At 71.4% G+C, this 55591-nt stretch carries 52 protein-coding genes (2 of these 52 only partly in view); 27 read left to right on the top strand and 25 right to left on the bottom strand.

The window, feature by feature from the left end:
• Positions 1-855, bottom strand: partial view of a xylulokinase gene (gene xylB, locus ACFZBT_RS26710; protein ID WP_391108159.1) — the 5' portion only. 588 nt of this gene lie to the left of the window's left edge; 855 of the gene's 1443 nt are visible here — the first part of the coding sequence; it begins with the start codon at positions 853-855; its stop codon lies beyond the left edge, outside the window.
• 162 nt (positions 856-1017) lie between these two features.
• Between xylB and xylA the strand changes: the two genes are divergently transcribed.
• A complete protein-coding gene (xylA, locus tag ACFZBT_RS26705) occupies positions 1018-2184 on the top strand; it encodes a xylose isomerase (protein ID WP_391108157.1) in 1167 nt (388 codons plus the stop codon).
• A gap of 126 nt (positions 2185-2310) precedes the next feature.
• Positions 2311-2631: a hypothetical protein gene (locus tag ACFZBT_RS26700; protein ID WP_391108154.1), complete on the top strand. Its 321-nt coding sequence runs from the start codon at positions 2311-2313 to the stop codon at positions 2629-2631.
• Here ACFZBT_RS26700 and ACFZBT_RS26695 read toward each other — a convergent pair.
• Both ACFZBT_RS26695 and ACFZBT_RS26690 read right to left on the bottom strand, forming a co-directional pair.
• Positions 2620-3897 carry an SWF or SNF family helicase gene (locus ACFZBT_RS26695; protein WP_391108151.1) on the bottom strand — a complete coding sequence of 426 codons (1278 nt, stop codon included), beginning with the start codon at positions 3895-3897 and terminating at the stop codon, positions 2620-2622. The genes ACFZBT_RS26700 and ACFZBT_RS26695 overlap by 12 nt on opposite strands.
• Complete coding sequence (locus ACFZBT_RS26690; protein ID WP_391108148.1) at positions 3894-6755, bottom strand: SNF2-related protein; 2862 nt, start codon at positions 6753-6755, stop codon at positions 3894-3896. The genes ACFZBT_RS26695 and ACFZBT_RS26690 overlap by 4 nt, the downstream gene beginning before the upstream one ends.
• Positions 6756-7035: 280 nt before the next feature.
• On the opposite strand from ACFZBT_RS26690, the gene ACFZBT_RS26685 reads away from it, so the two are divergent.
• On the top strand, positions 7036-7218 hold the full coding sequence (locus ACFZBT_RS26685) for a hypothetical protein (RefSeq protein ID WP_391108145.1): 183 nt from the start codon (positions 7036-7038) through the stop codon (positions 7216-7218).
• Positions 7219-7272: 54 nt separating this feature from the next.
• Here ACFZBT_RS26685 and ACFZBT_RS26680 read toward each other — a convergent pair whose 3' ends face one another.
• Both ACFZBT_RS26680 and ACFZBT_RS26675 read right to left on the bottom strand, forming a co-directional pair.
• The gene (locus tag ACFZBT_RS26680) at positions 7273-8157 is read right to left on the bottom strand and encodes a hypothetical protein (protein WP_391108142.1); all 885 of its coding nucleotides are present in this window, start codon (positions 8155-8157) and stop codon (positions 7273-7275) included.
• A 131-nt stretch (positions 8158-8288) separates the two neighbouring features.
• The gene (locus ACFZBT_RS26675; protein ID WP_391108139.1) at positions 8289-8588 is read right to left on the bottom strand and encodes a hypothetical protein; all 300 of its coding nucleotides are present in this window, start codon (positions 8586-8588) and stop codon (positions 8289-8291) included.
• A gap of 99 nt (positions 8589-8687) precedes the next feature.
• On the opposite strand from ACFZBT_RS26675, the gene ACFZBT_RS26670 reads away from it, so the two are divergent.
• Positions 8688-9590: an oxygenase MpaB family protein gene (locus ACFZBT_RS26670; protein ID WP_391108312.1), complete on the top strand. Its 903-nt coding sequence runs from the start codon at positions 8688-8690 to the stop codon at positions 9588-9590.
• A 9-nt stretch (positions 9591-9599) separates the two neighbouring features.
• Here the strand turns inward: ACFZBT_RS26670 and ACFZBT_RS26665 are convergent, their stop codons facing one another.
• On the bottom strand, positions 9600-10199 hold the full coding sequence (locus tag ACFZBT_RS26665; RefSeq protein WP_391108136.1) for a methyltransferase domain-containing protein: 600 nt from the start codon (positions 10197-10199) through the stop codon (positions 9600-9602).
• A 152-nt stretch (positions 10200-10351) separates the two neighbouring features.
• On the opposite strand from ACFZBT_RS26665, the gene ACFZBT_RS26660 reads away from it, so the two are divergent.
• The 5 genes from ACFZBT_RS26660 to ACFZBT_RS26640 all read left to right on the top strand — a co-directional run bounded on the left by ACFZBT_RS26660 (position 10352) and on the right by ACFZBT_RS26640 (position 15395).
• Positions 10352-11125, top strand: coding sequence for an MHYT domain-containing protein (locus tag ACFZBT_RS26660; protein ID WP_391108132.1), 774 nt, complete (start codon positions 10352-10354; stop codon positions 11123-11125).
• A gap of 230 nt (positions 11126-11355) precedes the next feature.
• The gene (locus ACFZBT_RS26655; RefSeq protein WP_391108129.1) at positions 11356-13872 is read left to right on the top strand and encodes a nitrate- and nitrite sensing domain-containing protein; all 2517 of its coding nucleotides are present in this window, start codon (positions 11356-11358) and stop codon (positions 13870-13872) included.
• Positions 13869-14306 (top strand): roadblock/LC7 domain-containing protein, encoded by a 438-nt coding sequence (locus ACFZBT_RS26650; RefSeq protein ID WP_391108126.1) that lies wholly within the window; start codon positions 13869-13871, stop codon positions 14304-14306. Before ACFZBT_RS26655 ends, ACFZBT_RS26650 begins: the two co-directional genes overlap by 4 nt.
• Positions 14307-14328: 22 nt before the next feature.
• Positions 14329-14736, top strand: a complete 408-nt coding sequence (locus ACFZBT_RS26645) for a DUF742 domain-containing protein (RefSeq protein ID WP_391108123.1) — start codon at positions 14329-14331, stop codon at positions 14734-14736.
• 53 nt (positions 14737-14789) lie between these two features.
• Positions 14790-15395, top strand: coding sequence for an ATP/GTP-binding protein (locus tag ACFZBT_RS26640; RefSeq protein ID WP_391108120.1), 606 nt, complete (start codon positions 14790-14792; stop codon positions 15393-15395).
• A 26-nt stretch (positions 15396-15421) separates the two neighbouring features.
• On the opposite strand, the gene ACFZBT_RS26635 is transcribed toward ACFZBT_RS26640, so the two are convergent.
• Complete coding sequence (locus ACFZBT_RS26635; protein WP_391108117.1) at positions 15422-15850, bottom strand: TIGR03618 family F420-dependent PPOX class oxidoreductase; 429 nt, start codon at positions 15848-15850, stop codon at positions 15422-15424.
• Between the two features lie 104 nt (positions 15851-15954).
• Here ACFZBT_RS26635 and ACFZBT_RS26630 point away from each other — a divergent pair, with 104 nt between their 5' ends.
• The 4 genes from ACFZBT_RS26630 to ACFZBT_RS26615 all read left to right on the top strand — a co-directional run bounded on the left by ACFZBT_RS26630 (position 15955) and on the right by ACFZBT_RS26615 (position 18656).
• Positions 15955-16368 (top strand): roadblock/LC7 domain-containing protein, encoded by a 414-nt coding sequence (locus tag ACFZBT_RS26630; RefSeq protein ID WP_391108114.1) that lies wholly within the window; start codon positions 15955-15957, stop codon positions 16366-16368.
• Between the two features lie 126 nt (positions 16369-16494).
• On the top strand, positions 16495-17421 hold the full coding sequence (locus ACFZBT_RS26625) for a DUF6397 family protein (protein ID WP_391108111.1): 927 nt from the start codon (positions 16495-16497) through the stop codon (positions 17419-17421).
• A 64-nt stretch (positions 17422-17485) separates the two neighbouring features.
• Positions 17486-17857 (top strand): VOC family protein, encoded by a 372-nt coding sequence (locus ACFZBT_RS26620; protein WP_391108108.1) that lies wholly within the window; start codon positions 17486-17488, stop codon positions 17855-17857.
• Between the two features lie 10 nt (positions 17858-17867).
• Positions 17868-18656, top strand: a complete 789-nt coding sequence (locus ACFZBT_RS26615; protein ID WP_391108105.1) for a DNA-formamidopyrimidine glycosylase family protein — start codon at positions 17868-17870, stop codon at positions 18654-18656.
• A gap of 252 nt (positions 18657-18908) precedes the next feature.
• Here ACFZBT_RS26615 and ACFZBT_RS26610 read toward each other — a convergent pair whose 3' ends face one another.
• From ACFZBT_RS26610 to ACFZBT_RS26600, 3 genes are all read right to left on the bottom strand, one after another.
• Positions 18909-19817, bottom strand: coding sequence for a DMT family transporter (locus ACFZBT_RS26610; protein ID WP_391108309.1), 909 nt, complete (start codon positions 19815-19817; stop codon positions 18909-18911).
• A gap of 148 nt (positions 19818-19965) precedes the next feature.
• On the bottom strand, positions 19966-20838 hold the full coding sequence (locus ACFZBT_RS26605; protein ID WP_391108103.1) for an acyl-CoA thioesterase domain-containing protein: 873 nt from the start codon (positions 20836-20838) through the stop codon (positions 19966-19968).
• A gap of 37 nt (positions 20839-20875) precedes the next feature.
• Positions 20876-23389, bottom strand: coding sequence for a DUF3516 domain-containing protein (locus ACFZBT_RS26600; RefSeq protein WP_391108100.1), 2514 nt, complete (start codon positions 23387-23389; stop codon positions 20876-20878).
• Between the two features lie 145 nt (positions 23390-23534).
• Here ACFZBT_RS26600 and ACFZBT_RS26595 point away from each other — a divergent pair, with 145 nt between their 5' ends.
• Positions 23535-24329 (top strand): metal-dependent hydrolase, encoded by a 795-nt coding sequence (locus tag ACFZBT_RS26595; RefSeq protein ID WP_391108097.1) that lies wholly within the window; start codon positions 23535-23537, stop codon positions 24327-24329.
• Positions 24330-24357: 28 nt separating this feature from the next.
• Here ACFZBT_RS26595 and ACFZBT_RS26590 read toward each other — a convergent pair whose 3' ends face one another.
• From ACFZBT_RS26590 to ACFZBT_RS26575, 4 genes are all read right to left on the bottom strand, one after another.
• Complete coding sequence (locus ACFZBT_RS26590) at positions 24358-24603, bottom strand: type B 50S ribosomal protein L31 (RefSeq protein WP_391108094.1); 246 nt, start codon at positions 24601-24603, stop codon at positions 24358-24360.
• Positions 24604-24637: 34 nt separating this feature from the next.
• A complete protein-coding gene (locus ACFZBT_RS26585) occupies positions 24638-25108 on the bottom strand; it encodes a DUF5709 domain-containing protein (protein WP_391108091.1) in 471 nt (156 codons plus the stop codon).
• 443 nt (positions 25109-25551) lie between these two features.
• On the bottom strand, positions 25552-27333 hold the full coding sequence (locus tag ACFZBT_RS26580; RefSeq protein WP_391108088.1) for an ABC transporter transmembrane domain-containing protein: 1782 nt from the start codon (positions 27331-27333) through the stop codon (positions 25552-25554).
• Positions 27330-29135: an ABC transporter transmembrane domain-containing protein gene (locus tag ACFZBT_RS26575; protein ID WP_391108086.1), complete on the bottom strand. Its 1806-nt coding sequence runs from the start codon at positions 29133-29135 to the stop codon at positions 27330-27332. Before ACFZBT_RS26575 ends, ACFZBT_RS26580 begins: the two co-directional genes overlap by 4 nt.
• Positions 29136-29347: 212 nt before the next feature.
• On the opposite strand from ACFZBT_RS26575, the gene ACFZBT_RS26570 reads away from it, so the two are divergent.
• Both ACFZBT_RS26570 and ACFZBT_RS26565 read left to right on the top strand, forming a co-directional pair.
• Positions 29348-30946, top strand: a complete 1599-nt coding sequence (locus tag ACFZBT_RS26570) for a peptide-N4-asparagine amidase (protein WP_391108083.1) — start codon at positions 29348-29350, stop codon at positions 30944-30946.
• A gap of 176 nt (positions 30947-31122) precedes the next feature.
• Positions 31123-32562 (top strand): cation:dicarboxylate symporter family transporter, encoded by a 1440-nt coding sequence (locus ACFZBT_RS26565; RefSeq protein ID WP_391108081.1) that lies wholly within the window; start codon positions 31123-31125, stop codon positions 32560-32562.
• A gap of 133 nt (positions 32563-32695) precedes the next feature.
• On the opposite strand, the gene ACFZBT_RS26560 is transcribed toward ACFZBT_RS26565, so the two are convergent.
• Positions 32696-33145 (bottom strand): MarR family transcriptional regulator, encoded by a 450-nt coding sequence (locus ACFZBT_RS26560; protein ID WP_391108078.1) that lies wholly within the window; start codon positions 33143-33145, stop codon positions 32696-32698.
• A gap of 106 nt (positions 33146-33251) precedes the next feature.
• Here ACFZBT_RS26560 and ACFZBT_RS26555 point away from each other — a divergent pair, with 106 nt between their 5' ends.
• Together ACFZBT_RS26555 and mltG are read left to right on the top strand one after the other, a co-directional pair.
• On the top strand, positions 33252-35054 hold the full coding sequence (locus ACFZBT_RS26555; protein WP_391108075.1) for an ABC transporter transmembrane domain-containing protein: 1803 nt from the start codon (positions 33252-33254) through the stop codon (positions 35052-35054).
• Between the two features lie 43 nt (positions 35055-35097).
• The gene (mltG, locus tag ACFZBT_RS26550) at positions 35098-35976 is read left to right on the top strand and encodes an endolytic transglycosylase MltG (protein ID WP_391108073.1); all 879 of its coding nucleotides are present in this window, start codon (positions 35098-35100) and stop codon (positions 35974-35976) included.
• A gap of 33 nt (positions 35977-36009) precedes the next feature.
• On the opposite strand, the gene ACFZBT_RS26545 is transcribed toward mltG, so the two are convergent.
• The 5 genes from ACFZBT_RS26545 to ACFZBT_RS26525 form a co-directional block, all read right to left on the bottom strand.
• Positions 36010-37086, bottom strand: coding sequence for an NAD(P)-binding domain-containing protein (locus tag ACFZBT_RS26545; protein WP_391108071.1), 1077 nt, complete (start codon positions 37084-37086; stop codon positions 36010-36012).
• 72 nt (positions 37087-37158) lie between these two features.
• Positions 37159-38187, bottom strand: coding sequence for an aliphatic sulfonate ABC transporter substrate-binding protein (locus ACFZBT_RS26540; protein ID WP_391108069.1), 1029 nt, complete (start codon positions 38185-38187; stop codon positions 37159-37161).
• 63 nt (positions 38188-38250) lie between these two features.
• Complete coding sequence (locus ACFZBT_RS26535) at positions 38251-38991, bottom strand: ATP-binding cassette domain-containing protein (RefSeq protein ID WP_391108066.1); 741 nt, start codon at positions 38989-38991, stop codon at positions 38251-38253.
• Positions 38964-39833, bottom strand: coding sequence for an ABC transporter permease subunit (locus tag ACFZBT_RS26530; protein ID WP_391108064.1), 870 nt, complete (start codon positions 39831-39833; stop codon positions 38964-38966). Before ACFZBT_RS26530 ends, ACFZBT_RS26535 begins: the two co-directional genes overlap by 28 nt.
• Before the next feature lie 134 nt (positions 39834-39967).
• Positions 39968-40051, bottom strand: a complete 84-nt coding sequence (locus ACFZBT_RS26525) for a putative leader peptide (RefSeq protein WP_349817350.1) — start codon at positions 40049-40051, stop codon at positions 39968-39970.
• A 122-nt stretch (positions 40052-40173) separates the two neighbouring features.
• Between ACFZBT_RS26525 and ACFZBT_RS26520 the strand changes: the two genes are divergently transcribed.
• On the top strand, positions 40174-40596 hold the full coding sequence (locus tag ACFZBT_RS26520) for a secondary thiamine-phosphate synthase enzyme YjbQ (protein ID WP_391108062.1): 423 nt from the start codon (positions 40174-40176) through the stop codon (positions 40594-40596).
• 392 nt (positions 40597-40988) lie between these two features.
• Here ACFZBT_RS26520 and ACFZBT_RS26515 read toward each other — a convergent pair whose 3' ends face one another.
• Positions 40989-41903, bottom strand: coding sequence for a MerR family DNA-binding transcriptional regulator (locus tag ACFZBT_RS26515; RefSeq protein ID WP_391108059.1), 915 nt, complete (start codon positions 41901-41903; stop codon positions 40989-40991).
• A 276-nt stretch (positions 41904-42179) separates the two neighbouring features.
• On the opposite strand from ACFZBT_RS26515, the gene ACFZBT_RS26510 reads away from it, so the two are divergent.
• On the top strand, positions 42180-43394 hold the full coding sequence (locus ACFZBT_RS26510; protein ID WP_391108056.1) for an extracellular solute-binding protein: 1215 nt from the start codon (positions 42180-42182) through the stop codon (positions 43392-43394).
• Positions 43395-43707: 313 nt separating this feature from the next.
• Here the strand turns inward: ACFZBT_RS26510 and ACFZBT_RS26505 are convergent, their stop codons facing one another.
• On the bottom strand, positions 43708-44985 hold the full coding sequence (locus tag ACFZBT_RS26505) for a cellulase-like family protein (RefSeq protein WP_391108053.1): 1278 nt from the start codon (positions 44983-44985) through the stop codon (positions 43708-43710).
• Positions 44986-45141: 156 nt separating this feature from the next.
• Here ACFZBT_RS26505 and ACFZBT_RS26500 point away from each other — a divergent pair, with 156 nt between their 5' ends.
• On the top strand, positions 45142-47187 hold the full coding sequence (locus ACFZBT_RS26500; protein ID WP_391108050.1) for a glycoside hydrolase family 2 TIM barrel-domain containing protein: 2046 nt from the start codon (positions 45142-45144) through the stop codon (positions 47185-47187).
• A gap of 83 nt (positions 47188-47270) precedes the next feature.
• Here the strand turns inward: ACFZBT_RS26500 and ACFZBT_RS26495 are convergent, their stop codons facing one another.
• The 3 genes from ACFZBT_RS26495 to ACFZBT_RS26485 form a co-directional block, all read right to left on the bottom strand.
• Entirely contained in the window at positions 47271-48200 is a 930-nt protein-coding gene (locus tag ACFZBT_RS26495) for an ABC transporter permease subunit (protein WP_391108047.1), read from the bottom strand.
• Positions 48197-49108 carry an ABC transporter permease subunit gene (locus tag ACFZBT_RS26490; RefSeq protein WP_391108044.1) on the bottom strand — a complete coding sequence of 304 codons (912 nt, stop codon included), beginning with the start codon at positions 49106-49108 and terminating at the stop codon, positions 48197-48199. The genes ACFZBT_RS26495 and ACFZBT_RS26490 overlap by 4 nt, the downstream gene beginning before the upstream one ends.
• A 64-nt stretch (positions 49109-49172) precedes the next feature.
• Positions 49173-50516, bottom strand: coding sequence for an extracellular solute-binding protein (locus ACFZBT_RS26485; protein WP_391108041.1), 1344 nt, complete (start codon positions 50514-50516; stop codon positions 49173-49175).
• Between the two features lie 164 nt (positions 50517-50680).
• Here ACFZBT_RS26485 and ACFZBT_RS26480 point away from each other — a divergent pair, with 164 nt between their 5' ends.
• The 6 genes in view from ACFZBT_RS26480 to ACFZBT_RS26455 are tightly spaced (at most 55 nt apart) and all read left to right on the top strand, a layout consistent with a single transcriptional unit that may run on beyond the window.
• Complete coding sequence (locus tag ACFZBT_RS26480; RefSeq protein WP_391108038.1) at positions 50681-51424, top strand: SDR family oxidoreductase; 744 nt, start codon at positions 50681-50683, stop codon at positions 51422-51424.
• 55 nt (positions 51425-51479) lie between these two features.
• The gene (locus tag ACFZBT_RS26475) at positions 51480-52226 is read left to right on the top strand and encodes an FCD domain-containing protein (protein ID WP_391108035.1); all 747 of its coding nucleotides are present in this window, start codon (positions 51480-51482) and stop codon (positions 52224-52226) included.
• Positions 52223-53368, top strand: a complete 1146-nt coding sequence (gene dgoD / locus ACFZBT_RS26470) for a galactonate dehydratase (RefSeq protein ID WP_391108032.1) — start codon at positions 52223-52225, stop codon at positions 53366-53368. Before ACFZBT_RS26475 ends, dgoD begins: the two co-directional genes overlap by 4 nt.
• A 52-nt stretch (positions 53369-53420) precedes the next feature.
• The gene (locus ACFZBT_RS26465; RefSeq protein WP_391108029.1) at positions 53421-54041 is read left to right on the top strand and encodes a bifunctional 4-hydroxy-2-oxoglutarate aldolase/2-dehydro-3-deoxy-phosphogluconate aldolase; all 621 of its coding nucleotides are present in this window, start codon (positions 53421-53423) and stop codon (positions 54039-54041) included.
• A gap of 41 nt (positions 54042-54082) precedes the next feature.
• Positions 54083-55003, top strand: coding sequence for a PfkB family carbohydrate kinase (locus ACFZBT_RS26460; RefSeq protein WP_391108305.1), 921 nt, complete (start codon positions 54083-54085; stop codon positions 55001-55003).
• Between the two features lie 16 nt (positions 55004-55019).
• A protein-coding gene (locus ACFZBT_RS26455; RefSeq protein ID WP_391108027.1) for an SMP-30/gluconolactonase/LRE family protein crosses the window boundary here: on the top strand, positions 55020-55591 show its 5' portion. 355 nt of this gene lie beyond the right edge of the window; only the first 572 of its 927 coding nucleotides appear in the window; it begins with the start codon at positions 55020-55022; its stop codon lies beyond the right edge, outside the window.

Here is a 55591-nt window from a genome sequence, read left to right as displayed (position 1 = left end):
GCGCGCGTCGGCGAAGCCCGCCACCGTACCGCTCGGATCGGCGGGCCGGTGCCGGGACACCGCGTACACCGTGCCCGAGGTGCCGAGGCTCATCACCGGCACACCCGGACGCAGCCCGAGGCCCAGCGCCGCCGCGGCGTTGTCACCCGTCCCGGGCGCGACCAGAGTGCCCTTGGAGAACGGCAGATCGTGGCTGTGCACCGTGCCCGCCACCTCCCCGGGCCGGACCACACGCGGCAGCAGGGCCGGGTCGAGCCCCACGTGCGCAAGGACCTCCTCGTCGTACGACTCCGTCCCGGACGCCCACCAGCCCGTTCCGGAGACGTCGCCGCGGTCGGTCGTGCCCTGCCCGGTGAGCCGCTCGGTGAGGTAGTCGTGGGGGAGGCGCACGGCCTTCGTGGCCCGGACCGCCTCCGGCTCGTGCTCCGCCAGCCAGGCCCACTTCGTGACGGTGAATGAAGCGGCGGGGACACTTCCGGTGCGCTCTGCCCAGACCTTCGCGCCGCCCAGTTCCCCGGTCAGCCGGCGCGCCTGCGGCGCCGAACGCACGTCGTTCCACAGCAGGGCGGGCCGCACCGGCTCGCCCCGGTCGTCCAGGGCGACCAGGCCGTGCTGCTGCCCGCCGACCGACACCGCGGCGGCCTCGTGCGCCGCGTCACCGCACTGGCGCAGGGCCTCGCACAACGCGTCCCACCACTGGCGCGGATCGCTCTCGCGGCCCGCCCCCGAGGAGACGGTGTGCGGGGCCTGGCCGCTCGCCACGACCCGGCCCGTGGCCGCGTCGACGACCAGCGCCTTCGTGGACTGGGTGGACGAGTCCACGCCGACGACGAGCGGACCCTCGGCTGCTGACATCGGGTTTCTCCCTCTGCTCTCGTCCTTCTCCGGTCCTGCTTCTCCCGATCCGAGACACCTTGTCTCTTCCCACAGGGGTGCTGTCTCTTCCCAGAGAGGTGCCCGCATACTAATTTGTAAATCGCCATGACGAAATAGTCTCAGCGAGCGAGGAGCCGCGGCATGAGCTACCAGCCCACCCCCGAGGACAGGTTCACCTTCGGCCTGTGGACCGTCGGCTGGCAGGGACGGGATCCCTTCGGCGACGCCACCCGGCGTGCCCTCGACCCGGTCGAGACGGTCCAGCGCCTGTCCGAACTGGGCGCACACGGCGTCACCTTCCACGACGACGACCTGATCCCGTTCGGCTCGAGCGACACCGAGCGCGAGGCCCACATCAAGCGCTTCCGGCAGGCACTGGACGCCACGGGCATGAAGGTCCCGATGGCGACCACCAACCTCTTCACGCACCCGGTCTTCAAGGACGGCGCGTTCACCGCAAACGACCGCGCCGTGCGCCGCTACGCGCTGCGCAAGACCATCCGCAACATCGACCTCGCCGCCGAGCTCGGCGCCCAGGTGTACGTGGCCTGGGGCGGCCGCGAGGGGGCCGAGTCCGGCGCCGCCAAGGACGTCCGCGCGGCCCTGGACCGGATGAAGGAGGCCTTCGACCTGCTCGGCGAGTACGTCACCTCCCAGGGCTACGACCTGCGCTTCGCGATCGAGCCCAAGCCGAACGAGCCGCGTGGCGACATCCTGCTGCCGACCGTCGGCCACGCCCTGGCGTTCATCGACCGCCTGGAGCGGCCGGAGCTGTACGGCGTCAACCCCGAGGTCGGGCACGAGCAGATGGCCGGGCTGAACTTCCCGCACGGCATCGCGCAGGCTCTGTGGTCGGGCAAGCTGTTCCACATCGACCTCAACGGCCAGTCCGGCATCAAGTACGACCAGGACCTGCGCTTCGGCGCCGGCGACCTGCGTGCCGCGTTCTGGCTGGTCGACCTGCTGGAGTCGGCCGGCTACGAGGGCCCGAGGCACTTCGACTTCAAGCCCCCGCGGACCGAGGATCTCGACGGGGTGTGGGCGTCGGCGGCCGGCTGCATGCGCAACTACCTCATCCTCAAGGATCGCGCCGCGGCCTTCCGCGCCGACCCGGAGGTCCAGGAGGCGCTGCGCGCGGCCCGTCTGGACGAGCTGGCCCAGCCCACCGCGGCGGACGGCCTCCAGGCGCTGCTCGCCGACCGGTCGGCCTTCGAGGCCTTCGACGTCGACGCGGCCGCCGCGCGGGGCATGGCCTTCGAGCACCTGGACCAGCTGGCGATGGACCACCTGCTGGGGGCGCGCGGCTGAGTTCACCGAGCCTGCCGAGTCCGTACCGCCTGGAATGCCACGGAATCATGCGATCCACGCCATGAGTCCGTATCAACTCCCGTGCACCGCTCGCGCCTTGAGCGGTGCACGGTGACCCTGGTCGGTATGGCCATGCCGCCCGTACCGCCTCAGCGGCGGAATCCGCTGTTCATCCTGCTCACCGTGCTGGTGGCCCTCGCCGCCGTGTCCGCCGTGGTGCTGATGGCGAGGACAGGCGACGACTCGCCGGACGGGAAGCGGCCCGCCGAGAGCACGAGCCGCACCCCCGCCCCGTCCTACGGCATCCCCACCAAGCTGCCCAGCGAGGTGCCCAGCGAGCTGCGGACCCGGTTGCCGTCGGGTTTTCCGAGCCGGTTGCCGAGCGATCTGCCCAGCGACCTCGAATCGCTGCTGCCGTCCCTGGACGCCGGCGAGCTACTGCCGTAGGGGCGCCTCCTCCGGTGCGTGTCCGTCTCCGACGGCCGGGTCCGCCGATGTCAGGGCCGTCGCGGGATCCTGCGCGGCGCCTCCCGCGGGCATCCAGCAGCCGCGTTCCTTTACGTACGGCCACCATCGGCCGTCCCGGCCGAGGCGCAGCTGGACCGGTGCGCCGGCGACCGTCCACCGGTTGCCCCGCGCCCGCAGCTCCGGCCGCTCGTCCGTGTCCCAGGCCGACTCCAGGGCGGCACGCGCGCGTGCGAGCGCTTCACCCTCCACCCGCCACTCCTCGTCGAGCACGGCCAGCGCGGCCGTACCGCCGAAGTGCCAGGCACGGACCGCCGCTTCGAGGCCCTCCCGGCCGCGTCCCGACCCTTCGGCGAGACGATCCGCCACATCGCGTCCGGGGCCGCCCGCGGCCAGCCGCACCGTGTCCTGCGTCAGCGTCAGCTCCGCGCCGGCGGCGCCCCGGAGGGCCTCCGCGAGCATGCGGTGGGCCTGTACGGCGGTCCGCGCGGCCAGGAACTCCAGCGCGTCCGGGTCGACGCCGGGAGCGGGCGGCGTCCCGGTGTCCAGGGACGGCGGAACCCCCGGCACGTCGGGGAGTCCGGGCAGGGCCGGCAGCGGGGGCAGGATGTCACCGGCCGCATACGCCTCGGCCGCGTCCACACCCTCCGGCCCCGGGGTCTCCGCGGCGGATCCGCCGCCGCGGGTCTGGAGAGCGTCCAGCAGGGCGGCTTCGTCGCGGCCCCGCATCAGCATCAGAACGAACGGATCCTGGTCCAGCAGTCGCGCCACCTGGTAGCAGAGCGCCGCCGTGTGCCCGCAGTGGTCCCAGGCGCCGCAGTCGCACTCCGGCTCCAGATCGCCCAGGCCCGGCAGCAGTTCGACGCCCGCGTCCGCCGCGTCCTCGACCAGGTGTGGCGGCATCTCCCGGTCCAGCAGCGCCGCCACATGCCCGGCCCGCTCCACCGTCATGTCCAGCAAGCGGTCCCACTGTTCGGGTGAGAGCTCCTCCAGCAGGACATCGGCCCGGTGTGCCGTGCGGTCGCGGTCCTGGACGACGGCCGTGAGCCGTCCCGGGCGCACCGACACCGCGCCGACCGCTCCCGCGCGGGCGAGCCGGCGGCCCGTCTTGAGCTGCGCCGAGTCCAGCGCCGTGTCCTCCAGCGCCTTCGTCCACGCCTGACCCCACCAGGTCTGCGCGAAGCCGCGCCCGTGCGCGGGCGGCAGTGCCGCGAACGTGCGCTCCATGTCACCGTCGTGCCGGGTCATCGCGCCCCTCGCAGTTCGACCAGTTCCGCCAGTTCCGCGTCCGTCAGCTCCGTGAGCGCCGCCTCGCCGGAGCCCAGGACGGCGTCCGCCAGCTCCCGCTTGCGGACCAGCAGTTCGGCGATGCGGTCCTCGATGGTTCCCTCCGCGATGATCCGGTGCACCTGCACGGGCCGGGTCTGGCCGATGCGGTAGGCGCGGTCGGTGGCCTGCGCCTCGACGGCCGGGTTCCACCAGCGGTCGTAGTGCACGACGTGCTCGGCCCGGGTGAGGTTCAGGCCGGTGCCCGCCGCCTTCAACGACAGCAGGAACACCGGCACTTCGCCGTCCTGGAAACGCCGCACCATGGCCTCGCGCTCGGCGACGGGCGTCCCGCCGTGCAGGAACTGCGACGGCGTGCCGCGGGCGGCCAGGTGCCGTTCGAGGAGGCGGGCCATCTGGACGTACTGCGTGAAGACCAGCACACCCGCCTCCTCGGCGAGAATCGTCTCGAGCAGTTCGTCCAGCAGTTCCAGCTTCCCGGAGCGTCCGGCGATCGCCGGGCTCTCCTCCTTGAGGTACTGCGCCGGGTGGTTGCAGATCTGCTTGAGGCCGGTCAGCAGCTTCACGATCAGGCCGCGTCGCGCCATGCTGCCGGCGCCGGAGATCTCCGCCAGCGCCTCACGCACCACCGCCTCGTACAGGCCCGTCTGCTCCTGGGTGAGGGAGACGGCGTGATCGGTCTCGGTCTTCGGCGGCAGCTCGGGCGCGATCCCCGGGTCCGCCTTGCGGCGGCGGAGCAGGAACGGCCGTACGAGCCGGGCCAGCCGGTCCGCGGCGGCCGGGTCCCGACCGCCCTCGACGGCCTCCGCGTACCGTCTGCGGAAGGTGCCGAGCCGGCCCAGCAGTCCCGGGGTGGTCCAGTCGAGGATCGCCCACAGCTCCGACAGGTTGTTCTCCACCGGGGTGCCGGTGAGCGCCACGCGCGCGCGTGCGCCGATGGTCCGCAGTTCCCGCGCGGTCGAGGAGTACGGGTTCTTCACGTGCTGGGCCTCGTCCGCCACGAGCATGCCCCACGGCACCCCGTCGAGCCGGGGCGCGTCCAGGCGCATCGTGCCGTACGTGGTGAGCACGAACTCCCCGTCGGCCAGGTCGTCGAGGCTGCGCCGCGCGCCGTGGAAGCGCCGCACGGGGGTCCCGGGCGCGAACCGCTCGATCTCCCGCTGCCAGTTGCCCATCAGGGAGGTCGGGCAGACCACCAGGGTGGGCCCGGCGGACTCGGCGTCGGTCTGCCGGTGGAGGTGCAGGGCGATCAGCGTGATCGTCTTGCCGAGCCCCATGTCGTCGGCGAGGCAGCAGCCGAGGCCCAGGGAGGTCATGCCGGCGAGCCAGTTCAGGCCCCGCCGCTGGTAGTCCCGCAGGGTGGCCGCGAGGGCGGCGGGCTGTTCCACCGGCCGCTGCGCCTCCGGGTCCGCGAGCCGCTCCCGCAGGGCCGCCAGCCATCCGGTGGGCCGGACTTCGACCCGGCTGCCCTCCACCTCGGCCCAGCCCGTCAGGGCCACGCCCAGCGCGTCGACCGGTGTGACCTTGTGGTCCTGCCGGGAGCGGGCGAGCCGTACCTCCTGAGGGTCGATCAGGACCCACTGGTCCCGCAGCCGCACCACGGGGCGCTTGGCCTCGGCGAGCCGGTCCAGCTCCTCGCGGCTCAGCCGCCGGTCGCCGAGCGCGAACGACCAGTTGAAGGCGAGCAGGGCGTCGGCGGACAGGAACGACGGCAGGGCGGCGACGGATCCGTCGGACTCCTGCTCATCCTCCCCCTCCCCGTCGCCGTAGGGGCGCCCCGGTCCCACCTCCGCGCGCGTGGTGAACTCGCGGGTCAGCCCCTTCGGCCAGTGCACGTCGACTCCGGCCGCCGCCAGCGCGCGGGCGCCCGTGCCGAGCAGCGCGGTGACCTCTTCGTCGGCGAGTTCGACCGCGTCCGGAACGGTCGCCGACAGCAGCGGCGTCAGCGGGTCCCAGGCCCGGGCCGCGCGGCGCAGGGCGAGCAGGGCGTCCATCCGCGCGCGCGGGCCGAAGGCCTCGCCCCTGGCGCCGGCCCAGACGTCAGCGGCGTCCGCGACCAGCGCGGGGTCGCTCACGCTGTGCACCTGGAGCACGGCCCGGAACGTGACGTCCGCATCGGCCACCGCGTCCGTCAGGCCGGGCGCCTCGATCCGCAGCGACAGTCGTACGCCCGTGTCGTGGCCCGCGGCGACATCGGCGGCCCAGGCGCGCTGCTCGGGCAGGTACACCGGCTCGGGCGACGCGTACGCGGCACCGCCGGTCACCAGTGGTGCGGCGGGGGAGCGGGGCAGAGCGTCGGCGACGGCGTCGAGGAAGGCGCGCAGGAGCCGCTCCGGGTCGGGCAGCCGCAGCGGCCCCGGGCCCGCGAGCGGCACGGCATGCGCCTCTGGCGGCATCGCGGCGGCGAGCCGGCGGACGGCCTCGACGTCCTGGGCGCGCAGCGGACCCGCGCGCCATGCGTCGTGGTCGCCCGGGGACAGCCCCGGCAACAGCAGCCCGCGCGCCACGAGGTGCAGGGCGTGCATGGCCGCGGCGCCCCAGAACACGGTGGAGCGGTGCCCCTGCGCGCTGACCCGGGCGCGGGTGAGGACCGGCAGGGCCGCGCGCACCGGCAGCAGGACGGCGGGCACGTTCTCCGTCTCGATCGCGTCGCCGCCGGGCACGGCGACGGTCAGATTCGTGGCGGGCGCGGATGCCGCGGGGGCCGATGCCAGGACCGGAGGAGCCTCGCCGTCGGGCCGCCAGAAGGCGAGGCCGCCGGTGCGGGCAGGGTCGCCCGGCAGGAAGACGGCGCGGTGGTGGGCCAGTTCGGAGGGCATGAGGGAAGGTGTGGAGGAGGGTGCCGGGGGAGTCGAGTGCTCGGCTATGGCTGATTCCTCAAACTTGACTAGCCAGTAGGAGTCGCCGAGGGTACAGCACGTCTGGCGCACACGGGTATGACTTAGATATGGGCTGGGTCACTATGGAGAGGTCGGAGGTGTGCGGGGTGTGCGGGGAGCGCACCTCAGGGATGTCTCAGGGTCGCGTTCGGGAACCGCCGCGGGCGCGGGCCCGTTTTCGAGACAGAGAGCGGCAGTGGCCGCGAAGGAGGCGACAGTCATGTCCAATAACGCCAAGATCGCCGCAGGCGGTGTGGCGGTCGGGCTCATCCTGTTGATCTGGCTGCCCTGGTGGGCATCGCTCCTGATCATCCTGGGGGTCCCGGCCGCCGCGTATCTCATGCTGGACCCGTCGCAGCGCCGCAGGCTGCGCCGTGCCACCCGTAAGGAGATCGGCCGCTGAGACGCTGACCCGGAGCGGAGGAGCGCTGTCGCCGGATCAGCCGGATCAGCCGGATCAGTTCGGCCGTACGGCTATTTTGTCGAGCGCTTCGAGGAGTCCCGGCAGCTCCGGCCCACGGCCCACCGGCAGGACCTCGCCGGGTTCCTCGTCGAGCAGCACGAAAGCCATGTCGTCGGTCCTGGCCACGAGTGACCAGCCCGGGCCGTCCGCCCGCAGGGTCCGTGCGTCGGCCGTCGCGAACGACGACCGGACCCGGCCCAGCGGCGGCGGCGAGTCGATGTAGGTGCGGGCCTCCGCGAGGACCCGCCGGATACCGCTGTGGCCCGGCCGGCCGTTCTCCCCGATCCCGTCCTGGGCGTCGGCCGCCTCGCCCTCGTCGCCCGACTCACCCGAGCGCTCCGTCTCATCCGAGGACTCTGAGGACCCCGGTGCCGGAAAGGCCGAGTCCTCGACCTGCTCCCGCCATGACGCCCACTGCAGCGCGATCTCGTCCGCGCCCAGGCGCCGCTGGGCCGGCCCCCAGACGGTGGTGTCCGGCGGAGCCAGCGGCGGCCGGTCGTCGGCCTCAGGGGCGGGATCGTGCGGCGCGGGCACCCCGGGCGCCGCGACGGCCACCGCGAGCGGCCAGCCGGGCAGGGCCGCGACGACCGAGCGTTCGTCGGGTGACAGCTCGTACTCCATGCCGCAGTCCCAGGACGCGATCGCGACGGCGACCAGGGAGACGTCGTCGATGGCGACGGTCCACCGGGAACCGTCGCCGTCCTGGCCGAGCACCAGCCCGTACCCGTCGGCGAGCGGTGCGAGACCGAGCGCCGCGCACGCCTCCGGATAGTCGTCGCCCAGGACGCTCGGGAACTTCGCAGGCGTCAGCAGTACCGCCGTGAGCACATAGAGCGCGTCGTCCGCGGCGGCGACGACGTCCTCGTCCGTCCCGGCCATCCCAGCCTCCCCATCGGTTCGTCCAACCGCGCGCACCCTAGTGCGCGCGGAAGCCGCTTGTCACGGCCCCGCAAGCGCACCCGAGCTGCAGTTTTCCGGCGGACGGGGCGAATCGGCCGTCCGGACCGTGCTCAGGGCGCCGTCGGCAGCCCCAGCAACTCACGGGCCACGGTCCGCGGCGACTCGCCGCGTTCCCGCGCCAGCGCGATGACGGCCCGGCAGGCCAGCTCGTTCACCCCGAACGACAGTGCCTCCGGGGACACCCAGCCGGACGCCTCGTCGGCCCGCTCCTGGTCGTCCTCGGCACCCGCCGCGACATAGACCGCGGCGGCCTCGAAAAGGTTGTGCGGACGTTTGTCCCCGTCGGCTTTGGCCTCCGTGCGCAAGGCGCCGGCCACTCTTCCCCCGGCCCTGCGGAACCTGCCCCACATGCTGACCACCTTCCCCCTGTGCGATTGGTGTGTCTGATCTTTCATCTCCCGGCCACCAACGTAAAGTTGGAGAACCTGTGGCAGAAGGGGGACGGCACGGTGGAGCGCTTTGACCGGCTGGTGCGGATCCGGCGGATGGACCCGTACAAGGAGGCCACGGAGATCTACCGGCTGAGCGTGGCGTACGAGTTTCCCTGGGACTTCACCCGCGCCCTGGAACTGGCCCTGTACCGCACCTACGCCGTCCCGAGCATCGGCCGGCTGCTCGCGCGGACGGCGGAACTCACCGAGCGGACCCAGAAGCGCTACGACGACACCTCGCTGCTCCTCGACGCCGTCGTCGAGCACGGGTTCGGCAGCGACCAGGGGAAGACCGCGATCCGCCGCATCAACCAGATGCACCGCAGCTATGACATCAGCGACGACGACATGCGCTACGTGCTCTGCACCTTCGTCGTGATGCCCAAACGCTGGATCGACGCCTACGGGTGGCGCAGGATGTCACGCCACGAGATCGTCGCCAGTGCCGTGCACTACGGCACGCTGGGCCGGCACATGGGCGTCAAGGACATCCCCGAGACCTACGAGGAGTTCGAGACCTGCCTCGACGACTACGAGGCGGCCCACTTCGCCTGGGACGCGGACGCCCGGCGGGTCTCGGACGCCACGCTCGACCTGATGGCGTCCTGGTACCCGCGCCCGCTCGCACCGCTGCTGCGCACCACGACCCTCGCGCTGCTCGACGACTCGCTCCTGCACGCCTTCCGCTACACCCCGCCGAGCCCGGCCACGCGCGCGTGGGTGCGTCGCGCGGTACGGCTGCGAGGGCGCGCCGTCCGTCTCATGGCGCCCCGGCGCGCTCCGCACTTCGCCCGCCAGAACTGGGAGATCAAGGGCTACCCGTACGGATACCGGCTCGCCGACCTCGGCACGCGTCCGGTCCCGGGGCTCCGCGGCTGCCCCGTGCGGCACACGGAGGCGACGGGCACCGACGCCGGGTGACGCGGCGGCTCAGTCCTCGCGGACGGCGAGCGCCAGGAAGCGGGTGTCCTCGTCGGTGTACGACGTCATGCGCCACCCGGCACCGGCCAGCAGCGGACGGAGGTTGGGCTCGGCCCGCAGGTCGTCCGGGGTGAGCGGGCGGCCGTGGCGGGCGGCCAGTGCCGCCCTGCCGATCGGATGGAACAGCGCTAGCACACCACCGGGGCGCACCACCCGCGCCAGCTCGCGCAGGTTCTCGGCCGGACTCGCCAGGTGCGAGACGAGTCCCGCTCCGAACACCGCGTCCAGCGACCGCGAGCGCAAGGGCAGCGCGGCGACGTCCGTGAGCAGCAGCTGCCCGTCGCGGTCCCGTCCGGCCCGTACGGCCTCCCGCAGCATGGCCGGGGTCAGATCGGCCCCGAGGACCGCCCCTGAGGGCCCCACGGCGGCACGCAGTGGCGGCAGGGCCCGTCCGGTGCCGCACCCCGCGTCGAGCACCCGGTCGCCCGGGCGCAGTCCGAGCTCGGCGACCGCCGCCGCGTACGCCGGACCGTCGTCAGGGAACTTGCTGTCCCAGCCGGCGGCACGGGGGGTGAAGAACTCCTGGACACGCGTCTGGTCGTCGCTCATGCACCGCATGATTCCTCACCGGCAGGGATGACGCCTCTGTGCACACGTTCGAGCGTGATGCGATCGTTCCGGTACATCCTTGCGTCATATTCCAACACCTTTCGAAATGCGGCCCCTTCGCGCGCCCTTGCCGGGTCTAGCGTCCCGGGGCCATGGGACACCTGGACCACGCCGCCCTGGGGTGGCTGACCCCCGCGCTGTCGTACGCGATGGCCTGCACAGGCGCCGCGCTCGGACTGCGCTGCACCGTCCGCGCCCTCGCCGCCACCGGGCGCTCGCGCCGCAACTGGCTCGTCACGGCCGCCTCGGCGATCGGCACCGGCATCTGGACCATGCACTTCGTGGCCATGCTCGGCTTCGCCGTCACCGGCACCGACATCCGCTACGACGTGCCGCTCACCCTGCTGAGCCTGCTCGTCGCCATGGTCGTCGTCTGCGCCGGCGTCTTCGCCGTCGGCTACGGCCGGGACCGCGGCCGGGCCCTCTTCCTCGGCGGCCTCACCACCGGCCTCGGCGTCGCGAGCATGCACTACCTGGGCATGGCGGCCGTCCGGCTGCACGGCGACATCACCTACGACCCGGTGCTCGTCGGGCTCTCCGTCCTGATCGCCGTCGTCGCGGCGACGGCGGCCCTGTGGGCGGCCCTCAACATCAAGTCGCCCGTCGCGGTCACCATCGCCTCCCTGATCATGGGCGCGGCCGTCAGCAGCATGCACTACACCGGGATGTTCGCGGTGAGCGTGCGGGTCACGCCCTCCGGGGCGGTACTGCCCGGGGCCACGGCGATGCAGTTCATCTTCCCCCTCGCCGTCGGCCTCGGGTCCTACCTCTTCCTGACCTCGGCCTTCGTCGCACTCTCGCCGACGGCAGGCGAGCGCGAGGCGTCCGCCTCGGCGCAGCGGCCGGTCGAGAGTGTCGCCCCCTAGGCCGGGTCCGCAAAGTCCCGCCTGCCCCGCGACGCCTGGCACGCACTCTCGCCGCACCGGGCGAACCCCCAAGTACATCCAGTACGAGGGGCTCCACCCGGCACACCGAGAGCACGCACCAGACGCCGTGGGGCCCGCCCTCCGGGCGGACGACGGGACTTTGCGGACACGACCCAGGCGGGGTCCGAACCTGCCGCGCACGGCCCGAACCACTCCCGAGCGAGGAGTCCATGCGTACACCCCGTAGGACCCCCACGACCGGCGCCGAGGCGCCGCCCCCGCCCGTGCGCGGTCGCCGCGCACACGCCGGACCACCGGCCGACGAGGGCCCCGATGCACCCTCGGGCGCCGCACCGGACGGGACGGTCACGCGCGCGGAGCGCTGGCACATACGCCCGCGCACCGTGCGCGCCAAGATCGTCTGCCTGCTGATGGTGCCGGTCGTCTCCCTCCTGGCCCTGTGGGCCTACGCCACGGTCACCACCGCCCAGGACGTCTCCCGGCTGCGGCAGGTCCAGCGCGTGGACGCCCTGGTCCGCGCCCCCGTCTCCGCGGCGGTCGCCGCCCTCCAGGCCGAACGCGCGGCCGCGGTACGCCACGCCACCGACTCGTCGGCCGTACCGTCCGGCGAACTGGACGAGCTCGCACGGCGCACCGACCGCGCCGTCGCGAGACTGCGGCTCGGCGAGGACAACACCGTCGCCGACAGCGAGGAACTGCCCGCCGGAGTCGCCCGTCGGCTGGAGGCGTTCGTCACGAGCACCGAGGAACTGCCGCCGCTGCGGGCCGCGGTGCAGGACCGGCGCGTGGGATGGGCCGAGACGCACAGCCGCTACACCCGGACCATCTCGGCGGCCTTCGGCGCCGGCGGAGCACTCACCGGCATCCAGGACGCCGACCTGGGATCCGACGCGCGCGTGCTGCTCGAATTCGCCCGCGCGGGCGAGGCGTTGGCACAGGAGGACGCGGTGCTGGCGAGTGCCCGCCTGTCCGGCACTCTCGCCGGGGAGCGGCTCCGGCTCTTCACCGGCGCCGTCGACGTGCGCCGCACCCTCACCGCGTCGGCCGTCGCGGACCTTCGCGGCACCGAACGCTCCGCGTGGAACGCTCTCTCCGACAGCAGCGCCTACGCGGGCCTGAGCGACGCCGAGGAGGGCATCCTCGCCCGCGGGCCCGGCGCCAAGGCGGTCGGGACAGTGCCCGAGAGCACCTGGAACACCGCCCACGCGCGCGTGCAGCACGGCATGCGCACCATCGAGGACGACGCGGCACGCGGCGTCGCGCGACGGGCCGACCCGTTCACCCGTGGACTGCTCACCCCCGCCGGAGCAGCCGTCCTGCTCGGTCTCGCCGCCGTCGCCGCATCGCTCGTCATCTCCGTACGCATCGGACGCGGCCTGGTGGTGGAACTGGTGAGCCTGCGCAACGGCGCCCTGGAGATCGCCCGGCGTAAACTCCCCGAGGCCATGCGGAGACTGCGCGCCGGCGAGGAGATCGACGTCCGCGCGGAGGCGCCGCCGGGACCGCCCGCCGAGGACGAGGCCGGGCAGGTCGCCGAAGCCCTCGACACGGTCCACCGGGCCGCGCTGCGGGCCGCTGTGGAGCGCGCCGAACTCGCCAGCGGCATCTCCGGAGTCTTCGTCAACCTCGCCCGCCGCAGTCAGATCCTCGTCCACCGGCAGCTGAGCCTCCTCGACAGCATGGAACGCCGCTCCGACGACCCGAACGAGCTGAGCGACCTCTTCCGCCTCGACCACCTCACCACCCGTATGCGGCGCCACGCGGAGAGCCTGATCATCCTCTCCGGAGCCGCCCCCGGCCGGGCCTGGCGCATGCCCGTCGTCCTGACCGACGTGGTCCGCGCGGCCGTCTCCGAAGTCGAGGACTACGCGCGCGTGGAGGTACGGCAGCTCCCCGAAGCGGCCGTCATCGGCACGGCCGTCGCCGACCTCACCCACCTGCTCGCCGAGATCATCGAGAACGCCGCACAGTTCTCGCCGCCCCACACACGCGTGCGCGTCACCGGCGAGCCCGTCGGCAACGGCTACGCCGTCGAGATCGAGGACCGCGGCCTCGGCATGGGCCCCGAGACCCTCGCCGAAGCCAACCGCCGCATCGAGCAGTCCGAGGCACTCGACCTGTTCGACAGCGACCGGCTCGGACTGTTCGTGGTCAGCCGGCTCGCCGCCCGGCATGACGTCAAGGTCCACCTGAAGACCTCGCCCTACGGCGGCACGACCGCCGTCGTCCTGCTGCCCACCGCGCTCCTGCACACCGGGGCGACGGAACGTTCCCCCGGTGAGACGGCACCCGCGCGGCAGCCCGAGGAACGCGCCTACGCGCGCGTGCCCGATGCCACCCCGCTCCAGGACATCGTCCCCGCACCGGCCGACCGGCGCGCCCTCGTGGCTCCGGTACCGGCCGCGGCCGAGACCACGAGCCACACCCCACCCCCAGGAGTCGCCACCTTGCGACTGCACCGACCCCAGGAGCAGCCCGAAGGCTCCGAGGACCTCCCGCGTCGCGTACGACAGGCCAGCCTCGCCCCGCAGTTGCGCGACGGGCGTCCCGAGGAACCGCCGCCGACGCCGGCCCCCCGGGACGACGAACGCACCCCCGAAGTCGTACGCGACCGCATGGCGGCCTACCGCGACGGCTGGGCACGCGGCGGTGGCGGGAAACCCGGCCGCGCCACCATTCCCGGCCCCGCGACGGGCAGAGACAGCAGCGAAGGAGACCCCGCATGATCCAGGACCCGAGCACGCGTTCCGCCCGGCGCTCCGGCGAACTCGACTGGCTGCTGGACGATCTGGTGCTCCGCGTCAGCGACATACGGCACGCCGTGGTCCTCTCCAACGACGGCCTCGCCGTGGGCGCCTCGACCGGCCTGCGGCGTGAGGACGCCGAGCACCTCGCGGCGGTCGCCTCGGGGTTCCACAGCCTCGCCAAGGGAGCGGGACGGCACTTCGGTGCCGGCGGTGTCCGCCAGACCATGGTGGAGATGGACGAGGCGTTCCTCTTCGTGGCCGCCGCCGGCGACGGCTCCTGCCTCGCCCTGCTCACCGCCGTGACAGCCGACATCGGCCTCGTGGCGTACGAGATGGCCCGCCTGGTCAAACGCGTCGGCGAGCACCTCGGCACGGCCCCTCGTGCCGGCGCGCGACCGCCCGCCGCCGGATGAGCCGAGAGGGCGGTCCCCGCAGATGACCGAGGACATGACGGGCACCCTGAGCGAGCAGGGCGGCCAGTGGTACGACCATGAGGCCGGCCCCCTCGTACGCCCCTATGCCATGACGGGCGGACGCACCCGGCCGGGTCCCACCGGCGTGCGGTTCGACCTGATCGCCCTGGTCACCCTGGACCCCGGCGCGCCCGTGGACGACGCCCCGCTCGGCCCGGAACACCGGACCCTCCTCGACCTGTGCCGCCCCGAGACCCAGTCGGTCGCCGAACTCGCCGCCGGAGCGGACCTGCCCGTGGGCGTGATCAGGGTCCTCCTCGGCGACCTCCTGGAACTCGGCCGCGTCACCGTCAGCCGCCCCGTACCGCCGGCCCAGCTGCCCGACGAACGGATCCTGCGCGAGGTGATCGCGGGACTGAGGGCGCTGTAGAGGCCCGCACACCCCACCCAGGACCGCACCCCCCGACACGAGAGAAGTGATCAATGGTCTCCGAGCACTCCGACGCCCCGGACGGCGACTCGGCCGCGCTGGCGTTGAAGATCCTTGTCGCCGGCGGATTCGGCGTGGGCAAGACCACGCTGGTGGGAGCCGTCAGCGAGATCCGGCCGCTGCGCACCGAGGAACTGCTCAGCGAAGCGGGGCAGTCGGTGGACGACACCGGCGGCGTGGACCACAAGACCACCACGACCGTCGCCATGGACTTCGGGCGCATCACCATCCGGTCCGGCCTCTCCCTGTACCTGTTCGGCACGCCGGGCCAGGACCGGTTCTGGTTCCTGTGGGACGAGTTGTCGCAAGGGGCGCTCGGCGCGGTGGTGCTCGCGGACACCCGCCGTCTGGAGGACTGCTTCCCGGCGGTCGACTACTTCGAGCACCGGCGCATCCCGTTCGTGGTGGCCGTCAACTGCTTCGCGGGCGCCCGGCAGCACGGCGCCCCGGACGTCTCGCGCGCCCTCGACCTCGACCGGGGGACGCCCGTGGTGCTGTGCGACGCCAGGGACCGCGACTCGGGGAAGGAGGTGCTGATCAGGCTGGTCGAGTACGCCGGGCGGATGCACACCGCCCGGCTCCTCGACTCGGTCGGCTGACCTGAGGTGGCCCGGCCCGGCCGCGGTCAGTCCGCGATGTCCCGCTCCGCCAGGACCCGGTCGACGGAGACCCGGACCAGCAGCTCGCCCGGGACGCCATTGCGGGCGCCGAACTCCTCGGCGCGCTCCTCGCCCATGTACCGGGCGCCGATGCGGGTGGCCCAGAGCCGCACCTCGTCGAGGTCGCTCACCAGGCGGGCACGGCCCTGGAGCACCACGAAGGAGTACGGCGGCCGGTCGTCGTCCACACACAGGGCGACCCGGCCGTCACGGGCGAGATTGCGCCCCTTCACGGTGTTCTCGCCGGTGTTGAACACCACCTCGTCCCCGTCCAGCAGAAACCAGATCGGGGCCACGTGCGGGCTCCCGTCGGCCCTGACGGTGGAGAGCTTCGCGGTGCGGGTGCCGTGGGAAACGAACTCCCGCCATTGCGCATCGGTCATCTTCTCTGCCATGGCTCCCATCCTCCTTGCCCCGGCAGCGGTCCTGGGGAAGGCTGGCGTGGAGATCCTCCGGCCAGGAGGAGAATCGCACGGGGAGAAAACGGGGAGATCGGAACATGGCGCAGAACCAGGGACTCGACTGGCTGCTGGACGACCTGACCGAGCGCGTCCACCAGGTACGGCACGCGCTGGTCCTGTCCAACGACGGCCTGGTGACCGGGGCGAGCACGGGCCTGCGCCGCGAGGACGCGGAGCACCTCGCGGCCGTGTCGTCCGGGTTGCACAGCCTGGCCAAGGGCTCGGGACGGCACTTCGGCGCGGGCAGTGTACGCCAGACGATGATCGAGTTCGACGACGCGGTGCTCTTCGTCACCGCGGCCGGCACGGGCAGTTGTCTGTGCGTCCTCAGCGGCGCCGAGGCCGACATCGGCCAGATCGCGTACGAGATGACACTTCTGGTCAACCGGGTCGGCGAGCATCTCGACGTGGACGCCCGCCAGCCGGAAATCAAACCGACCACAGACGTCTGACCTGCGGATTCGTCGTCCCTCGCGGAGTTATCCACAGGCTCGTCACGCAGAGCGCCGGAGCGGTTACGGTTTTCTCACGGCGACCGCACCCGGCGTGAGCCGCCGACTCCACGGGGGAGACCGACCATGTCAGGCACCATCGCGAAAACCGACCGCCTCACCTGCGCTCCGAGCGGGGCAGCCCGCGAACTCGGCCTCAAGCGCGGCGAGTTCGACCTCGCCGTGCATCTCGGGCTCATCCGGACCGTTCCCGGTGAAGGGGGCGGAGGGCCACGCGTCGCCCGCTCCGAAATCGGCCGGCTGCGCGCCGAGGACCGCTTCCCGGACAAGCTGCGCGAACGCGTCGCGACCGTCGGCACCAGTGAGGGGGCCGGGCTTCTGGGGGTGACACCCGCCAGGTTCACGAGTCTCGCCCGCTTCGGCCTGCTCGTGCCGGTGACGTTCTACCTGAACCGGTACCGGGCGGTCGTCTGGCTGTATCTGGCCGAGGAACTCCGGCAGTTCGCGGCAGAGGGGAGCAACGCCCGGCTGCTGAAGGGGCGCACACCCGCACAGATCCGGGAAGGGCAGAAGGACGGACTGGACCGTCGGCCCCGCAACTGGCGGGGACGTCACATCGGGTTCCTGACGCGGCAGGCCGGGGACGACGCCTGGGCGCGTGCGGCGGCCGTCGCCGCTCTCCTCGACCCCGCCGACGTGGCGGAAGCAGTGGCGGACCCCTGCGAACGCGCCTACCTGGACCGCCGTCGTCCCCGCCTCCCGGCACACGGCACGCCCGGCTCACCCGCCGCCGAACGGGCGGAGACGCTCATGACAGCGAGCGAGCCGGACGAAGTGGCCTGGTTCCTGGCGGACCTGGCTCACACGCTGGAGACCGCGCGTAGGCAACACGCGGCACCGGGTCCAGCCCCGGAACCGGCCCCGGCGCCACCGGCCGCATCGGCCGCGCCACCCCCTGTTCCGGCCGGAGGCCGGCCCGAGCCCGCGGACCGTCCCCCTTCACACGGCCTTCTGGGATGGCTGCACCGCAGAGGCCGGCGACGTTCAGGGTGAAAAGCGATGAGTTTCCGGATGCGTCCCGGTCGGAACACTGAGGAGACCATTCCAGGAGGCGATCATGTTCGGTGAGACGAAGGCGTTCAGCGGGTTCTCGGTGAACGACATCGACGCGGCCAGGACGTTCTACGGCGACACCCTCGGACTCCGGGTGTCGGAGGAGAACGGCCTGCTGTTCCTGCACATCGCGGGCGACCGGGACACCCTGGTCTATCCCAAGCAGGACCACACTCCCGCGACGTTCACCATCCTCAATTTCCCCGTCGACGACATCGAGGCCGCGGTCGACGAGCTGACGAAGAGAGGCGTGCGTTTCGAGCACTACGACCACCTCAAGGCGGACGACAAGGGCATCTTCCGCGGCGGCGGTCCGCTGATCGCCTGGTTCACCGACCCGGCGGGGAACGTGCTGTCCGTGCTCCAGGAAACCTGACGCGCCGCTCATGCCCGAGCTTCCCGACGTCGAAGGCTTCCGGCAGGTGCTCGAGTCCTGCGCGAAGGGACGGGTCATCCGGCGCGTCGAGGTGCGGGACGCGGGCGTACTGCACGGGGTCGGTGCCCGGCGGCTGCGTGACGCGCTGGAGGGCCGGCGCCTCGGCACGCCGGAGCGGCACGGGAAGTGGCTGCTGGCCCGCACCGGCGCCGGTCCGACACTCGTGCTGCACTTCGGCATGACCGGCCGGCTGGTCTGCGGGCATCCGGAGGACGCCGTCGAGGCCCACGACCGTGTGCTGTTCACGCTGAGCGGCAGCCGCCAGCTGCGCTTCCGCGACCAGCGCAAACTCCAGGGACTCTGGCTGGCGGGCGATGACGCGGACATCGACCGGGTACTCGGTCCGCAGGGGCCGGACGCGCTGTCCGTGGAGCGCTCGGATTTCGAAGCCGTGCTCTCGTCACGCCGTGGGTATCTCAAGACCGCGCTCACCGACCAGTCCGTTCTCGCCGGTCTCGGCAATCTGCTCGCCGACGAGATCCTGTGGCGAGCACGGTTGCGGCCAGACCGCACGGCGCGTGATCTCACCCCGGCCGACCGTCGCCGGCTGTACAACCAGATGCGCCGCACGCTGCGCTCGTCGGTCGCCGTCGGCCGCGTCCCGCCGCGTGACTCCTGGCTCACCGGCCACCGTGACGACCCCGACCCGAGGTGCCCACGCTGCGGCACCGGCTTGCGCCGGACCCGCATGGGCGGCCGCGGCACGGTGTGGTGCCCGAAGTGCCAGCCGGACGGGTGATGAGCCGGAGCCGGAGCCGGTCAGTCGTCAGGAGTCAGAACCGGTGACGACGAAGCCCCACTTGCCGGCCGCGTACGCCCCGACACCGGCGTAGGCGGTCAGCCCGGAAAGGGAGGACATGTTCACGATCACGCCGAATGTGCCCCAGTCGACGATCCCGGATCTCGGCGACCACCACGGAGGCGCCCTCGGCCGCGAGCGCGCCGGCCACCGCGCTCCGATGCCCCCGGCCCCACCGGTGACGATCGCCGCTCAGGGCGCTCCCGCTGTCTGACGTTCCTCGCCCGGAGCCTCGCCCGGTGCCACCAGCGACTGGGTGAGCGGGATCCGCGCCAGGGCGAGTACCCCCGCGGCGATCAGCGCGACACCGACCAGCTGGGGCAGCAGCCACCACCCGGACCGGATCGTCTCCTCGTAGAGGAGGATGCCGAGGGCGAGGCTCACCAGCGCGTCGCCGAGGGTGAGCGCGGGCTGCGAGGCGACCAGCGGGCCGGCCTGCATCGCGTTCTCCAGCAGGAACAGAGCGCACACACCGGTCGCGGCGAAGGCGTAGGTCTGCCAGGCGGTGAGGAAGGCCACGAGCCCCTGATCGTCGAGGATGTGGGTGGCGGCCTTCATCAGGGCCGCGGTCACCGCGTAGCTGATCGCCGTCGCGGCACCCAGGCAGGCCGCCCGGGCGCGTCCCTCCGGGCGCTTGAGGGCCGCGAGCGCGAGGGTGACGACCGCTCCCGCGCACACGGAGAGCGCGGGAATCCAGCGGTCCAGCTCCACGTGGGTGCGATTGCCCGACGGGGACGCGGCGACGAGCGCCACCGCCAGTCCGGCCACCACCACCGCGACGGCCAGCCAGCCCACGCCCGGCAGATGCCGGTGCATCAGCAGCGAGGCGACGATGAGGGTGAGTGGCAGCTCCAGCACGAACAACGGCTGCACGATCGTCAGCGGCCCGGTGGCCAGCGCCAGCGCCTGGCAGACGGCGGCGGCGATCACCGCGATGATGCCGGCCAGCCAGACGCGCCGGCGCAGCAGATCGAGGATCAGCCCGGCCCGCAGCCCCTGGGAGCGCGGCACGGAGAGTGCCGCCTTGCGTTGCAGCACCGTCGCGACGGCGTTGCTGAGGGCCGCGCAGACCGCGAAGACGACGGGGAGCACGGTGTGCAGCGTGGCCACCTCCCGGATCGGCGGGCGTGTGACGCCGGCGGTGCCGCCTCCTGCCATGGTCACCGGATCGGGGCACGGGCGCGAACGCAGTGCCGAACCGCGCGTGCCCCGAGCGGCGGAACCCCGGGCCCGGCGGCCCGCGGGCCGGTCAGTCCAGCTTGCGGAAGAGCCCCTCCTGCACGACCGAGACGACGAGTCGGCCCTCACGGTCGTAGATCCGGCCCCGGGCCAGGCCGCGGCCGCCGACCGCGATCGGCGACTCCTGGTCGTACAGCAGCCAGTCGTCGGCGCGGAACGGGCGGTGGAACCACATCGCGTGGTCCAGGGACGCCATGTCGAAGCCCCGCGGCCCCCACAGCGGCTCGACCGGGATACGGACGGCGTCCAGGAGGGTCATGTCGCTGGCGTAGGTGAGGGCGCAGGTGTGGACCAGCGGGTCGTCGCCCAGCGGTCCCACCGCGCGCATCCACACGGCGCTGCGCGGCTCGGAGTCCCGGGCCTCCTCGGTGGTCCAGCGCAGCCGGTCCACGTAGCGGATGTCGAAGGGCTGGCGGCGGGCCATCCGCTCCAGCTGCTCGGGCAGCGCGCCCAGGTGCTCGCGGATCTCGTCCGTGACCGTGGGCAGGGACTCCGGGTCCGGGACCGCGCGGGCGGGCGGCAGCTGGTGCTCGAAGCTGCCCTCCTCCGGCTTGTGGAAGGAGGCGGTGAGATTGAATATCGTCCGGCCCTGCTGCACGGCCGTCACCCGGCGGGTCGTGAACGACCGCCCGTCGCGCACCCGCTCGACCTGGTAGACGATCGGCACACCCGGGATGCCGGGGCGCAGGAAGTACGCGTGCAGCGAGTGCACGGGGCGGTCGCCCTCCGTGGTTCGGCCGGCGGCGACCAGGGCCTGGCCCGCCACCTGGCCGCCGAAGACCCGCTGGAGGGACTCCTGCGGACTGCGGCCGCGGAAGATGTTGACCTCGATCTGCTCCAGGTCGAGCAGGTCGACGAGTCTCTCGGCCGGGTTCGTCGTCATGAGTGGGATTCTCCTGTGCTCGCTGCGGTCCGGCCGTTCACAGCTGGCCGACGTCGGTGACGCGGACGATGGCACGGCCCTCCGCGTCGGAGGCGGTCAGGTCGACCTCCGCGCTGATGCCCCAGTCGTGGTCGCCGTTCGGGTCGTGGAAGATCTGCCGGACCCGCCACAGGGCGTTCTCCGGCTCCTCCTCGATGAGCAGCAGCTTGGGGCCGCGGGCGTCGGGGCCGGTGCCGAGGTCCTCGTACTCGTCGAAGTACTTGTCCAGCGCCTCGCCCCATGCGTCGGCGTCCCAGCCGGACTCCGCGTCCATCTCGCCCAGCTCCTCGACCTGGTCGAGGGCGGCCAGCTCGACCCTGCGGAACATGGCGTTGCGGACCAGCACGCGGAAGGCGCGCGCGTTGGCGGTGACCGGCTTGACCTCGTCGGCCTTCTCCTGGGCCTCCTCGGCGGTCATCTCCGCCGGGTTGGCGAGCTGCTCCCACTCGTCCAGCAGACTGGAGTCGACCTGGCGCACCATCTCGCCCAGCCACGCGATCAGGTCTTCCAGATCCTCGGACTTGAGGTCGTCCGGGACGGTGTGGTCCAGGGCCTTGAACGCGCTGGCGAGATAGCGCAGCACGATGCCCTCGGTGCGTGCCAGCTCGTAGTGGGACACCAACTCCGTGAACGACATCGCCCGTTCGTACATGTCGCGGATGACCGACTTCGGCGACAGCGGATGGTCCCCGACCCAGGGGTGGCTCTTGCGGTAGGTGTCGTACGCCTGGAAGAGCAGCTCCTCCAGGGGCTTCGGGTACGTGATGTCCTGGAGGCGCTCCATGCGCTCCTCGTACTCCACGCCGTCGGCCTTCATCAAGGCGACGGCCTCGCCGCGCGCCTTGTTCTGCTGGGCGGCGAGGATCTGCCGCGGGTCGTCGAGCGTCGACTCCACGACGGACACCATGTCGAGGGCGTACGACGGCGATTCGGGGTCCAGCAGTTCGAACGCGGCGAGCGCGAACGTGGACAGCGGCTGGTTGAGCGCGAAGTCCTGCTGGAGGTCCACCGTGAGGCGGACGATACGGCCCTCGGCGTCCGGCTGGTCGAGCTTCTCGACGATGCCGCCGTCCAGCAGCGAACGGTAGATCGCGATGGCCCGGCGGATGTGCCGCAGCTGCTGCTTGCGCGGCTCGTGGTTGTCCTCCAGCATGCGGCGCATCGCCTCGAAGGCGTTGCCGGGCCGGGCGATCACCGACAGCAGCATCGTGTGCGTCACCCGGAACCGGGAGGCCAGGGGCTCCGGTTCGGAACCGATGAGCTTCTCGAAGGTCTGCTCCGACCAGGCGACGAAGCCCTCCGGCGCCTTCTTGCGGACGACCTTGCGGCGCTTCTTCGGGTCGTCGCCCGCCTTGGCGAGCGCCTTCTCGTTCTCGACGACGTGCTCGGGCGCCTGCGCGACGACGAAGCCCTCCGTGTCGAAACCCGCGCGCCCGGCGCGGCCCGCGATCTGGTGGAACTCCCGGGCCCGCAGGGTGCGCACGCGGGTGCCGTCGTACTTGGTGAGCGCGGTGAACAGCACCGTGCGGATGGGGACGTTGACGCCCACGCCGAGCGTGTCCGTACCGCAGATGACCTTCAGCAGACCGGCCTGCGCGAGCTTCTCCACCAGGCGTCGGTATTTCGGCAGCATGCCGGCGTGGTGGACGCCGATGCCGTGCCGGACGTAGCGGGAGAGGTTGCGGCCGAACTTCGTGGTGAAGCGGAAGTTGCCGATCAGCTCGGCGATCTGCTCCTTCTCCGCGCGCGAGCACATGTTGATGCTCATCAGCGCCTGCGCCCGCTCCACGGCCTGCGCCTGGGTGAAGTGCACGATGTAGACGGGCGCCTGCCGGGCCTCCAGCAGGTCGGTGAGCGTCTCGGTGAGCGGGGTGTAGCGGTACTCGTAGGACAGCGGCACCGGACGGGTCGCCGAGCGGACCACCGCGGTCGGGCGGCCGGTGCGGCGGGTGAGGTCCTTCTCGAAGAAGGAGACGTCGCCGAGCGTCGCCGACATCAGCACGAACTGCGCCTGCGGCAGTTCCAGGATCGGGATCTGCCAGGCCCAGCCGCGGTCGCCCTCCGCGTAGAAGTGGAACTCGTCCATCACGACCTGGCCGACGTCCGCGTCCTTGCCGTCGCGCAGCGCGATCGACGCCAGGACCTCGGCGGTGCAGCAGATGACGGGGGCGTCGGAGTTCACGGACGCGTCGCCGGTGAGCATGCCGACGTTCTCCGTACCGAAGATCTTGCACAGTTCGAAGAACTTCTCCGACACCAGCGCCTTGATCGGAGCCGTGTAGAAGGTGACCTCGTCACGGGCCAGCGCGGCGAAGTGCGCGCCCGCCGCGATCATGCTCTTGCCGGAGCCGGTGGGCGTCGACACGATCACGTTCGCGCCGGAGACCACCTCGATCAGCGCCTCCTCCTGATGGGGATAGAGCGTGAGACCCCGCTCGCCGGCCCACGACTCGAAGGCTTCGTACAAGGCGTCGGGGTCGGGGGTCCGCGGCAGCTGATCGATGAGGGTCACGCCCCCATCTTGCCTGGCCTGACGCCCGATGGGGGAATCGGCTTCGGGCCCGAAGATCACGAACGCTACGCTGGGTCGCCGACGACACGTCAGCGCACCCGGTCAACTGGACAGCGGCACACGAGGAATGGGGCGGACAGCGGCCATGATGGGACCAGCACACTCACTCTCGGGAGCCGCCGCCTGGCTCGGCGTCGGTGCCGCGGCCGCCGCCGCCGGGTACCCGATGCCCTGGCCGGTCCTCCTCGTCGGCGCCCTGATCTGCGCCGGAGCCGCGCTCGCCCCGGACCTCGACCACAAGGCCGCCACCATCTCCCGGTCCTTCGGACCGCTGTCCCGCTGGCTGTGCGAGATCGTCGACAAGCTCTCGTACGCCGTCTACAAGGCCACCAAGAAGCCGGGCGACCCGCGGCGCTCCGGCGGGCACCGCACGCTCACCCACACCTGGCTGTGGGCGGTCCTGATCGGTGCGGGCACCTCGGCCGTGGCGATCACCAGTGACCGGTGGGGCGTGCTGGCGATCCTCTTCGTGCACCTGGTCCTGGCCATCGAGGGCCTGCTGTGGCGGGCGACCCGCGGCTCCAGCGCCGACGTCCTGGTGTGGCTGCTGGCCGCGACCACGTCGTGGATCCTCGCGGGGTTCCTGGACAAGCCGGGCAGCGGCGCTGACTGGCTGTTCACGGCGCCGGGGCAGGAATACCTCTGGCTGGGGCTGCCGGTGGTGCTGGGGGCGATCGTCCACGACATCGGGGACGCGCTGACCGTGTCCGGGTGCCCGATCCTGTGGCCCATACCCGTGGGGCGCAAGCGCTGGTACCCGCTCGGGCCGCCGAAGGCCCTGCGGTTCCGCGCGGGCAGCTGGGTGGAGCTCAGGGTGCTGATGCCGGTCTTCATGTTGCTCGGCGGGGTGGGCTGCGCGGCGGCGCTCAACGTCATCTGAAGCGCGCCCCGGGCCTGGGAGAAGGGGCTCAGGAGCCGCCGTACCGCCGCTCGAACCGGGCGACCCGGCCTTCCGAGTCCACGGTGCGGGCCTTGCCCGTGTAGAAGGGGTGGCTCTCCGAGGAGATCTCCACGTCCACGACGGGGTAGGTCTCGCCGTCGTCCCACTCGATGTGTTCGCCGCTGGTCGCGGTCGACCGGGTCAGGAAGGCGTACCCGGCGGTCCGGTCGCGGAAGACGACGGGGTGGTAGTCGGGGTGCTTGTCCTGCTGCATGGATGCTCCTCGTGCGGCTCGGGCGGTGCTGCGATCAGCCGGACAGGGTGTCCTCGTCCACGACGTGCACGGCGGCCTCCTCGGCCGACGCCGCCGCGCCGTCGATGCCCACGTCCATGGCGACCAGCGCGCTCTCCTCGTCCTCGTGCGCGCCCTCGTCGGGTGCCACGAGCCGGCCGGAGCGGGCGTCGCCGACCTCGTTGTCCAGGAGTTCCCCGTCGGTGCCCTGGCAGTCCCCGAGACCGTCACCGTCGGGGGCGGCGGCGTCCGGCAGTTCCTCGGCGAGCCGCTGGTCCAACGTCTCGCCCGCGTGTCGCTCGGCCGCCGTCACACCGAGGTGCTCGACGGCCCAGGGCCGCTCGGGAGGGGACCAGCCCCGGTCCAGGGGATCGTCGACGCCGTCGTCCAGCAGGGTGTCCTCGGCGTCGAGCAGCCCCGTGTCCTCCCTCTGCTCGTCTTGATCCGGCTGGTAGACATCGTCTCCCCAACCGTCGGACCTGTTCACGGGTACCTCCAGGGGGTGGGGACGGGCCCGTTCTCACCGGGGCCCGCGCCGGGCCTCCGCCGCACGGAGCACTGGCGCCGCCCGTCGCCGAACCACTTCGGTTCCCGGGCGCTTCCCCGAGCCGGTGCCTGATTCCAGCCTTCCACCCGGCCTCGTCCCCGCGCAACGCCACGGACCCCTGCCGGGGGCTCGGTCGAGGCCCTGAGGCTTTTGGCCCGCCCACTGGATGCCGGGCTCCTCCGCCCGGTGGGCAGCACGCAGGTGCGCCGACGGCCCAGGGTCGGGACGACTGTCACCCCGGCCGACGGATCCGACAACGGTCGGCCGACCGGACGCGTCAACCTCCCGGCGGCTGCCAGGCCGAAGGGCCCGCGGAGCTCCCCTGCCCCACGTCCCGGCTCCTGACCCGTAGGTCCCAGCGCGCCGCCGGCCCGGGCAGCGTGTCACCCGTGCCAAGACCTCCACAGCGCCGCGTACGCCCCCTCCGCCGCCACCAACTCCTCGTGGCTGCCCAGTTCGCTGATCCGGCCGTTCTCGACGACGGCGATGACATCCGCGTCGTGGGCGGTGTGGAGGCGGTGGGCGATGGCGACGACGGTGCGGCCGTCGAGGACCCGGGCCAGGGAGCGTTCCAGGTGGCGGGCGGCCCGGGGGTCGAGCAGGGACGTCGCCTCGTCCAGGACCAGGGTGTGCGGGTCCGCGAGGACGAGGCGGGCCAGGGCGATCTGCTGGGCCTGGGCCGGGGTGAGGGCCAGGCCGCCGGAGCCGACCTCGGTGTCCAGGCCGTCGTCGAGCGCCCGGGCCCAGCCGTCCGCGTCCACCGCGCCCAGGGCCGCCCAGAGCTCGGCGTCGACCGCGTCGGTGCGGGCGAGGCGGAGGTTGTCGCGCAGGGAGCCGACGAACACATGGTGCTCCTGGTTGACCAGGGCGACGTGGGCGCGGACGCGTTCCGCCGGCATCCGGGACAGCTCGGCGTCGCCCATGGTGATCCGGCCGTCCCGGGGCGCGTAGATCCCGGCGAGCAGCCGGCCCAGCGTCGACTTGCCCGCCCCCGAGGGCCCGACCAGGGCCAGCCGGGTGCCGGGGGAGACCTCCAGGGACACCTTGCGCAGGACGTCCACGCCCTCCAGATAGCCGAAGTGCACCCGGTCGGCCCGCACCTGGCGTCCGTCGGGCGCGACGGAGGAGTCTCCGGCCTCCGGTTCGATGTCCCGGACCCCGACCAGCCGGGCCAGCGACACCTGGGCCACCTGCAGCTCGTCGTACCAGCGCAGGATCATGCCCACCGGGTCGACGAGCATCTGGGCGATCAGCGCGCCCGTCGTGAGCTGGCCGACGTCGATCCAGCCCTGGAGGGCGAACACACCGCCGACCATCAGGACCGAGGCGAGGACGGTCACGTGGGTGACGTTGATGACCGGGAAGAGCACCGAGCGCAGCCACAGCGTGTAGCGCTCCCAGGCCGTCCACTCCTTGATCCGCCGCTCGGACAGTGCCACCCGGCGGTCACCGAGGCGGTGCGCCTCGACCGTGCGGCCGGCGTCCACGGTCTCGGCGAGCGCGGCGGCCACCGCGGCGTACCCGGCCGACTCCGAGCGGTAGGCGGCCGGCGCCCGCCGGAAGTACCAGCGGCAGCCGGCGACCAGCAGTGGCAGGGCGAGCAGCACGGCGAGCGCCAGCGGCGGCGCCGTGACCACCAGCCCGCCCATCAGCAGCACCACCCACACCACGCCGATCGACAGCTGCGGCACGGCCTCGCGCATGGCGTTGCCCAGCCGGTCGATGTCCGTCGTGATCCGCGACAGCAGATCCCCGGTCCCGGCCCGCTCCAGCACGCCCGGCGGCAGCCCGACCGACCGCACGAGGAAGTCCTCGCGCAGGTCGGCCAGCATCCGCTCACCGAGCATCGCGCCCCGCAGCCGCACCTGACGGACGAACGCCGCATGGAAGGCGAGCGCGGCCACGAACAGCCCCGCCGTGAGTTCCAGCCGCAGGTCCCTCGCCCCGTCGGACACCCGCTCCACGAGCCCGCCCAGCAGCCACGGACCGGCCATCGAGGCGATGACGGCGACCGTGTTGACGGTGACGAGCAGCAGGAACGCCCTGCGGTGCCGGCGCAGCAGTTCCGCCGCGTAGGCGCGGACGGTCGCGGGGGCGCCGACCGGCAGGGTGTTCGCCGTCGTCGGGGCCGCCGGGTCGTACGCCGGTGGCGCCACGCCGATCATGCCTTCTCCTCGATCTCTTCCAGTTCGGCCAGTACGTCGGTCAGGTCGGCCGCATCGTTCGGGGCGGCCTCGTCCTCGGTCTCGCGGGTGACCACCGCCCGGTAGCGGGGCTCGGTGCGCACCAGCTCGCGGTGGGCGCCGACCGCGGCGGCCTCGCCGTCGCGCAGGAACACGACCCGGTCGGCGCGGTCCAGCAGCAGCGGGGAGGAGGTGAACACCACGGTCGTGCGCCCCGCGCGCAGCTCCCGCACGCCCTGGGCGATCCGCGCTTCGGTGTGCGAGTCGACGGCCGAGGTCGGCTCGTCCAGGACCAGTACCTCCGGGTCCGTGACCAGGGACCGGGCGAGCGCGAGCCGCTGGCGCTGACCGCCGGACAGGGACCGGCCGCGTTCGGTGATCCGGGCGTCCATGGGGTCGGCGGCGTCCAGCGAGCCCTGCACCAGCGCCGCAAGCACGTCGTCGCACTGCGCGGCGGCGAGCGCCTCCCGCGGCCGCACGGCGCCCGACGCGGGTACGTCGAGCAGATCGCGCAGGGAGCCGGAGAGCAGCACCGGGTCCTTGTCCTGGACGAGGACGGCCGTACGGGCCGAGTCCAGCGGGAGTTCGTCGAGTGGCACACCGTCCAGCAGCACGGCGGTGCCCTCCTGCGACGGATGTCCGCCCAGCCGTTCCGCCAGTCGGCCCGCCGCGTCCGGGTCGCCGCACACCACGGCGGTGAGCCGGCCGGCGGACGCGAGCAGCCCGGTCTCCGGGTCGTAGAGGTCTCCGGCGGGGGCCTCGGCGGCGCGCGACCCGGCGGTGTCGGTGGCCCGCTCCAGTGACAGCACGCCCGCGGCCCGCTTGGCCGAGGGCCGCGAGAAGGAGTACGCCATGGCGATCTCCTCGAAGTGCCGCAGCGGATAGGTCAGGACCATCACCGAGCTGTAGACGGTGACCAGTTCGCCGACGGTGATCCGGCCCTGGCGGGCCAGCTGCACGCCGTGCCAGACGACGGCGATGAGCAGCAGTCCGGGCAGCAGGACCTGGATCGCGGAGATCAGGGACCACATCCGGGCGCTGCGCACGGCCGCGTGCCGGACCTCCTGGGAGGCGCTGCGGTAGCGGTCGAGGAACAGTTCCTCGCCGCCGATGCCGCGCAGCACACGCAGACCGGCGACGGTGTCCGAGGCGAGTTCGGTGGCGCGTCCGGCCTTCTCGCGCTGGGTGTCGGCCCGCCGGGTGGCGCGGGGCAGCAGGGGCAGCACGGCGAGTGCCAGCACGGGCAGTCCGACGGCCACGACCACGCCGAGCGCGGGCTGGTAGACGAGGAGGCCGACGCAGACCAGCACGATGGTGACCAGGGCAGCGGTGAACCGCGACCAGGCCTCCACGAACCAGCCGATCTTCTCGACGTCACCGGTGGACACGGCGACGACCTCACCGGCCGCGACCCGTCGGGTCAGCGCCGAGCCCAGCTGGGCGGCCTTGCGGGCGAGCAGCTGCTGGACGCGGGCGGCCGCCGTGATCCAGTTGGTGATGGCGGTGCGGTGCAGCATGGTGTCGCCGACCGCGTTGCCCACGCAGGCCAGCGCCAGCAGGCCGCCCGCCAGGGCGAGACGTTCGCCGGAGCGGTCGACGACGGCCTGCACGGCGACACCGACGCAGAACGGCAGCGCGGCGACGGAGGCGAAGTGCAGCAGCCCCCAGGCCAGCGACTTGAGCTGTCCGCCCAGCTGGTTGCGGAAGAGCCACCACAGGAATCGGGGACCCGAACGCGCGTCCGGCACGCCGGGGTCGGCGTAGGGAAGGTCTTGAATCTGCATGACGTCCCAGTGGCTCGTGTCAGGGGGGATGGGGGTTCGGCCGATGGCAGCAAACCGTGACAGGTTCGCGTCGCGGCGTGGTCGGAGGCAACCGGTTTTCCGCTGTGCGCGCTTTCCACCGACGGGAACCGGCCGACAGGGGTGGGAACAGCACTGCCTCGACGGGCGGTTGCTCATTGCGGAGGCGGCGGACTCCCCGTAGAACACCGGCCATGAAGAGACGGATCGCCATGTCCATGCTTGCCGGAGCCGCCCTCCTGGCGAGCACCCTCCTCGGAACCGGTCCCGCCCGGGCGGCCGACGTCCCCGCCGAGTTCGGCACCGACTGGCACGACCCGGTCACGGCCGCCCCGCCCGTCGCCAGGCCAGCGGGCAAGTCCTGTGAAGTCACCGTCGCCCAGGCGCAGTTCCGCGACTTCACCCCGTACCGGGGCACGTACACTCCGCCCGGCGACTGCGGCGACCGCTGGAGCAAGGTGGTGCTGCGCCTCGACGGGAAGGTCAAGGGCCGCCAGTACGACCGGCTGGGCTATCTGCACGTCGGCGGGGTGGAGATCTTCCGTACGTCGACCCCGCAGCCCTCGCCCGACGGCATCGAGTGGTCGGTGGAGAAGGACGTCACACGCTACGGCGACACCTTCCGCGGCCGCCAGGACGTCGAGATGCTCATCGGCAACGTCGTCGACGACACCTACACGGGCGTCCTCGACGTCAAGGTCACGCTGACGTTCTACCAGGGCCGACCGGACGGCCGGAGTCCCGACCGGGTCCTAACCCTCGACGACGGCTCGGCCCTCACCACCCCGCGCAACAGTGAGCGCATCGTCGCCGAGGTGTACGCCACCGGCTCGGGCGGCGGCTGCGAGGAGTACTGGTACCTGTCGGTGCCCGATCCCGCGCCGTACTCCTGCAAGGCAGGCCTGGGCGGCCCCTACCGGGAGGTGCAGATCCGCGTGGACGGCCGGCTCGCGGGCATCGCCACGCCGTTCCCGACCGTGTGGACCGGCGGCTGGTCCAACCCGTTCCTCTGGTACGTGACCCCCGGCCCGCGCGCCTTCGACATCAAGCCGATCACCTACGACCTCACCCCCTTGGCCGGGCTCCTCAACGACGGCCGGCCGCACCGCGTCGAGGTCTCGGTCGTCGGCGTGCCGGAGGGACAGGCCGGCTGGAGCACCCCCGTGAACGTCCTCGTCTGGCAGGACGAGCGGCGCGCCCACGTCACCGGGAAGCTCACCGCGCACCAGGAGGGCGACCTCTCCGACTCCTCGGACTACACGCCCGGTCCGGAGCACCGGGTGGACACCGAGGGCGCGCACCGGCTGACCGTCGCCGGTTACGTCGACACCTCGCACGGCCGGGTCACCACGACCGTCGGCCGCTCGCTCGCCCACACCTCCGAGCACCGCTGGACAGACGGCGAGACGAGCGACGGGCTCGAGGCCGTCTGGACCGACGACGAGTCGGTGACCGTCGACGGGCGTGGACCGGCTCGCAGTACACGCACGCACCGCGTCTACACGATGGACGGCACGACCACCCTCGGGGCGGGCGACCGGTTGCGCACCGTGCTGGCCCTCGGCGACCGCGCCACGACCGTCGAGTCGCGGGGCGGCCGACGCACCGCCTGGTCGCGGCTGGACGACTCCTACGCGGGCGACGCCACGTACACGGCGAACGTGCCCCGGGACCAGCGGCACGCGGTCGGCACCACGCGCGAGCGCTACCGGCTGTACGGCTCGCACGGCTGCTACGACCGCACCCTGACCACGGTCCAGGGGGTGCTCACGGGCGACTACGACCGCTGCTGAGTGGGAGCGGTGTGGCCAGTGTGACATGCGTCACTTAAGTCACTTTTACGTGTCCGAAACATTGCGGTCTTGTGCGCGATCAAGACAGCCTCCAGAGTGTTCGGTTACGGAAGCAACTTTCCGTATCGCAGAAGTCCCCTCCGGCCTCTGTGTAGCCCGTCCCCCAAGGAGGCCTCGTGCCACCGTCCGTACCGTCTCTGCCGCGACGTGTCGCACGCACACTGCGTACCTCGCTTTTCGCGCAGGTTCTCTGCGCGCTCGTCCTCGGAATCGTCGTCGGAAAGCTGTGGCCGGACACGGCCACGGCTCTCCAGCCGCTCGGCGACGGATTCACCCGTCTCATCAAGACCGTGATCTCGCCACTGGTGTTCTGCGTGGTCGTCGTCGGCATCGCCAAGGCCGGTGACCTGAAGGCCTTCGGCCGGATCGGGGTCAAGGCCCTGATCTGGTTCGAGGTCGCCTCCACGGCCGCCCTGGTCATCGGTCTCCTCGCCGCCAACCTCGTCGGGCCCGGCAAGGGCATGAACGTCGACCCCGGCTCGCTGGACGCGGCCGCCGTGGAGAAGACGACCGGCGGGGAGCATCTGCCCTCGACGACCGAGTTCCTCCTCCACGCGCTGCCCGAGAGTTTCGTCGGCGCCTTCGCCGAGAACGAACTGCTCCAGGTCCTGATCCTGGCCTGTCTGGTGGGCGCCGCCCTGCTGCACCTCGGGCACACCAAGGTGCCGAAGATCCTGCCCGCGATCGACCAGGCGCAGGACGTCATCTTCGCGGTCGTCGGCTTCGTCATGCGACTGGCGCCGATCGCGGTGTTCGGCGCGATGGCCCACCTCGTCGGCAACTACGGGCTGGGCGTGATGAAGACGTACGCCAAGCTCATCGTGCTCTGCTATGTCGCGGCGGCGTTGTTCATCGTGCTGCTCGCCGTCGCCCTGCGCCTGGTGACCGGGCTCAGCCTCTGGAAGTTCCTGCGCTACATCCGCGAGGAGATGCTGCTCGCGCTCGGTACCGCGTCCACCGAGGCGGTCATGCCGCGCGTGATGCAGAAGCTGCGGCGGGCCGGCGCCCGCGACGACGCCGTGGGTCTGGTGCTGCCCACGGGCTACTCCTTCAACCTCGACGGCGCCTCGCTCTACCTGTCCATCGGCACGCTGTTCATCGCCCAGGCGGTGGGCGTGGACCTGACGCTTGGCCAGCAGGTCACCGTGGTCCTGGTGCTGATGCTGACCAGCAAGGGCATGGCGGGCATCCCCGGTTCGGCGTTCCTCGCCCTGTCCGCGACCGCCTCTTCCCTGGGTGCGATTCCGGCCGGAGCGGTCGCTCTGCTGCTCGGCGTGGACCGCATCATGGACTCGATGCGCGTCGTGACGAACCTGCTCGGCAACTGTGTCGCCGTGTTCGCGGTGTCCCGCTGGGAGGGGGCCCTGGACACCGACCGGGCGAAGAAGACGCTCGACGGGGAGTACACGGCTCCGCCGGAGGGCGATGACGAAGGTGGTGACGGCGGGAAGGGTGCCGCCGCCGAGGCCCCGCCGGTCGAGCCGACGACGGCCGAGACCCCGGCGTCGGGTATCCCCACCCAGAAGCCCAAGGAGCCGGCCCCCGAGGTCGGTTGACCGAAACAGCACGGGCCGCGGCCACCGCTCCAGCAGCACGAGCGGCGGCCGCGGCCCCTTTCGCACGCGGGTCGTCACCGGGCTTCAGCCCCTCAGTCCCGCCGGTCCCTCTCCCGGCTGATCGGCGAAGCCCTCAGCAGCCCCGAACCGGCGCCCCGTCGATCAGCGTGTCCAGCAGCCCCCCGAGCGCCGCACGCTGATCCTCCGCCAGCGGCGCGAGGATCTCCTCCGCGGCCGACCTCCGAGCCGCCCGCAGCTCGCGTAGCGCGCCCCGCCCGTCGTCCGTGAGCTCGATGCGGATCACCCGCCGGTTCGCCGGGTCCGGGACCCGCCGTACCTTTCCGCTCGCCTCCAGCGCGTCGACCAGCGTCGTCACGGCCCGGGGCACCACCTCCAGGCGCTCGGCCAGGTCGGCCATGCGCGGCGGCGAGCCCCAGTGCGCGAGGGTGCGCAGTAGCCGGGACTGGGCCGGGGTGATGCCGAGGTCGCGCTGCTCCAGATGGCGCTTCTGGATGCGATGGACCCGGCGGGTGAGCCGCAGCAACTGCTCGGCGAGCAGGCCGTCGGGGTCGGGCGTGGTCATACGGGAACAATATCAGGATGCAGTTCATTGTGAGTATAGGTAACAATGAGCTGTGATCCGACCCGCCCGGCTCCCGCCGGTGCCCGTACCGCTCTCGAAGGAGCCCATGCCTCCCGACCACGAAACCCGCTGGACCCCATCCGACGGTTCGAAGGAACAGCCCCGGCAGGTCCGCCGCATCCTCAGGCTCTTCCGCCCCTACCGAGGCCGCCTCGCGATCGTCGGCCTGCTCGTCGGCGCCGCGTCACTGGTCTCGGTCGCCACGCCCTTCATGCTGAAGGAGATCCTCGACGTCGCGATTCCCGAGGGGCGCACCGGCCTGCTCAGCCTGCTCGCCCTCGGCATGATCCTCAGCGCCGTCCTCACCAGCGTCTTCGGAGTCCTCCAGACCCTGATCTCCACGACGGTCGGCCAGAGGGTCATGCACGACCTGCGCACCGCCGTCTACGGCCGGCTCCAGCGCATGTCCCTCGCGTTCTTCACGCGCACCCGCACCGGCGAGGTGCAGTCCCGCATCGCCAACGACATCGGCGGCATGCAGGCCACCGTCACCTCCACCGCGACCTCCCTGGTCTCCAACCTGACCAGCGTGGTCGCGACGATCGTCGCGATGGTCGTCCTCGACTGGCGCCTGACCGTCGTCTCCCTGCTGTTGCTGCCGGTGTTCGTGTGGATCAGCCGCCGCGTCGGCAAGGAGCGCCGCAGGATCACCACCCAGCGCCAGAAGCAGATGGCCACCATGGCCGCCACGGTCACCGAGTCGCTCTCCGTCAGCGGCATCCTGCTCGGCCGTACCATGGGCCGCTCCGACTCGCTGACGAAGTCCTTCGCCGACGAGTCCGAGGAACTCGTCGACCTCGAGGTGCGGTCGAACATGGCCGGCCGCTGGCGCATGGCCGTCATCACGATCGTGATGGCCGCCCTGCCCGCCGTCATCTACTGGACCGCCGGCATGGCCCTCCAACTGGGCGGCCCCCAGGTCTCCATCGGCACGATCGTCGCGTTCGTGTCGCTCCAGCAGGGCCTGTTCCGCCCGGCCGTGAGCCTGCTGTCGACCGGTGTGCAGATCCAGACCTCGCTCGCCCTCTTCCAGCGCATCTTCGAGTACCTCGACCTGCCCGTCGACATCACCGAGCGCCCGGACCCGGTCCGTCTCGACCGCGTCAAGGGCGAGATCCGCTTCGAGAACGTCTCCTTCGGCTACGACGACAAGGGCGGCCCGGTCCTCGACGCCATCGACCTCACCGTCCCGGCGGGCAGCAGCCTCGCCCTCGTCGGCTCCACCGGCGCCGGCAAGTCCACGCTGGGCTATCTGGTGCCCCGTCTCTACGACGTCACCGGCGGCCGCGTCACCCTCGACGGGGTCGACGTCCGCGACCTCGACTTCGACACCCTGGCGCGCGCGGTCGGGGTCGTCTCGCAGGAGACGTACCTCTTCCACGCCTCGGTCGCCGACAACCTGCGCTTCGCCAGGCCAGGCGCCACCGACGAGGAGCTGTACCAGGCGGCGAAGGCGGCACAGATCCACGACCACATCGCGTCCCTGCCCGACGGCTACGACACCGTCGTCGGCGAGCGCGGCCACCGCTTCTCCGGCGGTGAGAAGCAGCGCCTGGCCATCGCGCGCACGATTCTGCGCGACCCGCCGGTCCTCATCCTCGACGAGGCCACCAGCGCCCTGGACACCCGGACCGAGGCCGCCGTTCAAGAGGCCATCGACGCCCTGTCGGCCAACCGCACCACGCTGACCATCGCGCACCGGCTGTCCACGGTGCGGCATGCCGACCAGATCGTGGTGCTCGACTCGGGGCGCGTCGTCGAACGCGGCACGCACGGGGAACTCCTGGAGCGGGACGGGCGCTACGCGGCGCTCGTACGCCGGGATGCCCAACTGGAACCGACAAGCTGAAGATATGCCAGGTTTATGAGGAAATGCGGGTTACCGTGCCCGCATGCAGACGAACACTCCGCCACGAAGGGCCATGCGACTGACGCGCCGGGGCCGTATCGTCCTCGTCGCGACCGGAGCCGTCCTGGTCGGCACCGCCGTGGCGGTGCCGCTGCTGATTCTGGGGCCCGGGAACGGCGGCGGCCGGACCGCGACCCTGGTCATCCCGGAGGGCTGGCGCGCGAGCCAGGTCTACGCCGCCGTCGACAAGGCCCTCGCCCTGCCCGCCGGCAGCGCGAAGAAGTCCGTCGCGAAAGTCGCCACGAAACTGCCGGACGACGCCCGCGGCAACCCGGAGGGCTACCTCTTCCCGGCGACCTATCCGCTCCCCTGGAAGGCCAAGCCGGAGCAGCTCCTGGCGCGGATGGTCGACACCGCGAACGAGAAGTTCAACGGCGCGCCCATCGCCGCGGGGGCCCAGCGCAACGCGATGAACGTCTACCAGGCCGTCACCATCGCCAGCATCGTCCAGGCGGAGGCGGACACCGCGGCCGACATGGGCAAGGTGGCCCGGGTCGTCTTCAATCGCCTCGAACGCGGTATGCCGCTCCAGATGGACTCCACCGTCAACTACGCGCTGGGCCGCTCCACCCTGCGGACGACGGAGAGCGACACCCGGATCGACAACCCCTACAACACGTACCAGCGCATGGGCCTGCCGCCCACACCCATCGCCAACCCGGGCGAGGAGGCGATGCGCGCCGCCGTCAACCCGCCCGCGGGCGACTGGCTGTACTTCGTCACGGTCCGGCCGGGTGACACCCGCTTCACCGCGGACTACGCGGAACACCAGCGCAACGTCGCGGAGTTCAACGCCCAGGGGAAGAGCACGGGCACGGCGACGGTTCCTCAGGGGCGCGGGGAACTGCGCGATCAGCCGTAGACGGCCCGCAGCAGACGTCAGGTCACGTAGTTGTCACGCCGCCGCCGGCTCGAGCGTCAGCAGTCGCCTGATGTCGCGCACGGCCGCCCGGCCGGCCCGGTTCGCTCCGATCGTGCTGGCCGACGGTCCGTAGCCGACGAGGTGGATGCGCGGGTCGGCGACCGCGCGCGTGCCCTCGATACGGATTCCGCCGCCCGGCTCGCGCAGCCGCAGCGGGGCGAGGTGGTCGACGGCGGGCCGGAAGCCGGTGGCCCAGAGGATGACGTCGGCATCGACGTGCCGGCCGTCCTTCCAGTCCACCCCGGTCGGCGTGATGCGGTCGAACATCGGCTGCCGGTCGAGCACGCCGTCCTCGATGCCCCGCCGGATCGCGTCGTTGAGCGGCAGCCCGGTGACCGAGACGACGCTCCTCGGCGGCAGCCCCTGTCGTACCCGCTCCTCGACGAGCGCGACCGCCGCCCGGCCCGCGTCCTCGTCGAATGGCCCCTCACGGAAGACGGGCGGGCGCCGCGTCACCCAGGTGGTGGACGCGGCGTACGCGGCGATCTCCAGCAGATGCTGGGTGCCCGACGCGCCGCCGCCCACCACGACGACCCGCTGCCCGGCGAACTCCTCGGGCCCGGGGTACCGCGCGGTGTGCAACTGCCGTCCCCGGAAGGTCTCCTGCCCGGGATAGCGCGGCCAGAACGGCCGGTTCCACGTACCGGTCGCGTTGATCAGCGCCCGCGTCGACCACACACCGTCCGAGGTCTCCACCAGCAGCCGCCCGCCGGAGCCCTCGCGCACGGCCCGTACGTCGACCGGGCGCCGCACCCGCAGGTCGAAGGTCCGCTCGTACCGGTCGAAGTAGTCGCCGATCACCTCGGCGGACGGCCGTGACGGGTCCGCGCCGGTCAGTTCCATCCCCGGCAGCGCGTGCATGCCGTGCACCTTGCCGTACGTCAGCGACGGCCAGCGGAACTGCCAGGCGCCGCCCGGCCCGGGGGAGTGGTCCAGCACGACGAAGTCGCGGTCCGGCTCGAAACCGGCGCGCCGCAGGTGAAAGGCGCTGGCCAGACCGGCCTGACCTGCGCCTATGACGACCACCTCGACCTCGCGTGTGTTGTTCACGCTTCTACCAACCGGTCCGGGGGCAAGGATCTTCCCGCCCCGTCAGATCAGATCAGGTCAGGTCAGGTCAGGTCACGAGCCTTCCGAGGGCCGGGGCGCGGTGGTCGACGGCGGCAGATCGCCGTTGAACCGGGCGTCGGTGAAGTCGGCGAAGTCGACCTTGCGCGGGATCAGCTTCAACGCCGTGAACGTGTCGGCGATCTCCTGCTCGGAGGCGATCAGCGGCTTGTCGACCGCGACCTCGACCCGGGTGGTGTAGGTGCGCTTCACCGCCGCCAGTGCCACGTCCTCGGGGAGCCCGGTGTCCTTCGCCCAGACCTTCGCCCACTCCTCCTCGTGGTCGTACACCCAGGTGTAGGCGCGCCGCAGCCGCTCCAGGTAGTCCTTGACGGCGGCGGCCTTCTTCTTGTCCTTCAGCGCGTCCGGCGCCGCGACCTGGAAGGTGAGCCCGTTGGTCACACCGTCGCCGTCGGTCAGTACCCGTCCCTGCTCGGCCTTCAGCACCTGTGAGGTGTACGGGTCCCACACCGCCCAGGCGTCGACCTTGCCGGCGGTGAACGCGGCGAGCGCGTCGGCCGGCTGGAGGTACTTGACCTTGACGTCGCTCAGCTTCAGCCCGACCTTCTTCAGCGACGCGACCAACTGGTAGTTCGCGGAGGACCCCTGGGCGACGGCGACCGACTTGCCCTTGAGCCGCGCGGGGTTCTTCAGGGGCGAGTCGTTCGGAACGAGGATCGTGTCGCCCTTGGACGTGCCGTGCCAGGCGGCGACGACCTTGATCTTCGAACCCGCCCCGGCCGCGAACACCGGCGGGGTGTTGCCCACGCCGCCGATGTCGACGGCCTTGGCGTTGACGGCCTCCAGCAGGGGCGGACCGGAGGTGAACGTCGACCACTTGATCTTGTAGTCGAGGTTCTCCAGCTCCCCGGCGGCCCGCAGAATGGCCTCCGAACCGCCCTTCTGGTCACCGACGTTGATCATGACGTCACCCTGGCCGTCGGTGCCGCCGTCCGACGTACCGGCGGCCGACTTCCCGCCGCAGGCGGAGAGCAGTAGGGCGAGGGGGAGTAGCAGAGCGGCGGGGGCGAGGCGTCGTCGCATGGCGTTTCCGTTCGTGTGGGTCGTACGTGTCGTACGTGTTGAGCGTGAAGTTCGGGGGGCGGGTCAGGCGGCTTCGGCGGCCGTCGCCTCTACGCCCAGGCGTTCGAGGAGTCCGGCGCGCAGCGCGGCGAAGCGCGGGTCGGCGATGTCGCGCGGGCGGTCGAGGTCGATGTGCTGCTCATGGGCGATGACACCGTCGTCCATCACCAGGACGCGGTCGGCGAGCAGCACGGCCTCCTCCACGTCATGGGTGACGAGGAGCACGGCGCATCCCCGGCGCTGCCACAGCTCGCCCACCAGCCGCTGGGCCTTGATGCGAGTCAGTGCGTCGAGTGCGCCGAACGGCTCGTCGAGCAGCAGCAGATCGGGCTCGCGTACCAACGCCCGTGCCAGGGAGGCGCGTTGTGCCTCGCCGCCGGAGAGGGTCTTGGGCCAGGCGTCCGAGCGGTGGCCGAGGCCGACCTCGTCGAGGGCCTGCTCGGCGACGGCGCGTTCGGGCTTGCCGGGCAGGCCCAGCAGGACGTTGCGCCACACCTTCTTCCACGGCATCAGCCGCGGTGCCTGGAAGGCGACGGCCTTGCGGCTGGGCACCAGGACGCTGCCCGCGATGTCGCGGTCGAGCCCGGCGAGGATGCGCAGCAGCGTCGACTTGCCGCAGCCGCTGCGGCCGAGCAGGGCCACGAACTCGCCCGGCTCGACGTCCAGTCGCAGGTCGTCGATGACGGCACGGCCGTCGAAGGAGCGGGTGAGCCCGTCGACATGGACGGCCTGGGGGGTCACCGGCCGGTGAACGTCGGTCGCCATTGCAGCAGCACCTTTTCGAGAGAGCGGACGATGAAGTCGGCGAGCAGGCCGAGGAAGGCGTAGACCACCAGGCAGACCACGATCACGTCGGTCCGCAGGAAGTCCCGTGCCTGCACCATGAGGAATCCGATGCCGGAGTCGGCGTTGACCTGCTCGGCGAAGACCAGCGCGAGCCAGGCGATGCCGAGGGAATAGCGCAGACCGGTCATCGCGCTCGGCAGGGCTCCCGGCAGCACGACATGCCGTACGAGGCCCCACCGCGACAGTCCGAGGGACTCCCCGGCCTCGATCAACTGGGCGTCCACGCCGCGGATTCCGGCGTAGACGTTGAGGTAGAGCGGGAAGGTCACGCCGAGCGTGATGATGGCGACCTTGGGGGCCTCGCCGATGCCGAACCAGATGATGAACAGCGGGATGAGCCCTACGAACGGCACGGTCCGCAGCATCTGCAGAGGTGCGTCCACGAGGTCCTCGCCGATCCTGAACAGGCCCGAGAGCAGGGCGAGTCCGGTGCCGACGACCAGACCGAAGAGCAGCCCGGCCGCGACCCGCTGGAGCGAGGTGCCCATGGCCGCGGGCAGCGAACCGTCGGCGACCATGCCTCCGGCTACCTGGGCGATTCGGCCGGGCGAGGCCAGCACGTCCGGCGGCAACGTGCCCGTCCCGCTGAGGAGTTGCCACAACACCAGCAGCAGGACCGGGCCGGTGGTGCGGCGCAGCCAGCGGGGGACGCGGGTGCGACGGGAGGAGGTGGGGGCGAGGGGCTGGAGATCGAGGTCAGGGACCGACTTGGGTGAAATGTCGGGTGCCGCTGACCTCGGCGGGGCATGGCTGATGCTCATGAAGGAACTCCACGGGGGGAGAGCGAGGGCCGTTGGAGGCACGCCTCGTCATCGCCCCGCCCACGGGATCAGCAGCGATCGGCGGGCAGGCGCGGCGGAGGCGAGTTGAGCGGAGAGAGAGGAGAGGAAGGGCGTCAGCAGCCGCGGCGACACGCGGCGGAGGCCACCCGCAGCAGGTCGATGTGACCGCGCGTGGTGAGCAGGGCTGAACGCAACATGCGGCTGAACCTAGCCAGGTGGCATGCGCACGGTCAACGGCGTCTCGTCCAGTGGACGCCGGTATCGCCACGCGGTCCGGCGTGACCCGGTGAACCCCGGGCGGTGCGTCAGGATGGGAGGCATGTCAGATGTCTTCACCACCCGAGTCCTGAACATCACCTCCGGCTCCACGGAGAAGGTCGTCGACATCACCGGCGACTGCGAGTCCTTCCTGCGCGAGGCGGCCGCCGGCCGCGACGGCCTCCTCAATGTCTTCGTGCCCCACGCCACAGCGGGGATCGCGGTCCTCGAGACCGGTGCCGGCAGCGACGACGATCTCCTGGCCGCACTGCACACGTTGCTCCCCGCCGACGACCGCTGGCAGCACCGTCACGGCAGCCCCGGCCACGGCCGCGACCACGTCCTGCCCGCCCTCGTCCCGCCCCACGCGACCCTGCCGGTGCTGGGCGGCCGCCTGGAGCTCGGCACCTGGCAGTCCGTCTGCCTGGTGGACACCAACAAGGACAATCCCCACCGTCAGGTTCGACTGAGCTTCCTGGGCTGAGCGAGATCGTCCTGGGCGTGGCCGGCGATTCTCCGTACCTCCGGAGCGGCTGGGAGGTGTCGGGTGCCACCGCCCCGATGACCCGTCCGCAACCGGGCTCTTGGCTTCGGGATGCGCGACGAAGGGACGATGCTCGTCACCTACGGTCATGACGGCCGTGGGACCTCGATGACCAGGTCGACGCGAACCGCTTCGCCATGGAGGTCTGGGCGCTCAGATGGAACTGCGCGCCATCCAGCGCCGAACCACAGCGCTACCGAGAAGACGCGGGCAGCGGGGCGTCCGAAGGGGAAGCCCTCCTACGGATTCCATTTGCCGACCGCTGTCCCGCAATGACATCGCGGTGGACGTCAATCATCAGCCGAAGCTTGCGATCAGTTGCGGGACAGCCTTCAGGCCGTGTCTTGGGTAACGGGTGAGTCTTGGGCGGACAGTTCTTCGGCCAGTTCCATGCAGCGCAGGCGGGCTGGGGAGAAGTCGTAGGGCATCTTGCCGGTGGCTTCGACCGCGCTCATGGAGTCAGCCTCCAGCCTGCCGGAGCTGAGGTCGGCCTCGTCCTCGCCGTTTTCGGGGTGGGTGGTGTCCCAGGCGTCGAAGAGGTCGTCGTCGCCCATGCCCAGGCCGGACTCCTCGATGACGGCCTGCAGGGCGCTTTCGAAGGCGTGCCGCTCGGCGGCCACTTGAGCCACCCGTGGATCATCGACGGCGACGCTGTCATCGAGTGCCTCCTCGGCGTCATCGATGCGGTCGGATTCCTCCCGCAGTGTGGGATGCGTGGCCAGGGCGACGAAGCGGGTGGCCTGGACGGCCGCGCCCAGCGGGCCGAAGATCCGCTCGGCGACCAGCAGACTGTCCAGGTCCGCCTGACGCAGGGAGCCCTCGGGCAGGCTCTTGAGGCGTTCGGTGACGAAGTCGGAGAGCAGGCCCATCCGGCTGCCTTCGGTGCGCATCCGCTGCACGGCGGTCCGTTGCCGCCGCAATTTCGCCTCCTGCTCGGCGAGGGTTTGTTCCAACCGCTCGAGGATGCCCGCGATACCTTCTCCGCTGTCCGCACCGGCGGAGGCCGTGCCGGTGGTAAAGGCGTCACGGATGTCGTCCAGGGCGATCCCGGCGTCGGCCATCTTGCGAATCCACAGCAGGCGGATCATGTCGTCGTACTCGTAGCGGCGGCGGTCGTCGCCGCCCCGCTCAGGCTCGGGGAGCAGGCCGATCTCGTGGTAATGGCGAATCGCCCGTGGTGTGGTGCCGGCGAAGGCCGCCGCGTCACCGATCTTGACCTGGCGGGGTGGCATGAACGACGCATGCATGAGCGGGGACCTTTCCTCAAGGGGCCGGGACGCAAGTCCACCGGACCACATGCCGCTGCGGAAGGTGCAACCCCAGGGGGCAGCCCCACGTGCTGCTCTCCAGCGGGTTCTCGCTCCAAGGGGTCGACCTCGGCAAGCTCGGTGTCGCGTTCCAGCGCATCGCGCAGCCCGGATGGTGCAGCAGTGACAGGTGTGCACATATGCAGCATGCCATAATGCATGCATATTGCCACTAAAGGGACATGTGGATGTGTTATGGCAGGGCCGCGCATCGTAATGAGGGCAGCCGTCGCCCTGGCGCTGGGCGGGACGTTGGTCATGGCGTGCGGCGGCGGCGATGGCGGCTCGAAGGCATTGACCTGGTCGATGTGGGCCAGCGGTGGTGAGGAACAGCAGGTCTGGCATGAGCTCGCGGACCGTGTGTCCCTTGAGGATCCGCAGGTCACGATCAAGCTTGAGACCTCGTCCTTCGAGGACTACTTCGCTGAGCTCGGCACTCGCCTCGGCAGCGGCGACGCGCCCTGCATCGTCTCGATGCAGGCGCTCCACACCACGGGCTACACCCAGGACATGGTGCCGCTCGACGAGCTGATCGCCAAGAACAAGTTCAATGTGACGGACTTCGACAGGTCTGTCATGGAAGGGCTGAGTGACGACGGGAAGCTTTACGCGCTGCCGTACGACGTCGGCCCTGTGATCCTCACGTACAACAAGGACATGTTCCGGAACGCGGGGGTGCCGGAGCCCAGGGTTGGGTGGACTCTGGCCGAGTTCGAGTCGGCCGCCCGCAAGCTGACCGGGGACAGGACGTACGGGTTCGTGGCGGCGCCTCAGGACATATGGATGTTCTCCATGGTGCTGACCAGGACCGGGGCGCAGCCCACCGACGGGGCGGGCAGCCTGCGACTCACCACACCCGCCATGACGGAGGGCGTGCAGTGGTACGCCGACCTGGCGGCCAGGAAGAAGATCGCCCCCCGCCTGCCCGCGCCCGATCCCGCATTCTCCGACACGCAGTTCCTCAGTGGCACTGTGGCCATGGGCACCAACGGGCCGTGGGCGTTGCTGAACCTGAAGAACCAAGCCGGCTTCCGGGTGGGCCTGACCACGATTCCCGCCGGCCCGTACGGCAGCAGGACGTACTCGTCGGGTTCGGGTTTCGGCATCTCCAAGTCCTGCCCGGACCCGGAGGGGGCGTTCAAGGCGATCACGCTGATGACCGCCAAGAAGCAACTGGAGTGGCTCGGCGGGGTGGGGCGTGCCTATCCGTCACGTGAGTCGGCACAACACGCCTGGTACGAGAACGCCCGCCTGGCCGGAGCCCGAGAGGTCCTCGAAGCAGCCAACGCCGCAGCGATTCCGCTGCGCACGACGAAACACTGGGAGCGGGTCAACGAACTGCTCAACCAGTACGGTCCCAGCCTCTTCAGTGGGGCGAGCTCGGCGAAACAGGTACTGGAGCAGGTGCAAAGGCAGGCCGGGCAGGATTGATCGGCGCGCGATCGGGCCGAGAGGCGAGTGGACGGAGGGGCGGAAGGGCGCCGGGCCCCACTGGGCGAACGGGAAATGCCCCCGGCCGCATTCATGATCGAGGGAGACGGTCAGGGGCAGATCCGAGCATGACCATCCACGCCGCCGAACCCGGCACCCCCTCCGAAGAGGACGGGCGCCTGCTCGCCTCGCTCGCCGCCACCGAAGACAGCACCCCCGCCGCACAGCACGCCACCACCGGCCGAGGCGCTTCTCCGTGCGGGTCAGCAGGGGAGATCGAGGCCCTTGTCCGTGACCGAGGGCCTCATCGCGTTCAGCTCGTGGTGACTCGGGCGTTGACCCGCCGCATCCAGTCGCGGTCGGTGTGCCACATGGGGTGATGCGGGGCCGCGTTCGAGGTCAGGACGACGCCCCGGAAGCCCGCGGCGAGGCAGCGGTCGACGACGAACTCCGCGATGTCCTTGCCGACGGCGTCCTCCTCGAAGCGCGTCAGCAGCGGGGTGTATCCCACGACGCCTTCACCGAGCACGGCGGGAATGTTCCGCAGGCGGGCGAACTCGGCGACGGAGTCGACCCATCCGGCCAGCGTCTCCCGCATGGCCTGCCGGTGTGCCGGATAGTTCTCGTAGAGCCACAGGTCCCAGCGGTCGGGGTCGACCCAGTCGAGTGTGTAGAACAGTTCGCGCGGGATTCCGGTGGCGGCCAGTCGCCAGGGCTCGTCCGGGTGGTAGTCGGCGAAGGCGGGTGCGTCGGGGCGCAGCATGGCGGCCAGTTCGGGGGTGGGCCAGGTGGTCGTCTCGGGTGCCGCCTCGGTGCCGTGGCCGAGTCCGACCGCCTCGTACAGCGCGCCGAGCACGCCGTAGACGTAGAAGTGGAAGTGCGCGATCTGCGCCCCCTCCGGCAGGTCGTCGATCTCGCTCGGCCAGGGCTCGCCCAGCGAGTAGGTGACGGGGGTGCCGGGGTGCCGGGCCCGCAGCAGCTTCACGGCACGGTCGAGAGGGCCGCGCAGGTAGGCGTAGTGGGTGACGCCGTCGCGCGGTACGAGGGAGCAGTTGTCGACCTCGTTGTGCACCTCGACGTAGGCGACCTGATCGGCCAGTCCGCGCTCGGTGAGGAAGTCGAGGAGCTCGGCGAGCGCTTCGGCCACCGCCTCGGCGCGGTCCGGGCCGGGGACCTCGGCCAGGGCGCGGTGCCAGGAGTCGGTGTCGGCGAAGCTGGGGGACTGCTGGTACTCCCAGGAGGAGACGATCACCTGGCAGTCGTGGCGGGCGGCGGCCTCGAACAGTTCGACGAGCCGGCGGCGGCCGTCCAGCGGATAGCCGCCGCGCACGTCGTACCAGCGGGTGCGCTGTCCGAACTCCTCGCCCAGGCCACGGACCTCGATCGACTCCGGATCGGGGACGCGTCCGGAGAACAGCAGGAAGGGCATGGCGCAGACACGCACGGTGTTGAAGCCCCGGTCCACCGCCTCGGCGAAGGCCTGGTCCAGGTCGGCGAACGGCTCGCCGGGTCCTGCCTGTGTGTACCAGCTGAAGTCCCACAGGGTGATGGCGAGTCGGCCCGTGGTGGCTGGCTGCGGTGCGGTGGTCATGAGGTCACCCGTCGTTCCTGTGAAGTGGGAAGCCGTCGGCGTGGCGGCACCACGCCCACTCAATTCATTATTTATGAATAATCCTTGACGAGGAACACCCGGTTGTCCAGGCTGTGGGGCGGACGAATACGTACGTGCATCAAGGAGCCGCCAGTCATGACCGAATCCCTCCTTCCGTCCCGGCGCACTGTCGTCACGGCACTCGGCGTGGCAGCCGCCGCTGTCGCGCTCCCCGCCTGGCCGGAGACGGCGCGCGCCGCCGACGGCAGGTCCGCCGCCGACGGCCCCGTCCTCGACACCCACCCGGCCACCGAGCCCTCCGGCACCCACGTGCGCGAGGTCGGCGGCACCGGCGTCGTCTTCCAGTACGGCACGGTGCTCCCGGCCTTCGATGGCTGGCGCACCCGCGAGCCCACGCGCGACTACCTGTCTCTGGACAGACGCTGGCGTTTCCGGTTCGACCCCACCGGCCAGGGACTCGGCGAAGGCTGGCACTCCCCGCGCCACGACGACCGGACCTGGGGCCGCATCGGCGTCCCGGCGGCCTGGGACCTGCTGAACACTCCCGACTTCGGCTCGGAGACCGCCCCCTTCGGCCAGGGCACGGCGTTCGCCGACGGCTACGCCTGGTACCGCACCACCATCGACGTGCCCGCGTCCTGGCGTGCCCGGCACGTACGCATCGCCTTCCTGGCCGCCGGATACAGCGCCGAGGTGTGGCTCGACGGCAAGCACCTGGGCAAGCACGAGGGCGCCAACTCGCCCTTCGCGCTCCCTGTGGCGGGGGCGCTTCGGCCGGGGACCCGCCAGACGATCGCCGTGCGGGTCTTCCGCCGGGCGAGCTACACCGACTACACGGCCGCGACGCCGCAACCGGTCACCGACGACCACGAGCTGCCGTACAAGCCCGTCGACTACTGGCCCTACGCGGGACTGACCCGGTCCGTCTGGATCGAGGCGGTCCCGAAGGTCACCATCGCCAAACTGCTCGTGTCCGCCGCGCGCGGGCGCCTGGAGGCACACGCGGTCGTCGAGAACCACGGCGCCACCGGCTTCGACGGCCGGCTCACCCTGGATCCCGGCCGGGGGAGCGGCGGCCGGCCCGTCGTGGTCGCGGCCCGGATCGCGGCCCGGTCGGCCGGCGTCGTGCGCGTCTCGGTCCCGATACCCCACGCCCCGCGCTGGAGCCCGGCCTCGCCGCACACGCTCACCGCCCGCGCCACCCTGAACGCCGGCAGAACCCCGGGGCCACGAGTGGACACACTGTCCTGCGTGTACGGCGTACGCGAACTGAGCGTCGCGGACGCCCAGTTGCGCCTGAACGGCAAGCCGCTGTTCCTCAAGGGCCTCAACTGGCACGAGGAGACGGCCGCCCACGGCAGGGCGATGACGCCGGCCGAGTACGACCGGGAGCTGGGACACATCACGGCGGTGGGCGCCAACTTCATCCGCAACTGCGTCTACAACCGGCACCCGTACGTCTACGACTGGGCGGACGAGCACGGCGTGCTGGTGATGGACGACATCGACACCATGTGGCTCAACACCGCCCAGGAGAGGCTCCAGACCGAGCGCTACGGCCTCGCCCGCGCCCTGGCTCTGACCATGGCGTGGAACCAGCACAACCACCCCTCGGTGATCCTGTGGGGTCTGCAGAACGAGTCGGAGATCGACGCCGACGGCGCTCCCGTCTACCGGGCCTGGCTCGCCGACCTCAAGGCGGCCATAAAGGCGGTCGACCTCACCGCCCGCCCCGTGACCTGGGCATCCAACACGAGCAACGACCCCGCGTTCGACCTCGCCGACGTGATCGGGTTCAACGAGTACTTCGGCTACTTCTACGGCAAGGACGCCGACCTCGGTCCCACGCTGGACGCGGTGCACGCGAAGTATCCCGACAAGCCCATCCTCATCACCGAGAACGGCACCTGGTCCGTGGCCGGCACCCACGGCTCCGCCACCACACAGGGCACGGAGGAGTGGCAGGCGGCGAGCTTCACCGCGCACTGGGCGCAGGTGACGGCGCGCAGCGACTTCGTCGCCGGCTTCACCTACTGGGTGCTCAAGGACTACAAGCAACGGGCGGGGTACAACCAGGACTACAACGGCATCTCCGTGATGGGCCTGATCACCTTCGCCGAGGAACGGCCCAAACTCGTCCACGACGTGTTCCGCAAGGCGGTGAATCCCCGGGGCAGATGACCTGACGTGGAACGGCAGAAGGGAGAGGGGGCCGTCCCCTCTCCCTTCTGCCGTCGCGCCCTCAGTCGTCGAGCCCTCAGCCGTCAGGCCTTGACGCTGCCCTCGGTCAGACCGCTGCGCCAGAAGCGCTGCAGGGCGACCATGGCGATCATCAGAGGGACGACGGAGACAAAGGCGCCTCCCACGGTCAGTTGGTAGAGCTGCGGTTGGCGGTCGGCGAAGGACTGCCATGACGTCAGACCGAGGGTGATGGGGTAGAGCTTGGAGTCGGACAGCATGACCAGCGGCAGGAAGTAGTTGTTCCAGATGCCGACGAACTGGAAAAGGAAGATCGTCACCAGGGCGGGGGTCATGATGCGCAGAGCGACGACCGTGAAGATGCGGATCTCTCCCGCGCCGTCTATGCGGGCCGCCTCCAGCAACTCGTCCGGTATGGACGCCGCGGCGTAGATCCGGCACAGGTACACGCCGAAGGGACTGACGAAGCTCGGCAGCAGGACGGCCCAGTAGGTGTTGGCCAGGCCCGCCTCGCTGAACAGCAGGTACATCGGCAGCGCCAGCGCCGTGCCAGGGATCAGGACGCCGCCCAGCACGATGTTGAAGATCGTGTCGCGGCCGGCGAAGGAGAACTTCGCCAGCGCGTAGCCGGACATCGCGGCCAGCAGCGTCGCCACGCCCGCGCCGACCCCCGCGTACAGCAGGCTGTTGGCGGCCCAGCGCAGGTAGATCGCATCGTCGTAGGTGAGCACCTGGTGCAGGTTGCTCAGGAACTGCGGTTGGGAGAACCACAGCCCGAAGGTGCCGAACAGGTCGCCGGTGGACTTGGTGGACGCCACGACCAGCCAGTACACCGGGAGCAGGAAGTACCCGGCGGCTGCCACGAGCAGGCCGGTGACGAGGATGCGGCTGCGCGTGGTGACCCCGGTGATGCCGCCGCGCGGTGACGTGCCGTCGCCGGAGGCCGGGTTCTCACCCCTTGGCGGGGCTGTGCGGGCCGCTGTCCGGAGACTCACGCGTCCCCACCTCTCTTGTTGACCAGCCGCAGGAACCCGAAGGAGAGCACGAACGCGGCGAGGGCGAGCAGGACCGCCTCGGCGGCGGCGAGGTGGTAGTTGTCGTTGGTGAACGCCTCGTTGTAGGCGCTGAGGTTGGGCGTGTAGGCGCTGTCGATGCTCGACGAGACGGGCTTGAGCACGAGCGGCTCCGCGAACAGTTGCAGCGTGCCGATGATGGTGAAGACCGTGGTGAGGACCAGCGCCGGGCGCAGCAGCGGCAGCTTGACGTGCCGGACCGTCATCCACGCACTGGCGCCGTCGATGCGGGCGGCCTCGTACAACTCCGTGGGGATCGTACGCAACTGGGCGACGAGAACCAGGACGTTGTAGCCGGCGAACTCCCAGGTGACGATGTTCGCGATGGACCACAGGACCGTGTCTCCGCCCAGGAGGTCCACCGACACTCCCAGGTGACGCATGCCGTCCACGAGCGGGCTGACTCCAGGAACGTACAGGAAGCCCCACAGGATGGACGCGATGACCCCCGGAACGCCGTAGGGCAGGAAGTAGGCGGCGCGGAAGAACCGCACGCCTCTGGCCGAGGCGGTGTCCAGCAGCAGCGCGAGCCCGGCGGCCAGCGCGACCATCACCGGCACCTGGACGGCCGCGAACAGCAGCACGCGACCGATGCTGCGCAGAAAGGCGTGGTCGGACAACGCCTCGGAGTAGTTGCTCAGCGCTACGAAGACGGTACGGCTGCTGCCGAGCCCCAGTGGCCCGGTGCGTTCGACATCCATGACGCTCTGGTAGACGGCGTAAGCGATGGGGGCGGCGAAGGTCAGCAGGAACAGCAGGAGGAAAGGCGCGACGAAGGCGATGGGCGCCAGATTTCCGCGGCGGCGGGGCGCTCGGGTGCGGGTGGGCATCAGGGTGCTTTCTGGAGTCCGGAGGGGTGAGCGGCGGCGGCAGCGTCGCGCCCTCCGGAGGCGGTCACTGGCCGGTGGAAACCTTCAGACCCTTCCTCTTCAGGTCTTCGACGGTCTGCTTCTGTGCCTGCTTGACCGCGGAGACGAACGAGCCCTTGCCCGCCACGGCGGCCTGGAAGCCGTCGTTGAGGTGCTGGTAGGTGGCGTCGATCGTCGGTATCCACTTCCACGAGGTGTCGATGTTCTTGTCCGCCTGTGCGAAGACCTCGTTGTACTTCTGGCCTCCGAAGAACTTCGACGGCTTGTCCAGCGAGGAGCCCTGGTACGCGTCGGCCCCTGCCGGCCAGCCGTATCCGCCCTGCAGCAGCAGGTCGACGCTCGCGGGGTCGGTGTTGAGCCATTCGGCGAACTTCAGGGCCTCGGGGATGTGCTTGGCGCCCTTGAGGACAGCCGTGGAGGAGCCGCCCCAGTTCGCGGAGACGTTCGCGCCCTTCGTCCATTGCGGCATGGGCGCCACCGCCCATTTTCCGGCGGTCTTGGGAGCGTTTCCGCTGATGATGGCGTCGCCCCACTGAGCACTGACCCATGAGGTGATGGCGCCGGACTGCAGGTCCTTGTACCAGCCGTTGGCGAAGTCGGGTTCGGTCTTGATCAATTTCCTGGTGCGCAGGTCGTCCCAGTAGGCGGCGACCTTGAGGGTCTGCGGGGAGGCGATGTCGACCGACCAGGTGTCGCCGTCGACGCCGAACCACTTGGCGCCGGCCTGCCATGCGAGCGCGGTGAACCAGGCCGAGTTGCCCGGGGGGAAGGTGCCGATGGAGGCCTTCGGGTCGGCGTCGCGGATCTTCTGCGCGGCCTGGGCGTACTCGTCCCAGGTGGTGGGCGGCTTGATGCCCCACTTCTTGAACAGGTCGGAGCGGTAGAACAGGCCCATCGGACCGGACGCCTGGGGGATCGCGTAGACGGCCGAGCCGAAGACTCCCTGCTGCCACTGCCAGTCCACGAACTTCGACCGGTCCTTGTCCGCGCCGTAGTCGGACAGGTTCACCAGGCCGTTCTCCAGCAGGAACGAGGGGATCTCCTGGTACTCCACCTGGGCCAGGTCGGGCGCGTTGCCGCTCTTGAGGGCGGCGCGCATCTTCGCATAGCCGCCGCTGCTGCCCGCCGGGATCTTCTCCAGCTTGACGCGGATGTCCGGGTGAGTGGCGTTCCACTTGTCGACGGCCTTGTCGACACCGGGAACCCACGACCAGAAGCGCAGGTCGACCTTCTCGCCGGGCTTGGCGGATGCCTGTGCCTTGTCCTGCGAATCGGCCGAACCCCCGCAGGCGGAGACGAGCAGGGAGATGGCGACAAGGGTCGTTGCTAGCGCGCCCCGGCTTCTGCGGCGGGGTGTGGTGCGGCTCATGGAGGGAGGTCCTTCCTTCGTCCTGAAGGTGCCTGTTGCGTGCCGGTCAGTCTCGGAGCGGCATCACCGCGTCGTCAAGATATATTCATAATTAATTGAAACAGCTATGGTGGGTGCGCAGGCAGGAGCGAGGGGAGACGCACGTGATGACGGAATGCCGCAGGATGACGGGGCGCGTGGCGGTGATCACCGGGGCGGCGCACGGTATCGGCGCGGCCACGGCCCACCGGCTCGCGGCCGAAGGGGCGGTTGTCGTGGTCACGGACGTGGACGACTCGGCCGGCAAGGCCGTCGCGGCGGACGTCGCCGACAGCGGCGGACGCGCGGAGTACGTTCACTGCGACGTGACCTCGGCCGCCGACTGGGAGCACCTGGCCCGCCACGTGGACGAGCACCACGGCCGGCTGGACGTGCTGCACAGCAACGCCTTCGCCAAGCTCGACAAGCCCGCCCACGAACTGAGCGAGGCCGAGTGGGACGGTCAGATGGCGGTGCTGCTCAAGCCCGCCTGGCGCGCGATGAAGACGTTCGCGGCCCCGCTGCGCGAGGCGAAGGGCTCCGTCGTCCTGACCTCGTCGGTGCACGCGGTCATCGGCCTGCCGGGCCACGCCGCCTACGCCGCCGCGAAGGGCGCGCTGTGCTCGCTGGGGCGGCAGTTGGCCGTCGAGTACGGTCCCGGCATCCGGGTCAACACCGTGCTGCCCGGTCCCATCCTGACCGCCGCCTGGGACGGGATCCCGGAGTCCGACCGGGCGCGCAGTGTGGCGGCCACGGCGGCCAGGCGGTTCGGGCAGCCGGAGGAGGTGGCAGCGGCCGTCGCCTTCCTGGCATCGGCGGACGCCTCCTATGTGACCGGCGCCAGCCTGGTGGTCGATGGAGGATGGAGCGTCATGAAGGAGTCCTCGTGAGCGTCGCCCACCGTGCGGTGGGCCAGGCGCAAGGACCGATACGGAAACGGAGAACGTGGTGACCCATCCCCCCAAGGGGCTGCACGGTCAGGCGATGGAGGAGCTGGGGCGGCGCATCATCCGCGGCGACTACCCCCCGGGCTCCGTCGTCGACCCGGTCAAGTTCGAGACCGAACTCGGCGTCAGCAAGACCGTCGTGCGCGAGGCGCTGCGCGTACTGGCGGCCAAGGGCCTGCTGGAGTCGAAGCAGAAACGCGGCACGACCATCCGGCCCCGCGCCGACTGGAACCTCCTCGACAGCGACCTGCTGCGCTGGCAGGGCAGCAGCGCTCCCTCCGACGGGTTCCTGGACGACCTCGCCGAGGTCCGCGCGATCGTCGAACCCGCCGGAGCCAGGCTCGCCGCGGCCCGCCGCACCCCCGCCGACCTGGACGCCCTGCGGCAGGCACTCGACGCGATGGCGGCGGCCGGGACGGACGCGGAGGCGATGGTCGAGGCCGACCTGGCCTTCCACCGCGCCCTGCTGGACGCCGCGCACAACGAACTGCTCAGCCGGATGGAAGTCGTCATCGAGGCCGGTCTGCGCGTGCGTGACCGCATCGTGCACGGCGCCCTGCACTTCTCCGACTCCTTGCCCGTGCACCAGGAACTGCTCGACGCGGTCGAGGCGGGCGATCCGGACGCCGCGGTGACGGCCGTCGAGTCCCTGCTCGCCCAGGCGTCCCACGACCTGGCCGCCGTACAGGCCCGGGAAGACCACGACGACACCGCGACCGACCCGCTCCGCGAGGAAACTCCTTGAAGATAACCGGACTTGAGACGTTCCTGGTGGCTCCGCGCTGGCTGTTCCTGCGCATCGCCACCGACGAGGGTGTCACCGGCTGGGGCGAGCCCGTGATCGAGGGCCGCGCCGAGACCGTACGCGCCGCCGTGCACGAACTGGCCGACTACCTCGTCGGCCGGGACCCGCTGCGCATCGAGGACCACTGGCAGGTGCTCACCAAGGGCGGCTTCTACCGGGGCGGCCCCATCCTCTCCAGCGCCGTCGCCGGCATCGACCAGGCCCTGTGGGACATCGCCGGCAAGACCTACGGCGTCCCCGTGCACCGCCTCCTCGGCGGCCCCGTCCGCGACCGCGTCCGGATGTACGCCTGGATCGGCGGCGACCGTCCCGGCGAGGTCGCCGAACTCGCCGAGGAACAGATGAAGGCGGGCTTCACCGCCGTCAAGATGAACGGCTCGGCCGAACTCGCCCCGATCGACACCCCGGCACGCACCGCCGAGGTCGTCGACCGTGTCGCGGCCGTCCGCGAAGTACTGGGCGACGAAAGGGACATCGCGGTCGACTTCCACGGCCGGGCCTCCACCGCCATGTCACGCCGGCTGCTGCCCCTGCTGGAGCCGCTGCACCCCCTGTTCGTCGAGGAGCCCGTCCGGCCGGAGCACTCGGATCACCTGCGCGCGCTGGCGGAGTCCACGAGCATTCCGCTCGCCACCGGCGAACGCCTCTACTCGCGCTGGGACTTCCGCGAGGTCATGACCAGTGGCATCGCCGTCGCCCAGCCCGACCTCTCGCACGCCGGCGGCATCTCCGAGGTCCGCCGGATCGCCGCCATGGCCGAGACGTACGACGTCACCCTGGCCCCGCACTGCCCCCTCGGCCCGATCGCCCTGGCCGCAAGCCTCCAGATCGCCTTCTCCGTACCGAATTTCCTCATCCAGGAACAGAGCATGGGCATCCACTACAACCAGGAGTGCGACCTGCTGGAGTACGTGATGGACCCCGAACCCTTCCGTTTCCAGGACGGATACGCGGTCGCGAGCACCCGGCCCGGACTCGGCGTCGACATCGACGAGAAGGCGGTACGCAGGGCTGCCGAGGCCGGACACCGCTGGCGCAACCCCGTGTGGCGCGGCACCGACGGAGCGTTCACCGAATGGTGACCGCGGCGCGGCCGCCCCTCTCGAACCGAACCCGCAAGGAGAGCCCGCTTTCATGCACCTGGTGGAATCCCTCCGACGCCAACGCCTGCTGGCGATCGTGCGGGGCAAGGACCCCGTCGCCGCCCTGCGCACCGTGCACGCCCTCGTGGAAGAGGGCATCGCGGCCGTCGAGATATCGCTGACCACCGCGGACGCCCTCGCCGTGATCAGGCAGGCCCGCGCCGCGCTCGGCCCCGACGCCCTCCTCGGCGCCGGCACGGTGCGCTCCGCGGCGGACGCGGCCCGCGCCGTCGACGCCGGAGCGTCGTACCTCGTCACCCCGGCACTGGTGGACGGGCCGGCGCCGTGCGGCGTGCCCGTACTGATGGGCGCCCTGACTCCGAGCGAGATCGAAGCCGCCCTCGCCCGCGGCGCCGACGCGATCAAGCTCTTCCCCGGTTCGCTCGGCGGCCCCGGCTATCTGCGGGCCCTGCGCGACCCGTTCCCCGAGGTGCCCTTCGTGCCCGTCGGGGGAGTGGACGCACAGGCCGCCCGTGACTACCTGGCCCGGGGCGCCCTCGCCGTCGGTGTCGGCTCGCCGCTCGTCGGGGATGCGGCCGACGGCGGCGATCTGAACCAACTGCGCGTCCGGGCAGCCGAGTTCCGCAGGGTGGCCGCAGGGGAGACGTCGTGACGACAGCGGCTCCACCCGAGGTCGTCACCTTCGGCGAGACCATGGCGGCGCTGCGCGCCAACAGCGCCCTGCGGATGGGCGGCAGTCTCGGCCTCTCCGTGGCGGGAGCCGAGTCCAACGTCGCCGTCGGCCTCGCCCGGCTCGGGCACCGGGTGCGCTGGGCGGGCCGGGTCGGCGCGGACGAACTCGGTGCCCTGGTACTGCGCACCCTGCGCGCCGAGGGGATCGACATCAGCCACGCGGCCACCGACGACGCGGGACGGCCGACCGGGCTGCTGCTGACGGAACCCCGCCTGGGCACGCTGACCCGCGTCAGCTACTACCGCACAGGTTCGGCGGGGTCGGCCCTCACACCCGCCGGCGTACTGCCCGCACTGGCTTCCGGAACCCGCGTCCTGCACCTCACCGGCATCACACCGGCGCTCAGCGCGTCGGCCGCCGAGACCGTCCTGGCCGCCGCCACGACCGCCCGCGACGCGGGCATCACCGTATGCCTGGACGTCAACTACCGCTCCAGGCTGTGGACAACCGATCGCGCCCGCGCCGCCCTCCGGCCGCTGCTTGCCCACACCGACCTGCTCGTCGCCTCCGAGGACGAGCTGCCGCTGGTGCTGCGACAGCCGGCGGCGGGTGAGCCGGAGGCCGTGCAGAGCCTGTTGGACGCGGGCGTCCGAGAGGTGATCGTCAAACGGGGCGCACACGGTGCGACGGTCGTCTCCGCCGACGGAACAGCCGACCGCGCCGCCCGGCAGGTCGACGCCGTCGACCTGGTCGGCGCCGGCGACGCCTTCGTGGCCGGGTACCTGTCCGGACTCCTCGACGGCGCGGACGTTCCGGCCCGCCTGCACCGGGCCGTCACCACCGCGGCCTTCGCGGTCGCCACCCGGGGCGACTGGGAAGGGCTCCCCACGCGCGACGAACTGGGCCTCTTCGACGAACCCGACGGCACGACCGTCCGCTGACCGAAAGAGAAGACTCATGGCACACCCGACAGCATCCGTCACGGTCGTGGTGGACGGAGGGTACGAACTCGCCGAGGGCGGGCGCTGGGTCGACGGCCGGTACGTGTACGTCGACATCCTCAGCGGCCGGCTCTTCGAGCTGCACGCCGACGCGGCGCCGGCCCCCCGCCAACTGGCCCTTCTCGACGTACCGTTGGGTGTCGTCGCGCCGGTGCACGACAGACCGGGGGCGTGGATCGCCGCCGTGGGCACTGGCATCGCGTTGCTCACCGCCGAGGGCGCCCTGGAATGGCTGGACCGGCCCGAGGACCGGACCCCGGTCCCCAGCAGGATGAACGACGGCGTCGCCGACCCCGCCGGCCGCTTCTGGGCCGGGAGCATGGCCTACGACGGCACCCCTGGCGCGGGCTCGCTCTACCGCACGGACCCCGACGGCACGGTCGTACGTGCCCTCGACGGCCTGACCATCCCCAACGGCCCGGCGTTCACCGCCGACGGCACGACCATGTACCTGGCCGACACGGCCGCCGGCACCATCCTCCGCTGCCACGTCGACCCCGTCTTTGGCGGACTGTCCGCCCCGAAGGC

It is taken from the genome of Streptomyces sp. NPDC008137 (assembly GCF_042957035.1).
Taxonomy (GTDB): domain Bacteria; phylum Actinomycetota; class Actinomycetes; order Streptomycetales; family Streptomycetaceae; genus Streptomyces.
The sequence above is the reverse complement of the archived record's forward strand: the minus strand, read 5'-3'. Positions and strand labels throughout refer to the sequence as shown.

What these genes read in the sequence shown, in the direction of transcription:
- xylA (WP_391108157.1), top strand. Translation starts at nt 1,018, where the DNA reads ATGAGCTACCAGCCCACCCCCGAGGACAGGTTCACCTTCGGCCTGTGG.
- ACFZBT_RS26700 (WP_391108154.1), top strand. Translation starts at nt 2,311, where the DNA reads ATGGCCATGCCGCCCGTACCGCCTCAGCGGCGGAATCCGCTGTTCATC.
- ACFZBT_RS26695 (WP_391108151.1), bottom strand. Translation starts at nt 3,897, where the DNA reads ATGACCCGGCACGACGGTGACATGGAGCGCACGTTCGCGGCACTGCCG.
- ACFZBT_RS26690 (WP_391108148.1), bottom strand. Translation starts at nt 6,755, where the DNA reads ATGCCCTCCGAACTGGCCCACCACCGCGCCGTCTTCCTGCCGGGCGAC.
- ACFZBT_RS26685 (WP_391108145.1), top strand. Translation starts at nt 7,036, where the DNA reads ATGTCCAATAACGCCAAGATCGCCGCAGGCGGTGTGGCGGTCGGGCTC.
- ACFZBT_RS26680 (WP_391108142.1), bottom strand. Translation starts at nt 8,157, where the DNA reads ATGGCCGGGACGGACGAGGACGTCGTCGCCGCCGCGGACGACGCGCTC.
- ACFZBT_RS26675 (WP_391108139.1), bottom strand. Translation starts at nt 8,588, where the DNA reads ATGTGGGGCAGGTTCCGCAGGGCCGGGGGAAGAGTGGCCGGCGCCTTG.
- ACFZBT_RS26665 (WP_391108136.1), bottom strand. Translation starts at nt 10,199, where the DNA reads ATGAGCGACGACCAGACGCGTGTCCAGGAGTTCTTCACCCCCCGTGCC.
- ACFZBT_RS26660 (WP_391108132.1), top strand. Translation starts at nt 10,352, where the DNA reads ATGGGACACCTGGACCACGCCGCCCTGGGGTGGCTGACCCCCGCGCTG.
- ACFZBT_RS26655 (WP_391108129.1), top strand. Translation starts at nt 11,356, where the DNA reads ATGCGTACACCCCGTAGGACCCCCACGACCGGCGCCGAGGCGCCGCCC.
- ACFZBT_RS26650 (WP_391108126.1), top strand. Translation starts at nt 13,869, where the DNA reads ATGATCCAGGACCCGAGCACGCGTTCCGCCCGGCGCTCCGGCGAACTC.
- ACFZBT_RS26645 (WP_391108123.1), top strand. Translation starts at nt 14,329, where the DNA reads ATGACCGAGGACATGACGGGCACCCTGAGCGAGCAGGGCGGCCAGTGG.
- ACFZBT_RS26640 (WP_391108120.1), top strand. Translation starts at nt 14,790, where the DNA reads ATGGTCTCCGAGCACTCCGACGCCCCGGACGGCGACTCGGCCGCGCTG.
- ACFZBT_RS26635 (WP_391108117.1), bottom strand. Translation starts at nt 15,850, where the DNA reads ATGGCAGAGAAGATGACCGATGCGCAATGGCGGGAGTTCGTTTCCCAC.
- ACFZBT_RS26630 (WP_391108114.1), top strand. Translation starts at nt 15,955, where the DNA reads ATGGCGCAGAACCAGGGACTCGACTGGCTGCTGGACGACCTGACCGAG.
- ACFZBT_RS26625 (WP_391108111.1), top strand. Translation starts at nt 16,495, where the DNA reads ATGTCAGGCACCATCGCGAAAACCGACCGCCTCACCTGCGCTCCGAGC.
- ACFZBT_RS26620 (WP_391108108.1), top strand. Translation starts at nt 17,486, where the DNA reads ATGTTCGGTGAGACGAAGGCGTTCAGCGGGTTCTCGGTGAACGACATC.
- ACFZBT_RS26615 (WP_391108105.1), top strand. Translation starts at nt 17,868, where the DNA reads ATGCCCGAGCTTCCCGACGTCGAAGGCTTCCGGCAGGTGCTCGAGTCC.
- ACFZBT_RS26605 (WP_391108103.1), bottom strand. Translation starts at nt 20,838, where the DNA reads ATGACGACGAACCCGGCCGAGAGACTCGTCGACCTGCTCGACCTGGAG.
- ACFZBT_RS26595 (WP_391108097.1), top strand. Translation starts at nt 23,535, where the DNA reads ATGATGGGACCAGCACACTCACTCTCGGGAGCCGCCGCCTGGCTCGGC.
- ACFZBT_RS26590 (WP_391108094.1), bottom strand. Translation starts at nt 24,603, where the DNA reads ATGCAGCAGGACAAGCACCCCGACTACCACCCCGTCGTCTTCCGCGAC.
- ACFZBT_RS26580 (WP_391108088.1), bottom strand. Translation starts at nt 27,333, where the DNA reads ATGATCGGCGTGGCGCCACCGGCGTACGACCCGGCGGCCCCGACGACG.
- ACFZBT_RS26575 (WP_391108086.1), bottom strand. Translation starts at nt 29,135, where the DNA reads ATGCAGATTCAAGACCTTCCCTACGCCGACCCCGGCGTGCCGGACGCG.
- ACFZBT_RS26570 (WP_391108083.1), top strand. Translation starts at nt 29,348, where the DNA reads ATGAAGAGACGGATCGCCATGTCCATGCTTGCCGGAGCCGCCCTCCTG.
- ACFZBT_RS26560 (WP_391108078.1), bottom strand. Translation starts at nt 33,145, where the DNA reads ATGACCACGCCCGACCCCGACGGCCTGCTCGCCGAGCAGTTGCTGCGG.
- ACFZBT_RS26555 (WP_391108075.1), top strand. Translation starts at nt 33,252, where the DNA reads ATGCCTCCCGACCACGAAACCCGCTGGACCCCATCCGACGGTTCGAAG.
- mltG (WP_391108073.1), top strand. Translation starts at nt 35,098, where the DNA reads ATGCAGACGAACACTCCGCCACGAAGGGCCATGCGACTGACGCGCCGG.
- ACFZBT_RS26540 (WP_391108069.1), bottom strand. Translation starts at nt 38,187, where the DNA reads ATGCGACGACGCCTCGCCCCCGCCGCTCTGCTACTCCCCCTCGCCCTA.
- ACFZBT_RS26535 (WP_391108066.1), bottom strand. Translation starts at nt 38,991, where the DNA reads ATGGCGACCGACGTTCACCGGCCGGTGACCCCCCAGGCCGTCCATGTC.
- ACFZBT_RS26530 (WP_391108064.1), bottom strand. Translation starts at nt 39,833, where the DNA reads ATGAGCATCAGCCATGCCCCGCCGAGGTCAGCGGCACCCGACATTTCA.
- ACFZBT_RS26525 (WP_349817350.1), bottom strand. Translation starts at nt 40,051, where the DNA reads ATGTTGCGTTCAGCCCTGCTCACCACGCGCGGTCACATCGACCTGCTG.
- ACFZBT_RS26520 (WP_391108062.1), top strand. Translation starts at nt 40,174, where the DNA reads ATGTCAGATGTCTTCACCACCCGAGTCCTGAACATCACCTCCGGCTCC.
- ACFZBT_RS26515 (WP_391108059.1), bottom strand. Translation starts at nt 41,903, where the DNA reads ATGCATGCGTCGTTCATGCCACCCCGCCAGGTCAAGATCGGTGACGCG.
- ACFZBT_RS26510 (WP_391108056.1), top strand. Translation starts at nt 42,180, where the DNA reads ATGAGGGCAGCCGTCGCCCTGGCGCTGGGCGGGACGTTGGTCATGGCG.
- ACFZBT_RS26505 (WP_391108053.1), bottom strand. Translation starts at nt 44,985, where the DNA reads ATGACCACCGCACCGCAGCCAGCCACCACGGGCCGACTCGCCATCACC.
- ACFZBT_RS26500 (WP_391108050.1), top strand. Translation starts at nt 45,142, where the DNA reads ATGACCGAATCCCTCCTTCCGTCCCGGCGCACTGTCGTCACGGCACTC.
- ACFZBT_RS26490 (WP_391108044.1), bottom strand. Translation starts at nt 49,108, where the DNA reads ATGCCCACCCGCACCCGAGCGCCCCGCCGCCGCGGAAATCTGGCGCCC.
- ACFZBT_RS26485 (WP_391108041.1), bottom strand. Translation starts at nt 50,516, where the DNA reads ATGAGCCGCACCACACCCCGCCGCAGAAGCCGGGGCGCGCTAGCAACG.
- ACFZBT_RS26480 (WP_391108038.1), top strand. Translation starts at nt 50,681, where the DNA reads ATGACGGGGCGCGTGGCGGTGATCACCGGGGCGGCGCACGGTATCGGC.
- ACFZBT_RS26465 (WP_391108029.1), top strand. Translation starts at nt 53,421, where the DNA reads ATGCACCTGGTGGAATCCCTCCGACGCCAACGCCTGCTGGCGATCGTG.
- ACFZBT_RS26460 (WP_391108305.1), top strand. Translation starts at nt 54,083, where the DNA reads ATGGCGGCGCTGCGCGCCAACAGCGCCCTGCGGATGGGCGGCAGTCTC.